The sequence below is a fragment of the Geodermatophilus amargosae genome, from assembly GCF_900116515.1.
Lineage (GTDB): Bacteria > Actinomycetota > Actinomycetes > Mycobacteriales > Geodermatophilaceae > Geodermatophilus > Geodermatophilus amargosae.
In genome coordinates this window covers 169,500-224,614 of record NZ_FPBA01000005.1, presented here as the reverse complement: position 1 = coordinate 224,614, position 55,115 = coordinate 169,500, and the positions used below count along the sequence as shown (strand labels likewise).

Genomic DNA, 55,115 nt, shown 5'->3' with positions numbered 1-55,115 from the left:
TACCGCGGCTCGACGAACAGCGAGGCGACCGAGCGGCCGATCCGGCCGGTGCCGTCGTAGAGGTCGGCGGCGCACTGCCCCACGCCGGTGGGCCCGAGCGTCGTCGTCGCGTCCATGCCCAGCCACTCGCCCGCCGGCTGCCGGAACAGCGCGACGACGAGGTCGACGTTGGCGAAGGTCGCCCGGTCCCACGCGAGCTCGGCGGAGATGCCGCTGGCCGCGTCGGTCATGACCAGCAGGTGCTGCAGCGGCGTCATCGGCTCGCCGTCGACCAGCGCGCACGACGGCCGGGTCCAGGCCGCGGCCGGCCCGAGGGCGGTGAGGGTGCCCGACGCCTCCCGCCAGTCCAGCGCCCGGTGGTAGGCGACCTCCTGGCTGAAGACGTCGAACACCGCGGGGCGGCCGTCGTCCGGGCCGACGGCGGCCGGCTGCGGCGGCGTCGCGGTGTCGGCGGCGTCCCGGGTGCGCATGCGCCAGGCGGTCACCCGCATCGCCGTGCGCCCGCCCGCGGTGAGGACGGCCTCGACGAGCTCGATCCGCCGGCCGGGTCGCAGCACCCGTGCCTCCACCGCCACCGGGCCGACCGGCACCGGCCCCAGGACGTCGTAGGCCAGCCGCACCGTCTGCCCGTCGGGGATCCCGCCGGCCCGCTCGACCTCGCGGGCCAGCAGCGCGGCCGGCGGCCCGGCGTGCTGGAGGGCCGGGTCCCACGGCCCGATGGTCAGCGCGGTCGCGACGTAGCCGTCGCCGTCCGGGAGGTAGCAGGCGGAGGGCAGGTCCACGCCCGGCAGTCTCGCCCGGCCCGGGTCGGGCTCCTCCCGCGGGTCAGCTGCGGCGGGCCAGCCACAGCGCCGAGCCGAGCCACACCGCGCCGACGGCCGCGGTCAGCCACCACAGCGGCTGGCCCTCCGCCGAGAGGGCGACAAGGACGCCGACGACGAGCACGGCGCCGCCCATCGGGGTGGAGCGCAGCAGCGTGCCGGCCGTGTCCGGTCCCGGGACGGCGAGGAAGACGACCGCCGCCGCGACAAGCAGGAACGCGCACAGCCCCCCGAGGTACGCGGCGGTGGCGCCGAACTCGGCGGGCAGCACCAGCGCCCCGGCCCCGCCGACGACGGCGCCCGCGGCCAGACCCAGGAGCAGTCGGCGGCGCCGGCGGGACCACGGCGGACGGGGTTCGGTCACGCCGTCGAGGGTGCCCGCCGTCCCTGGGAGCCACCCGTCCGCCGATGAGTTCTCGCGGGGTGGGCCGTCTCTCCCTGCGACGGGCCCGACGGAGGGCCCCCGACGACGGGAGCGCGACCGTGCGCATGCTGTTCCTCAACCTGCCGGTGACCGACGTGGCGGCCAGCCGTGCCTTCTACACCACCCTCGGGTTCTCGGTGAACGAGCAGTTCTCCGACGACACGACGGTCTCGGTGGCCGTCAGCGACGCCATCCACCTGCAGCTGGCCACCCGCGAGAAGCTGGCCGGGTTCCTCCCCGAGGGGACCCTCATCGGCGACCCGCGGCAGGCGACGGCGGCGCTGTACGCCCTGTCCTGCGAGAGCCGCGAGGAGGTCGACCAGCTGGTCGAGAAGGCGATGGGCGCCGGCGGCGGCACGTGGATGCCGTCCCAGGACCACGGCTTCATGTACGCCTCGAGCTTCACCGACCCCGACGGCCACGTCTGGGAGGTCATGTGGATGGACCCCGTGACCGTGCAGTGAGTCGTTCGTAGGTGGCGTAGGCCGCTACGCCCGCTACGCTGCATCGGTGCCGCACACCCGCCGCCCCGCCGTCGGCTACCTGACCACCATCGGGGCGGCGGGGCTGTTCGCCGTCAACGGCACCGTCTCCACGCTGGCGCTGCAGGCCGGCGTCCCGCCCACCTGGCTGACGGCGATGCGCTGCGGCGGGGCGGCGGTCGGCCTGCTGGCCGCGCTGGCCCTCGTCGCACCGCAACGGCTGCGGCTGACCTGGCGCGAGGTGCCCTTCCTCGCCGTCTTCGGGGTGGTCGGCGTCGCGATGACCCAGTTCCTCTACTACGTCGCCATCGGCCGGCTGCCCGTCGGGATCGCGCTGGTCTTCGAGATGACCGCACCGGTGGGCATCGCGCTGTGGGTCCGGCTGGTGCGCAAGGAGCCGGTCCGCCCGCGCATCTGGGCGGCGCTCGCGCTGTCGCTGTCGGGGCTGGTCCTCGTCGCCCAGGTGTGGCAGGGCGGTGGCTCGCTGGACCTGCTCGGCGTCGCGGCGGGCCTGGCGGCCGCGGTCTGCCTGGCCACGTACTACCTGATGGGCGAGCGCGGTACGGCCACCCGCGACCCGGTCGCGCTGACCACCTGGACCTTCGTCGCCGCGGCGCTGTTCTGGGCCGTCGTCGCCCCGTTCACGGCGCGGTTCGAGGCCGGCGTGCTGGGGGAGCGGGTGCCGGTCTCGCTCGGCTCGGCGCAGCTGCCGCTGTGGGCCCTCGTGCTGTGGATCGTGGTGCTCGGGGCGATCGTGCCGTTCTGGCTGTCGATCGCCGCCCTTCGCCACCTGCCGCCCACGACCGCCGGGCTGGTGGCCACCGTGGAGCCGGTGTTCGCCTCGATCGTCGCGTGGTTGTGGCTCGAGCAGGTGCTCAGCGGGTGGCAGGTGGCCGGGGGCCTGGTCGTGCTCGGGGGCATCGCGCTGGCCCAGACCGCCCGCACCGCCGCCGCCCGGCCGGCGCCGGCGCCGGCGCCGGTCCCCGAGACGCCGGCGCCCCTCTAGGTCAGCTCACCTGCTGCGCGTCGGCGAGCCGGCCGGCCAGGCGCTCCATGTAGCGGGCCTGGGCAGCGTGGTCCATGCCGACGTACTCCCACGGGTACACCTGCGCGGCCGGCAGCAGCCGGTACGTGGGCTGGCTGGACATCTCCTCGGGCGTCATCGCGCCGCGCAGCGAGTAGAGGATCACGTCGCTGGTGTACTGCGGGACCTGCTCCCAGCTCGCGGTCTGCCAGAAGTAGTCCTCGCCGCCCGGGTCCACGAACTGCACGCCGAGGTCGGCGTAGAGGCGCAGCGACGGGTCGTCGGGCGCCTTGGCCACGTAGAAGCCCTCGTCGGGGTAGGCGGCCACCGGCAGCACGGTCACGCCGGAGGAGGCGGCCTCGGTGAGCGCCGCGGAGGCCTCCTCGTAGTCCCGCCGCGCCGCGGTGACCTCCGCGCTCTCCAGGTCCGCGCCGAGCGACCCGGCGAGCTCGGCCGTGCGCTCGATGACGTCGGCCGCCGAGCCGCGCCAGGCGATCGCCACGACCGGTGCGATCTGCGCGACCTGCTCCTGCTGCTCGAGGGACTCGAAGCCGTAGAGCGGCTGGGTGTCGTCCAGCGTCCCCCCGGAGTCGACCGGGTAGACGGTGGTCACGATGAGGTCGGGGTCGGCGGCGGCCAGCGCCTCGAGGTCGATCTGCCCGTAGCTCTCGCCGACGATCTCGACGCCGGAGAGGTCGCGGCCCTCGAACTGGACGTCGTCGGCGGCCGAGGTCTGGCCGAAGGTGGCCACCGGCTCGATGCCGTGGTTCCAGAGCGACGACGCGACGTCGTTGAGGCCGGCGACCCGATCGGGCCGGCTGTCGAGCTCGACGGTGGTGCCGAGGTCGTCGGTGAACGACCAGCTCCCGGTCGCGGCCTCCGCCCGGTCGTCGGTGCCGGATCCGGCGCACGCGCCGGTGGCGAGCACGGCCGCCAGCGCGAGGGAGGCGCCGAGCGGGCGCGGGGGTCGGACACCAGGGATCTCCCCCGGGTCGGGCAGGGGTTCCCCCTGCGGGCGTACCGAGGTTAGCCTTGCCTTACCCGCGGTCCGCAAGGGCCGTCCCCGAGCCGAGCGGAGACCGGCAGTGACCACGACCGAGGCCCCGACAGCGGTGGTGGCCGAGCTGCCGCAGTGGCTGTTCTTCGAGACCGTCGTCGCCCGGGTGGTGCCGCTGGGCCCCTCCATGGTGCGGATCACGCTGACCGGACCGCGCCTGGGCGGGTTCGGCGTCGCCGGCGACGACCAGCGGGTCAAGCTCGTCCTCGCCCCCGACCCCACCGCGCTCGCCGAGCTCCGGGCCGCCGGCGCCGAGTGGTACCCGGCCTACTGCGCGCTGACCGGGGAGCGGCGCCCGGTCCTGCGCACCTACACCGTGCGCGCGGCCCGGCCCGAGCAGGCCGAGCTCGACCTCGACATCGTCCTGCACGAGGTCTCCGACGGCCACGACGGCCCCGCCGCCACCTGGGCCGCGCAGGCCCGCCCCGGCGACCCGATGGTCCTCATGGGCCCCGACCGGCCCGGCCGCGGCCGCGCCTGGGGCGTGGAGTGGGCGCCCCCCGCCTCGGCCACCTGCCTGCTGCTCGCCGGCGACGAGACCGCGGTGCCCGCCGTCGGCGCGATCCTCGAGTCGCTGCCGCCCGGGCAGCGCGCCGTCGCCGTCCTGGAGGTGCCGCAGGCCGCCGACCTGCAGGACCTGCGGCTGCCCGAGGGCGTGCAGGTGCGCTGGCTGGCCCGCGCCGACCGCCCACGCGGCGAGCTGCTGGTGCCCGCCGTGCACGCCGCGCTGGTCGACCTCGGCGTCTGCGCCGCGCCGGCACCCGCGCCCGAGGACGTCGACCTGGAGACCGAGCCGCTGTGGGAGGTCCCGGAGGACCCCGCCGCGGGGGCCGGCTGCTACGCCTGGCTGGCCGGTGAGGCCGGGGTGGTCAAGCGGCTGCGCCGACACCTGGTCGCCGACCTCGGCGTCGACCGGCGCTCGGTGGCGTTCATGGGCTACTGGCGCGAGGGCCGCGCGGAGAACTAGAGGCAGAGGAAGCTCTCCGCACGTCCTGCGCGCCAGGACGTGCGGAGAGCTTCCTCTGCCTGGTCCTAGCGCCGCAGTCGGCGGACGGGCACGACCATCGGCGACCCGGCCACCGGGTCGGGCACCACGCGCGCCTCGAGGTCGAAGACGTCGGCCAGCAGCTGCTCGGTGAGCACCTCGTGCGGTGTCCCGGAGGCGACCAGGACGCCGTCGCGCATGGCCACCAGCCGCTGCGCGTACCGGGCGGCGAGGTTGAGGTCGTGCAGCACGACGACGACGGTCCGCCCGCGCTCGGCGTGCAGCCGGGCCACGAGCTCCAGGACGTCGATCTGGTGCGACAGGTCCAGGTACGTCGTCGGCTCGTCGAGCAGGATCAGGTCGGTGCCCTGCGCGAGCGCCATGGAGATCCACGCCCGCTGCCGCTGACCGCCGGAGAGCTCGTCCACCGGCCGGTCGGCGAGGTCGCCCATGTCGGTCCAGCTCAGCGCCTCGGCCACGACGGCCTCGTCCTCGGCCGACCACTGCCGCAGCCAGCTCTGGTGCGGGTGCCGCCCGCGGGCCACGAGGTCGGCGACGGTGAGGCCCGCCGGGGCGACCGGCGTCTGCGGCAGCAGGCCGAGCGCGCGGGCGACGTCGCGGGTCGGCGTCCTCTGGATCGCGCGGCCGTCGAGCAGCACCCGGCCGGCCGCCGGGCGCAGCAGCCGGCCCAGCGCGCGCAGCAGGGTGGACTTGCCGCAGCCGTTCGGCCCGACGATCGCCGTGAACGAGCCGTCGGTGAGCGTGAGGTCCAGCCCCTCGACGACGACGCGGTCGTCGTAGGCCAGCCGCAGCCCCTCGGCCGCCAGGCGCACCCGCCCGTCGGAGGTCGGCGCGGACAGCGGGGGAGCGTCGGGGGTGGAGGTCGTCATGCGGGGGTCCGCCTCCCGCGGACGAGCAGCCAGAGCAGGTAGGGGGCGCCGACCGCGGCGGTGAGGATCCCCACCGGCAGCGCCTCGGGCAGGACGGTGCGGGTGAGCAGGTCGGCCCCGGTGACGAGGGCCGCGCCGCACAGCGCGGAGGCCAGCAGCGGTGGCCGCGAGCCCCCGGTCAGCCGGACGGCGACCTGCGGGACGATCAGCGCGACGAAGGCGATCGGCCCGGCCGCGGCCACGGCCGTCGCCACGAGCAGGACGGCCACCACGACGACGGCGCCCTGGGCCCGCGCCACCCGGACGCCGAGACCGCGCGCGGTGTCGTCGCCGAACTGCAGCACACCGAGCACGCGGCCGGCGGCCAGCGCCAGCGGGACGAGCACGGCCAGCGAGAGCAGCAGCGGCTCCGCCTGGTCCCAGGAGCGGGCGTTGAGCGAGCCGGTGATCCACACGTAGGCCGCCGAGGCGTCGTGGATCTGCGCGCCGGTGAGCAGCCAGTCGGTGAGCGCCTGGCCCGCGGACCACAGCGCGATGCCCACCAGCACCAGCCGGAAGCCGTCGAGGCCGGACCGCCAGGCGAGGGTGAACAGCAGCGCGCCGGCTCCCAGCGCGCCGGCCAGCGCCGCGAGCGGTACGCCGAGGCCGCCGAGCAGCTCCCCGGCCGAGGAACCGCCCGACAGCGTGATCGCCGCGACGGCCCCGACCGAGGCGCCCTGCGTGATGCCGAGGACGTCCGGGGAGGCCAGCGGGTTGCGGGCGAAGGTCTGGAACAGCGCCCCGGCCAGGCCGAGAGCCGCCCCCACGAGCACGCCGACGAGGATCCGCGGCGCCCGCAGGTCCAGCACGATGAAGCGCTGGCCCTGCTCCCCGGCGCCGGCCAGCGTGCGCAGCACGTCGCCGACGCCGATCGGGTAGTCGCCGCGGCCCAGGCTCAGCGCGCCGAGCACCACGACGACGGCGGAGGCGACCACCGGCACGACGACGGCGCGCCAGCGGAACCGCGCCGAAACCGGGCCCAGGCGCAGCGTGACCGCACGCCCCGCCGGGCGGCCGCCGGGCTCGGGCGGCGTCGTCTGCCGGACGGTGCTGACGGTGGCGGTCACAGGGTCGCCGTCCGCCGGCGGCGCACCAGCGCCACGAAGAAGGGGCAGCCGACGAGCGCGAGCACGATCCCGACCTGCAGCTCGCCGGGGCGGGCGACCACCCGGCCGAGGACGTCGGCGGTCAGCAGCAGGACCGCGCCGAGCAGGCCGGCGCAGGGCACCAGCCAGCGGTGCGCCGGGCCGGTGAACGCGCGGACGACGTGCGGGGCGACCAGGCCGACGAAGGCGATCGGCCCGCACGCGGCGGTGGCCGCGCCGGCGAGCAGCGTCGTGGCGCCGAGCCCGGTCAGGCGGGCCAGCCAGATCCGCTGGCCCAGGCCGCGGGCGACGTCCTCGCCGAGGCCGAGCAGGTCGAGCGCCGGCGCGTTGAGCAGGGCGAGCACCAGGCCCGCCGCGATGAACGGCGCGACCTGCCAGGCGACGTCGGCACCACGGCCGGCCAGCGCGCCGACCACCCAGAACCGGAAGGCATCGAGGGAGTCGGAGTCGCTGATGAGCATCGTGCGCACCAGCGCGAACAGCAGCGCGCTCAGCGCCGACCCGGCCAGCGCGAGGGTGACCGGCGTGGCCCCGCCCCGTCCGGCCGACCCGAGCACGTAGACGGCGACCGTGCCGGCCAGCGCCCCGGCGAAGGCGAACCAGACGTAGCCGGCCGGGGTGCCGACGCCGAGCAGCACGATGGCCAGGACGACGGCGAAGGAGGCGCCGGCGGTCACGCCGAGCAGGCCGGGGTCGCCGAGCGGGTTGCGGGTGTGCCCCTGGATGAGCGCGCCGGAGACGCCGAGCGCCGCCCCGACCATGAGCCCGAGCGCAGTGCGCGGGACCCGCAGGTCCCAGACGATGACCGCCTCCTCGGTCCGCAGGGAGCGGTCGGTGAGGGCGGTCCACGCGGTGCCCGGGCCCAGCGGGCGGGAGCCGATCGCGATGCTGGCCGCGCACGCGGCCACGACCAGGAGCAGCAGGACGAGCAGGCCGAGCACCCGGCGCCGGGTGCGGACGGTCCGCCCGGCGTGCGCGGCGGTCCCCGGGGTCGCCGCCGGAGCGCGGGTCACGCTGGGGACGGACACCGGGCAGCTCCGGACGGTCGAGGTCAGGCAAGGCTCACCTTATTACCCGGAGCGGGACCGGTCACCCGCCCCGGCTCACCGCTTCGTGCGGCGGCTCCCGCCGTGCCAGTCCTCCTGCACCCCGGCCTCCCCGGGAGCGACGCCCGCCGAGACCAGCTGCGGCCGCTCGCGCAGGCTCCGCTTCAGTTCGGCGAACCCGGGGAAGCGCGCCAGTCCCACCACGTGGTCCCACAGCTCGGCCGCGCGGTCCTCCGGCGGTACCCGGCTGATGACCGGGCCGAAGAAGGCCACGCCCTCCGGCGGCTCGAAGTGCAGGATCGGCGTCCCGACGTCCTTGCCGGTCAGCGCCAGCGCCTCGTCGGTCTCCGCCTGGACGACGGCGTCCCAGCGGTCGTCGTCGAGGGCGGCGGCGAGGTCGGCCGGCAGGCCGGCGCGCTCGAGCACCGGCTCCAGGTAGGCGCGGGTGCCGCGCTCGGCGGCCGTGCCCGGCCGGTCGGGCTCGGTGTCGTGGATCCGCTCGCCGAGACGCTCGTACAGCGTGCCGACCGCCGCGCGGCCGTGCTCCTCCCGCGTGCGGGCGGCGACCCGCAGCAGCCGGAGCCCGGCGGTGTGGCCGGCCTCGTACTCGGGCGGGAAGTGGCTGTCGTAGTCCACGTGCGCGTTGAGCAGCCGCAGCGAGATGAACCGCCAGTCGACGTCGTACTCGCGCTGGGCGGCCACGGTGCGGACCCACCGGCTGGTCAGCCACGCGAAGGGGCACACCGGGTCGAAGTAGAAGTGCAGGTCGGCCATGCAGGGAATGCTGCTCCGCTGCGCGGGCTCCGGCGCCCTGGATCGACGGCGTTCCCCGTGTGTCGCCGGTCCTGCAGCGCCGGCGGTCCGCGAGGATCCCCGGCAACGCCGGAGCGGGAGGTCAGCGGGGGAGCAGGGCCTCGATCGCCGTCCGGACCTCGGGCGCGCCAGGGTCGGTCATCGGGCGGAACCGCGCGACCACCGCGCCGTCGGCGTCGACCAGGAACTTCTCGAAGTTCCACTGCACCGGCCCGGACTCGCCGGCGGCGTCGGGGGCCTCGGTGAGCCGCTGGTAGACCGGGTGCGCGCCGTCCCCGTTCACCTCGACCTTGCCGGTCATCGGGAACGTGACGCCGTAGGTGGCCGAGCAGAACCCGGCGATCTCCTCGGCGGTGCCCGGCTCCTGTCCGGCGAACTGGTTGCACGGGACGCCGACGACGGTGAACCCGCGCGGACCGTACTCCCGCTGCAGCTCCTCGAGCTGGGTGTACTGCGGGGTCAGACCGCACCGGCTGGCCACGTTGACCACCAGGGCTGGACCGCCGCCGGTCAGCGCGCCGAGGGTGGTGTCCTCGCCCTGCAAGGTCGAGACGGGCAGGTCGAGCAGGTCGGTCACGGGGACTCCTCGCAGGCGTAGCCGGTCGACCGCAGCAGCGCGCGGGGTGCCCGGCTCATTCCAGGTCGCTGACGTCGTCGGGCACGTCGACGGCGTACTGGCGCAGCGCGGACAGCGGCACGATCTCCAGCGACCGCTCGTTCGTGGCCGCCAGGACCACCCCGGCGGCGGCACCCGCGCGGTAGGCCTGCAGCCACCGGGTGGCGACGACGCACCAGCGGTCCCCGGGCCGCAGACCCGGGAAGCCGTACTCCGGCCGCGGCGTCGTGAGGTCGTTGCCGAGCTCGCGCTGCAGGGCGAGGAACTCCCGGGAGACGACCGTGCAGACCGTGTGGCTGCCGAGGTCGTCCGGGCCGGTGCGGCAGGACCCGTCCCGGTAGAAGCCGGTCAGCGGCTCGGTGCCGCACGCCTCGAGCGTCCCGCCCAGCACGTTGCGTTCGGTCCTGGGCTCCGGCTCCGTCACGACGGTGATCGTCGCAGGGAGCGGGAGGGCGCGCCCGTCCGCGGACCCGGCCGGCGACGCTGCCGGCCGGGCCCGCGGTACGGGTCAGGCGGTGCCGATCAGGCAGTGCCGGTCAGACCGTGTCCACCCGGCGGCGCCGGCCGGTGAGGGTCAGGCCGCTCCCCAGCGCGAGGGCCAGCAGGGCCGCCCCGAGGGCGGTCGCCGTCTCCGTGCCGGTGTAGGCCAGCTGCCCGGTGTCCCCGGACCGGTCGGACGCCGCCCACGGGCCGCCCGACCAGGACCCCGCCGACATGGACCCCGCCGACATGGACCCCGCCGACATGGACCCCGCCGACATGGACCCGGTCGCGGACGCCGGCCGGACGATGCCGTGACCGAGGCCGTGACCGAGGCCGTGACCGAGGCCGTGACCGGTGCCGTTCCGCGGGCCGTGGCCCGGGGTGCCCGAGCCGTTCCCCGCGCCGTCCTCCGGCGTGCCCGGGTCCTGCGGGCCCTCGGGGTCCGTCGGTTCGGTCGGCTCCGTGGGGTCGGTCGGGTCGGTGGGGTCGGTCGCCGGGGCGCAGTCCCCGACGGCGTCACCGAGCAGGCCGAGGCCCACCCCGCACACCGTCACCGGCACGTCGACGTCGATGCCGCCGTCGGAGCCGTTCCCGGAGCCGGAGCCGCCGGAGCCGCTGCCGGAGGTGGCCGGGGTGCAGTCCCCGGCAGCGTCGCCGAGCAGGCCCAGGCCGTTGCCGCAGACGGTCACGGGGACGTCGACGTCGAGCAGGCCGCCGTCTCCGTCCGAGCCCGTACCGCCGCCGGAGGTCGCCGGGGTGCAGTCCCCGGCGGCGTCGCCGAGCAGGCCGGCGCCGTTCCCGCAGACGGTCACGGGGACGTCGACGTCGAGCACGCCGCCGAGCGGGCCCGCGTCGGTCGGGGCGGGCGCCGGAGCACCGGCCTGGGTGCAGTCCCCGGAGGCGTCGCCGAGCACGCCGGCGCCGTTGCCGCAGACCGTGACGGGCGCGGTCACCGCGCCGTCAGGGGTGGCGGGAGCGGTGCCGCCGGCCTCGGCGTCGCCGAGCACGCCGACCGCGTTGCCGACGACGGTCACCGGCACCACGACGTCGGCCGGCGCGGTGCTGCCGGGCGCGGGCGCGGCCGGCTCCTGGGTGGCGGTGCCGCCGGCGACGGAGGCGTCGTTGCCGCCGATCGTGACGGGCACGGAGACGGTGACCGGGCCCAGGTCGAGGGCGAGGTCCTGGGAGACAGCGGGCAGCTCCACCCCGCCGACCGGGGTGCCGGTGTCGAGGACACCGAGGGCGTTGTCGGCGACGGTGACCGGCACCGTCACGTCGAGGTCGTCGGAGGCGGCGGCGACACCGGTGCCGAGGGCCACGAGGCCGCCGGTCATCAGTGCCACGCGCAGGGCGCGGTTGGCCCAGGTGTGCATGGGAGTTCTCCTGACTGGGGTGAGGACCGCGGTCCCGGACGGGACGGCGGGGCGTGCGCTGCGACCGGCTCGGGGAGCCGGGAGCGCGTTCCTCAGTCGGGGGAGCTGGCGGGGTCGACCGGGTCGCCGGCGGCGGCGTCCCGGGCCTCGGCGGAGGCGGCCTGCGCCGCCGCCTGCGGCGCGACGGGAACGGTCGTGCCGAGGTCGTAGGGGAGCTGGTCGCGGTCGGAGCCGGCACCGCCGGCCGCGGTGCCCGCGGACGCCGGGACGGCCGGCACCACCGGGACGGCCGGCGCGAGCGGCGCGGCCGGGACCACGGGGGACGGGACGGCGACGGGCGAGCCGGCGTCGTCCCGGGCGGTGCCGGTGCCCTCGGTGGAGCGGACCGGCGCCTGGCCGTCCCGCAGGTCCGCGGGGTCGGCGGTGACCGCCACCGGGGCGTACGGCGCCGTGGCGTCGGGGGTGGCGACCGCGGCGACGTCGACGCCGTCGAGAGCAGGCGTCAGCACGCCGGCGACCGGCGGGAGGGCGTCGGTCACCGGGGGGAGCTCACCGGTGACCGGGTCCAGGACGTCGGTGACGGGGGTCAGCGTGTCCGTGACCGGGGTCAGGGCCTCGGTGACCGGCGTCAGGGCGTCCGTGACGGGGGACAGCACCTCCGTCACGGGGGTGACGACAGGAGCGACGGCGTCCGTCACCGGGGCGACGACGCGGCCGACGGGTGCGACGACGTCGCGCAGCGGTGCCGTCACCGGCGCGACCGCCTCGGCCACCGGCGTCACCAACGGCGCGACGGTCTGGGCCACGGGCGAGACGACGGGCTGGACGACGGGCTGGACGACGGGCGGGACGACCGCTTCCACGACCTGCCCCACCGGTGCGGTGACCGTCCCGAGCAGGCCGCCGGGCGGCGGCTCGTCGGCCGAGGCGGTGGACGCGCCGGCCAGCCAGACCCCGGCACCGATCCCGGCGAGGACGAGGGTCCGTCCCCTCCACCGGGCCAGGCGGGCGCGACGGCCAGGCGGCACAGGACGCTCGGTCATCGCACCTCCCCCTGGTGTCGTCCGACATGGTGCTCACTCATTGGAGCCGGTCGGTCACGGAGGGCGCCAGCTGGACCCGGTCGCCTGATGGGGTGGACCGGCATACCGAACGGTCACGTTCGGTGAGTGGCAGGACAGCCGTGCCGCCGCCACGGGGGCAGTGGCAGGGTGCTGCCGTGACCGCTGACACCTCTCCCGCGCCGGTGCTCTGGCAGCCCACCCAGGAGGGCCGGGAGGCGACCCGGCTCGCCGCCTTCGCCCGCGAGGTGGCCGCCCGACGCGGGCTCGACCTGGACCCGACCGACTACGACGCGATCTGGCGCTGGTCGGTCGACCACCTCGACCAGTTCTGGGCCGACGTCGCCGTGTGGTCGGGTGTCCTCCCCGAGCGCGTCCCCGACGACCGCGTCCTCACCCGGCGCGGGATGCCCGGCGCCGAGTGGTTCCCGGACGCGACGGTCAACTACGCCGAGCAGGCCCTGCGGCACGCCACGGACGAGCACCCGGCACTGATCGCCGTCGCCGAGGACGCCGAACCGGTCGAGGTCTCCTGGGCCGAGCTGCGCGCGCAGGTGGGCGCCTTCGCGGCGACCCTGCGCCGGCTTGGCGTGCAGCGCGGGGACCGCGTCGCCGCGTACCTCCCCAACGTCCCGGAGGCGGTGGTCGCCTTCCTCGGCGCCGCGTCGATCGGCGCGGTGTGGTCCTCCTGCGCGCCGGACTTCGGCACCCGCGCGGTGCTCGACCGCTTCGCCCAGATCGAGCCCACCGTGCTGGTCGCCGTCGACGGGTACCGGTTCAACGGGAAGGCCCACGACCGGCGGGAGGTCGTCGGCGAGCTGCGGGCCGCCCTGCCCACCGTGCGGACGACGATCTCCGTGCCCCGGCTGTTCCCCGACGAGGTGCCCCAGGGGGCACTGGGCTGGGCCGAGGCCGTCGCCGACCGGCAGGACCCGGTGTTCGAGGCGCTGCCGTTCGAGCACCCGCTGTGGATCGTCTACTCGTCGGGCACCACCGGGCTGCCCAAGGGGATCGTGCACGGCCATGGCGGCGTGGCCCTCGAGGAGCACAAGCAGCTGGGCCTGCACGGCGACGTCGGCCCCGGCGACCGCTTCTACTGGTACGCCTCCACCGCCTGGATCATGTGGAACATCGCCACCTCGGCGCTGCTGCGCGGCGCGACCGTGGTGGTCCACGACGGCGCACCGGCGTACCCCTCGGTGGACGCGCAGTTCGCCCTCGCCGCGCGCACGGGGATCACCTACCTGGGCACCAGCGCCGGGTACCTCATCGCCTGCGAGAAGGCGGGCATCCGGCCGGGGGAGACGCACGACCTGTCGGCGCTGCGGGTCATCGGGTCCACCGGCTCACCGCTGCCCGCGTCGGCGTTCCACTGGGTCTACGACGCCGTGGGCGGCGACGTCTTCCTCAGCTCGGCGTCCGGCGGCACCGACGTCGCCACCGGCTTCATCGGCAGCACGCTGCTGCTCCCGGTGACCGCCGGCGAGCTGCAGCGTCCGATGCTCGGCGTCGCGGCGGCGGCGTGGAACGAGGACGGCGAGCCGGTGGTGGGCGAGCTCGGCGAGCTGGTGATCACCGAGCCGATGCCGTCGATGCCGCTGTACTTCTGGAACGACCCCGACGGCACCCGCTACCGCGAGGCCTACTTCGAGCCCTGGCCGGGCGTTTGGCGGCACGGCGACTGGATGGAGGTCACCGAGCGCGGCACCTGCGTCATCACCGGCCGCTCGGACTCGACCCTCAACCGCGGCGGCGTGCGCATGGGCACCGCCGACATCTACGCCGCCGTCGAGTCCTTCCCGGAGATCGCCGACTGCGTCGTCCTCGGCGTCGAGCAGCGCGACGGCGGCTACTGGATGCCGCTGTTCGTGCAGATGGCGCCCGGCGCGGAGCTCACCGACGAGCTCACCGGCCGGATCCGCGCCGCCATCCGCAGCTCCGCCAGCCCGCGGCACGTCCCCGACGAGGTCCTCGTCGCGCCCGGCGTCCCGCACACCCGGACCGGCAAGCGGCTGGAGGTCCCGCTGAAGCGGCTGTTCCAGGGCGTTCCGCCGGAGAAGGCGGTCAACCCCGGGGCCGTCGACGACGCGTCGCTGGTCGAGCACTACGTCGCGCTGGCCCGGGAGCGCGGGGTCCGCTAGGTGGACTGAGCACGGACGTCGGTGACGTCCACCGCAGCGCGGTGCACCGGGCGCCGTCCGGAGTCCGGGTCGGTGCTCAACCTCGTCCCCGGACGTGCCGATCCCATTCGAGTCGCACAGCCGGCCGGGTCCGCAACCACGCGGTCGGCGGAGGAGCGCCACACCGAGTGGGGGACGAAGACGTGAGAACCGAGGTCGAGCGGTCACCCGCGGCCGTCGAGGAGGTCGCGCGGGTGCGCGCCGTCGAGGACCTGGGTCTGATCGGTGCCGGCCCCGAGGAGCGGTTCGACCGGATCACGCGGCTGGCGCAGCAGGTGTTCGGGGTCGGGGCGGCTGCCGTGACCCTGATCGACGGGAGGACGCAGCACCACAAGTCCCAGTACGGCCGGGCGCTGGAGGACGGCCCGCGCGCGACCGGTTTCTGCGACCACACCATCCGGAACGAGGGGATCCTCGTCGTCGAGGACGCGACCGCCGACGAGCGGTTCAGCGACTTCCCCTCGGTCACCAGCGGCCAGATCCGCTTCTATGCCGGGTACCCGCTCGAGGCACCGGGCGGCCACCGGGTGGGCGCGCTCTGCGTGGTGCACGACCGGCCCCGCGACTTCACCGACGCCGACCGCCGGATGCTCGCCGAGCTCGCCTCCTGGGCGCAGCGCGAGATCGACCGGGCCGAGGAGCTGGACCGGGCGGGGGACGTGCAACGCGCTCTCCTGCCGCGGGAGACCCTGCGCCTGCCCGGGTACGACATCGCCGGCCTGTGCCTGCAGTCCGGTGCCGTGGGCGGCGACTTCTTCGACTGGTACACGGCATCGGACGGCGAGGTGGGTCTCACCGTCGGTGACGTCATGGGCAAGGGTCTGCAGGCAGCGATCCTGATGGCCACGGTCCGTGCCGTGATGCGGGCCGGTAGCCGGGTCGCACGGCCCGCGGAGGCGATCGCCGCGGCCGCCGCGGCCCTGCACGACGACCTGTGGCGCACCGACACCCTGGTCACCCTCTGCCACGCCCGGCTGCGCCCGGCCGACGGGCTCCTGCGCCTGGCCGACGCCGGGCACGGCCTGACGCTGATGGTGCGGGCGGACGGCTCCGTCGAGCGGACGGGGCGGGGCGGGGTGCCGCTGGGCTGGCCGTACGACGCGGAGTGGCCCGAGCACACCCTGCGTCTGGAGCCGGGCGACGGCGTCGTGATCTTCAGCGACGGGGTCCTCGAGCTCTACGGCGGCGCGCAGGCCGCCTTCCGGGAGGTCGCCGCCGTGGCCCGCACCGCCGGGACCGCCGACGAGCTCGTCGCCCACCTCGGCGCCCTCGCCGGCGCCCTCGCCGTGCTGCCTGACGACGTCACCGTGGTCGCGGTCCGGCGGACGGCGTGAGCACGGCGGCGGCCGCGGCCGCCGTCCAGGTCTCGGCGGCCCGCGCGCGGTGGATCCGCGTCCTGGTCGTCCTCACCCTGGTCAGCGGCACCAACTACGTGGTGTGGCGCTGGCTCGACTCGATCAACTGGGCGGCCTGGTGGCTGGCTGTGCCGCTCGTGCTCGCCGAGACCTACAGCCTCGTCGACGCCTATCTCTTCGGCGCCACCGTGTGGCGGCTGCGCCGCCGGGGCGAGCCGCCGCGGGCGCCGGCCGGGGCGACGGTCGACGTCCTGATCACCACCTACGACGAACCGGTCGACCTGGTGATGCGGACCGCGCGAGCGGCCCAGGCCATCCGCGGTCGCCACCGCACCTGGGTGCTCGACGACGGCGACCGCGCGGGCATGCGCTCGGCCGCCGAGGCGGCGGGCCTCGGGTACCTGACCCGCAGCGCCGACTGGTCCGGTCGGCCCCGGCACGCGAAGGCGGGCAACCTCAACAACGCCCTCCTCGCGACGGACGGTGAGTTCCTGCTGGTCCTCGATGCCGACCAGGTGCCCGACCCCGCCATCCTGGAGCGCACGCTGGGCTACTTCGACGACCCGCGCGTCGCGTTCGTCCAGACCCCGCAGTGGTTCTCCAACGTCGGCGCGGCCGATCCGCTCGGCAGCCAGGCGTCGCTGTTCTACGGCCCCATCCAGATGGGCAAGGACGGCTGGGACGCCGCGTACTTCTGCGGGTCCAACGCCGTGCTGCGCCGCGACGCCCTCATGCAGCTGGGCGTCGTCGGCTACGTGCGGGACGTCGAGCAGGCGATCCGGGTGGCCCTGCGGCGCGCCGGCGCGATCCTCGCCGTCGCCCGCAGGGAGGCGCGATCCAGCGCGCCGGCGCTGGCCGCCCTCGACCGGGTCTCCGCCGCGGTCGGTACGGCTCGGGCCGCACTGGCCGGCGGGCAGCCGGTCTCGGAGGTCACCTACCGCTTCCAGCGGGAGGTCGACGAGGCCGGCCGGGAGGTCGTCGCCGCCGACACCGCGGGCCTGCAGGCGGACCTGGCGGTCATCGCGTCGCTCGAGCCCCGGCCGGAGTGCCCGTCGCCCGGCGTCACCCTCGTCGAGCCCACGGCGCAATGGGACCTGCAGCAGCTGGATTGCCGGGAGTGGTCGCCGCTGACCGCGCTCGAGTCGGTCAGGGCCCTGGTCGCCGCCGTCGACGTCGACCTCGCCGACGAGGCGCAGCCGCTGATGCCGATGGCGACCATCTCCGTCACCGAGGACATGGCGACGGCGATGCGGCTGCACCGGCTGGGCTGGCGGTCGGTCTATCACCACCAGGTCCTCGCCCGGGGACTGGCGCCCGAGGACCTGCGGTCGATGCTGCACCAACGGCTGCGCTGGTCGCAGGGCACGCTGCAGGTGATGCTGCGGGAGAACCCGCTGGTCCAGCGCGGCCTCCACTGGGGTCAGCGGCTCATGTACCTCGCGACCATGTGGAGCTATCTCTCCGGCTTCGCGACCCTGGTCTACCTCGCCGCGCCCGTCGCCTACCTGGTCCTCGGGGTCCGGCCGGTGGACACCTTCGGGGAGGACTTCCTCGTCCGGCTGCTGCCGTTCCTGGTGGTCAACCAGGTCCTGGGGCTGGTCGTGGGCTGGAGGCTGGGCACCTGGCGCGGCCAGCAGTACAACCTGGCCCTCTTCCCGCTGTGGATCCGGGCGTGCGCCACCGCCGCGGGCAACGTCTGGTTCGGCCGCAGCCTGGGGTTCGTGGTCACGCCCAAGACGGCTCAAGGGGACGGCCGTCCGCCGTGGTCGCTCATCCGACCGCAGCTCATGGCGATGGGAGTGCTCGTCGTCGCTGCCATCATCGGCGTGACGCGGGAGGTCCTGGGGGTGGCGCCCACGCCGGAGGGGACCTGGGTCAACCTGGCCTGGGTCGGATACGACCTGCTGATGCTGAGCATCGTCCTGCGGGCGGTGCACTACCGCGGCCCGCGGGCCGAGAGGGAGACGACGTGACCGAGGTGCAGGCCGGGGAGCGCCCGGACGTGGCGGTGCTGCGCATCGAGGGCCGGCTGACCATGGTCAACGCGCCGGCCCTGCGCGCATCGGTCGGCGAGGCCGTCGAGGCGGGGCGGACGACGGTGGTCATCGACCTCGCGGCGTGCACGTTCATGGACTCGTCGGGCCTCGGCGCCATCGTCGGTGGCCTCAAGGCGGCCCGCCAGGCCGGTGGCGACCTGCGGATCGCCCGACTGACGCCACAGGTCCGCACCGTCCTGGAGCTCACCAACCTCGACCGGGTGCTGCGTCCCCACGACACCGTGGAGGCGGCCCTCGATGGCGGCTGACCTGGGCTACCGGCTGACGACTCCGGCGGTGCCCCAGAGCCTCGACCTGGTGCACGAGTTGCTGGAGAGCGCCTGGGCGGGTCATCCCGACGTCGCGGTGGAGGACCGGATGCGGTTCGAGATCGCGCTGACCGAGGTCGCCGGGAACATCATGGAGCACGCCGCCGGAGGGGAGGTGCTGGACCTGACCCTCCTGGTCCGGGTCCTCGAACCGCGACTGGAGGCCAGGTTCGAGGACTCCGGTCCGCAGGCCGGCGTCGACCTGGAGTCGGCCACCCTGCCGGACGACCTGGCCGAGTCCGGTCGCGGCCTGGCACTGGCCCGCCGGGCGGTCGAGGAGGTCGCCTACTGGCGGGAGGGCGCGACCAACCACTGGCGGATCGTCCGGGTCCGCTCGCCGCGCTAGGCGCGCAACGGCCCGCGCAGCACCGCCCACTGCAGCAGGATGATCGTCTTGGCGTCGGCGATCCGTCCGTCGTCGACCATGACCAGTGCCTCGTCGACGTCGAGCTCGAGCACCTCGATGTCCTCGCCCTCCTCGGCGAGCCCGCCACCCGCCGACACCCGGTCGGCCGGCGTGTAGGGGGCGGCGAAGCAGACGACCCGCTCGGTCACAGACCCCGGGCTGGTGAAGACGTCGAACACACGGGTCACCTCGCCGACGACGACGCCGAGCTCCTCCTCGGCCTCCCGCCGGACCGCCGTCTCGGCGTCCTGCTCGTCGAGCAGCCCGGCGGCGGTCTCGACGAGCATCCCGTCGGGGGAGCCGTTGACGTAGGCGGGGAACCGGAACTGGCGGGTGAGTAGCACCGTGCGGCGGGCGACGTCGTAGGGCAGCAGCGTGGCGCCGTTGCCGCGGTCGTAGGTCTCGCGCTGCTCGGTGGTCCAGGAGCCGTCGCGGCGACGCTGGTCGAACGTCGTCCGGCGCAGCACGTGCCAGCCGGCGGCCAGCAGCTCCACGTCGCGGACGACGATGCCCGGGTTGCCGGTGAGGTCCCGACCCGCCCGGTCCAGGCGGGTCCGGCCCCGGTGGTCGGGGACGTCGACGCCCGGGATGCCCACGGCGGTCACCGGGTCACCGCCGGCACCTGGTCGACGGCGGTGTAGACCGTAGCGCCGCGGGCCCGTGCCAGCTCGACCATCTCGTCGGACCCGGCCGAGGCGCCGGGCAGCCGCAGCACGGCGTCGACCCGGGCGACCAGCCGGCGGCCCATCGGGTGGAACACCTCGTCGAAGGCGGCGTCGCCCACCCGGGTCGACCCGGCGAGCTCGGCCAGCGGCAGGGCCAGGTCCTCCCCGTTGACGGCGAGGTGCCCGGCGCGGAACAGCTCCAGGCAGGCGAGCTGGATCGCCCGGTGGTTGGCCGCGATCTTCTCCGGGTCGTCGCCGGTGCCGCCCCGGTAGGGGCCGGCGACCAGGATCATCAGGGGTTCGTTCACGAGAGCACGACCTCCACGCCGGCGTCGTCGAGTGCGGCGAGGGTCTCCTGCGCCGCGGGGGTGAGCTGGGGGTCGCGGGCGCTGGCGTCCGTGACCAGGCGGCCGACCGCGTCCAGCGGGGCGACCGAGGCGAAGGCCCGCACGCCGAGCTTCGAGGCGTCGGCCACGACGAGGGTGCTGCGGGCCTGCTGCAGCCCGACCTGCTTGACCGCGGCGTCCTCGAGCGTGAACTCCGACCAGCCGGCCGCGGCGTTGACCGCCCCGATCGACATGACGAAGACGTCGAAGGTGAGCTGGCGCAGCACCGCGGCGGTCAGGGGCCCGGCCAGGCTGCGCTCGCCCGGGCGGGACTCCCCGCCGACGACGAGCAGCCGGATCCCGGGCCGGTCGGCCAGCACGTCGGCCACCGGCAGGCTCACGACGGCGGCGGTGAACGGACCGTCCCCGGCGGCGGCGCGGTCGGCCAGGGCGCGCGCGACGTGCACCGTCGTCGTCCCGGCGTCGACAAGCACGGTCGCGCCGTGCTCGACGAGGGCGGCGGTCGCCCGGCCGATCCGCTCCTTGAGGCCGGCCTGCCAGTCGGCGCGGGCGGCGAAGCCCGCGGAGCTCTCGGGACCGGCGACGGCGACGGCGCCGCCGCGCACCCGCTCGACCAGCCCGCGGGCCTGCAGGGCGTCGAGGTCGCGGCGGACGGTCATCTCGGACACGCCGAGGCGGGCGGCGAGGTCGGGGAGCGAGGCCCGGCCGGCGTTGCGCACCAGCCGCAGCGTCACGTCGAGTCGGTCGGGGACGGCCATGGCGGCAGTTCTACCAGCAACGTGTGAGATATGTGAAGTACGTGTGCGCTCGACGGGGCCGACCGTGCGCTCGGTCACGGTCGGCGCCCGCGCCGTGCGGAGCCCCGGAGGGGGTAGCAAGGTGGACCGGGGCCGCCCACCGACCCCGGAGAGAGGCCCCGCGACGATGACGTCGAGCCAGGAGCGCCCCACCGAGCTGCTCGAGCCCCAGCCGCCGGCGGTGCTGCCGCCGTGGCACACGTCCGAGCGCGAGGCGCTGCAGCAGCAGGCCCGCCGGTTCGCCACTGACGAGGTGCTGCCGGTCGCGAACGAGCTCGATCCGCAGAAGGGGCTGCTTCCGGAGTCGCTGCTGGCCCGCATGGCCGAGCTCGGCTACTTCGGGATCACCGTGCCGGCCGAGCACGGCGGGATGGGTCTGGGCGTCTTCGAGTACTGCATGGTCTCCGAGGAGCTGGCCCGCGCCTGGATGAGCAGCGCCAGCATCCTGGCCCGCTCGCAGGGCCTCGGGACGGCGGTGGCCGACGCCACCCGGCGCGAGGAGCTGCTGCGCCGCAGCGCGAAGGGCGAGTGGATCGGCGCCATCGCGCTGTCCGAGCCCGACGCCGGCTCCGACCTCGCCGGCGTCTCCACCAGGGCCGTGCTCGACGGCGACGAGTGGGTGGTCACCGGGCACAAGCGCTGGTGCGGCAACGCCGAGGCCGCGGACTTCATCCAGGTGCTGGTCCGCGAGCGCGACCCCGAGCCGGGGGAGTCCCGGTCGAAGGGGCTGGTCAACCTGCTGCTGGAGAAGGAGCGCGGCTCCTTCCCGTCCGGGCTCACCGGCACGCCGATCGACAAGATCGGTTACCACGGCTTCCTCACCTGGGACCTCGTCTTCGACGACGTCCGGATCCCCCGGGCCAACGTGGTCGACGAGGCGGCGGCCAGCGACGAGCAGGGCGAGGCCGCCAAGCGCGCGGGGTTCGCGGCAGCGCAGGAGTTCCTGAACACCGCGCGGGTGCACACCGCCGCCCGCGCCGTCGGCCTGGCCCGGGCCGCGCTCGAGGACTCGGTGGTCTACCTGCAGGAGCGCGAGCAGTTCGGCCACCCGATCGGCGACTTCCAGGCGCTGCGCTTCGCCGTCGCCGAGATGGCCTCGCAGATCGAGCAGTCGCGCGCCTTCTACCGGCAGGTGGCCCACCTGATCGACCTGGGCGTGCGCTGCGAGCGCGAGGCCTCGATGGTCAAGCTCGAGGCCACCGAGATGGCGGTGCGGGTGACCAACCAGGCCATGCAGCTGCACGGCGGCAACGGCTACACCACCGAGCGGCAGGTGGAGCGGCACTGGCGCGACGCCCGGCTGACCACGATCCTCGAGGGCACCAGCGAGATCCAGAAGCGGATCATCAGCGACCGCATGCTGCCCCGCTCGCCCCTGACGTAGCACTCCCGTGGCGGGTCGTGCTCTGCCCACACCCGTGGGCAGAGCACGACCGAGCTCGGGACCGTTCAGGCTGTGGCGACGACGGCCTCGTCGGCGTGCCCGACGTGCCCGAGCTCCCGCCAGACCAGCACGAGCAGCACCGCCGAGCCGACGAAGGCGAACCAGAACGGGCCGCTGACGCCCCAGACCCGGGCCACGACGCCGCCGACGGCCTGGCCGGCCAGGATGCCGCCGAAGACGCCCATCGCGTAGAGGCTCCCGACCCGGCCCTGCAGGGCGGCCGGCACCGCACGCATCCGCACCGTGCGCGACGTCGTCCCCCAGACGAAGGCGTGCGCGCCGAAGGCGAACAGCACCGCCGCGGCCACCCAGGGCGTGGTGGTCAGCGCCAGGGCGGCGTGCACCAGCGTCTCGATGGTCAGGCCCACCCGCATGAGCGTCGCCATGCCGACGTGCCGCTCGAGCCAGTCGTAGGACGCCGTCCCGACGATGCCGCCCAGGGCCCCGACCGTGGTGAGCAGGCCGAAGCCCGCCGCGCCGAGGCCCAGCCGCTGGTCGGCGTACAGCACGAGCACCGACCAGGCCGCGCCGTAGGTGACGTTGAACAGCACGATCGTGAGCGTCAGCGTCCGTACCGCCGCGTTGCCCCAGGTCCAGCGCAGCCCCTCGGCGATGTCCCGGCCGACGCGGGCCCGCTGCGCCGGGCGCTCCGGCCGGGGGACCCGCATGCGCCCGACGAGCACCGCGCCCAGCGCCACGAGCACCGCCTGCGCCAGGAACGGCCAGGCGGCGCCGGCCAGGAACAGCACGCCGCCGACGGCGGGACCGGCGAGCTGGTTCATCGTCAGCGTGCCCGCGGTCAGGCGGGCGTTGCCGATGCCCAGGTCGGCGCGGTCGACGACCATCGGCAGCAGGGTGCCGGCCGCGGTGTCGGCGAAGACCTCCGCGGTGCCGAGGACGAACAGTGCGGCCAGCACCGGCACCAGCCCGACGTCGGTGGTGAACAGCGCGGTGGCCAGGACGGCGAGCACCCCGGCCCGGGCCAGGTCCACGGCCACGACGAGCGCGCGGCGGTCCACCCGGTCGGCCAGGACGCCGGCGTGCAGGCCGAACAGCAGCCACGGCAGCTGCTGCAGCAGGGCGCCGAGGGCGACCAGCAGCGGGTCCTGCGTGCGCGCGGCCACCAGCAGCGGCCCGGCCGCCAGCGCCACGCCGTCGCCGAGGTTGCTCACCCAGGACGACGCCATCAGCCAGCGGAACGCCGTCCCCATCCGGGCGGGGAGCACCGCCTCGACCACCCGGCCCACGAGGAGGGGACCCTAGGCGGCCGCCCCGCCGGGAGCCACCGGGATCCGACCGTTCCTGCGGTGTCCGCGTAAACCGGCTGCTCCTGTCGCCCCCGTCGGCGAGCATGGGCCCGACGGCGCAGACGGTGCGCCGCCGCCCCCGAGGAGGAACCCCATGGCCGGCCTGCCGCGCGCGCTCGCGCCCCTGCGGCACCGCTCCTACCGCGTGCTGGCCACCTCGATGGGGCTCTCGCTGCTGGCCCAGGGGCTGTGGACGGTCGCGCTGGTCTGGCAGGTGGTCGACCTCGGCGGCGGGCCGGGTGCCCTGTCGCTGGCCACCGCACTGTCGGCCGGCGGCATGCTGGCCAGCACCCTGCTCGGCGGCGCCCTGGCCGACCGCGTCCCGCAGCGCCGGATCCTGCTCGGCGTCGCGCTGCTGCAGACGGCGGCGGTCGGGCTGGTCGCCGTCCTCTCGCTGGCCGGCGCGCTCGCCCTCGGGCCGCTGGCCGCCGCCGGGCTGGCCCAGGGGATCGCGATGGGGCTGTACTACCCGGCCTACTCCGCGCTGGTCCCGGGCCTGCTGCCGGCCGGGGACCTGCTGGCGGCCAACGGCCTCGAGGGCGTCGTCCGCCCGGGGCTGGCGATGGCGGCCGGTCCCGCGGCCGGCGGCCTGCTGGTCGCCGCGTTCTCCCCGGGCGCCGCGCTGCTGGCCACGGCGCTGACCTCCGCCGCCGCGGCGGCCTGCGTCGCCGCGCTGCCCAGCACCCCGGTGCGCCGCGACGACGTCGGGGCCGGCCTGTTCGCCGACGTCCGCGAGGGCGTCGCCTACATGGTCCGGACGCCGTGGCTGCTGGCCACGCTGCTGTTCGCCTCGCTCATGGTGCTGGTGCTCATGGGCCCCTTCGAGGTGCTGGTGCCCTTCGCCGTGCGCGACCGGGCCGGCGGCGGGCCGTCGGAGCACGCGCTGGTGCTGGCCGCGTTCGGCATCGGCGGCGCCGTCGGGTCGGCCGTCGTCGCCTCGTACCGGCTGCCGCGGCGCTACCTCACGGTGATGAACCTGATGTGGGGGCTGGGCTGCGTGCCGATGGTCGTCTTCGGCTGGACCTCGCAGCTGTGGGTCATGATCGCCGCGGCCGGGGTGCTCGGTGCGGCGTTCGAGGCCGGCACCGTCATCTGGGGCACGCTGCTGCAGCGGCGGGTGCCCCCGGCGCTGCTCGGCCGCGTCTCCAGCCTCGACTTCTTCGTGTCGCTGGCGTTCATGCCGCTGTCCATGGCGCTGGCCGGCCCGGTCAGCGGGGTGGTCGGGCTGACCGGCACCTTCCTGCTGGCCGGCCTCGTGCCGCCGGTGCTCGCGCTGGTCGCCGTCGTGGCCTGGCGGCTGCCCGCCGACGAGATCGCCCACCCCCTCGACGTCCCCGCCGAGGAGGCGTCCGCTCCCGAGGTGGTCAGCGCGCGGATCTGACGAAGGACCCCGTCCTCCCACCCCTCGCAGGCTCGGCGCGGGACCCGGGACGGGGCCGGACGGCATCACGACGGGCGCAGGACTCTGGCCTCCCAGGGGCGGAGGACCGTGGGGTCGTCCTCGGGCAGGTTGCCGAGGACGACCCCGGCGCCGACCGCCTCGGGCAGCAGCTCGGCCAGCGGCTGCGGCGTCGGGCCGAGGTTGCAGACGACGAGCAGCGTGTCGCCGTCGAGGCTGCGGGTGAACGCGTACACGTCCTCGTGCTCGGGCAGCAGCATCGAGAAGTCGCCCGTCGCCACCACGGGGTCCTCGTGCCGCAGCGCGATCAGCCGCCGGTGGTGGGTGAACACCGAGGTGGGGTCCGCGCGCTGGGCGGCGGCGTTCCACTCGGCGGCGTCGGGGTTGACCGCGATCCACGGCGTCCCGGTGGTGAAGCCGGCGTGCGGGGAGCCGTCCCACTGCACCGGCGTGCGCGCGTTGTCCCGGCTCATCCGGCGCATCGCGGCGAGCACCTCGGCCGGGTCGGCGCCGTGCGCGACCGCCTGCACGTGGTGGTTGAGCGACTCGACGTCGCGGAACTCCTCGAGCGCACGGAACGGGAAGTTGGCCATCCCGATCTCCTCGCCCTGGTAGACGTACGGCGTCCCCCGGTGCAGGTGCAGCAGCGTCGCCAGGCAGGTCGCCGAGTCGCGACGGAACCGCGGCGAGTCGTCGCCGAACCGGGACACCGCGCGCGGCTGGTCGTGGTTGTCCCAGTAGAGGGAGTTCCACCCGACGTCGGCCAGGCCCGCCTGCCAGCGCCCGAAGGACGACTTGAGGTCGCGCATCCGCAGCGGCCGCGGGTGCCACTTGTCGCCGTCGAAGTCCAGGCCGACGTGCTCGAACTGGAACACCATGTCCACCTCGGCCCGCGCCGGGTCGGTGTAGAGGCGGGCCTGCTCGGGGGTGACGCCGGGCATCTCGCCCACCAGCAGCAGCTGGTCGGGGTGGCCGGCGAAGACCTCGCGGTGCATCTCCTGCAGGTACTCGTGGATGCGCGGGCCGTTGTAGAAGTACGGCGTCCCGTCGCCGTAGGGGAGGCCGGGCAGCTGGGGCCCGTCGTGCAGGCGGCCGTCCGGGCCGACGTCCTTGCTGATCATGTTGATGACGTCCATGCGGAAGCCGTCGACCCCGCGGTCGAGCCACCACCGCATCATCGCGTACACCGCCCGGCGGACCTCCGGGTTCTCCCAGTTCAGGTCCGGCTGCTTCCACGCGAACAGGTGCAGGTAGTACTCGCCGCTGGCCTCGTCGTACTGCCACGTCGAGCCGGAGAAGTGCGAGTGCCAGTTGGTCGGCTCGGCCCCGGGCTGCCCTGCCGCCATGCCCTCCCGCGGCGGCCGCCACCAGTACCAGTCGCGCTTGGGGGAGTCCTTCGACGAGCGGGACTCGACGAACCAGGGGTGCTCGTCGCTGGTGTGGTTGACCACCAGGTCCATGAGCAGCCTGATCCCGCGCGCGTGCAGCGCGGCGACCAGCTCGTCGAACTGCTCCAGGGTGCCGAACAACGGGTCGATGCCCTGGTAGTCGCTGATGTCGTAGCCGTTGTCGGCCTGCGGCGAGGGGTACACCGGCGAGAGCCAGACGACGTCGACGCCGAGGTCGGCGAGGTGGTCGATGCGCTGCAGGATCCCGCCGAGGTCGCCGACCCCGTCGCCGTCGGAGTCCTGGAACGAGCGCGGATAGACCTGGTAGACGACGGCGCGGGTCCACCACGGGGGCTGCTCGACGGTCACCGGGCCAGCCCAGCACGACCGCTGCCGCCGCGCACCCGTTCAGCCCGGGGTCGTGTGGTGCACCGCCTCGACGTTGTTGCCGTCGGGGTCGCGGAAGAAGGCGCCGTAGTAGCCGGGGTGGTACTCCGGCCACACCCGTGGCTCGTGCAGCACCGGGGCGCCGAGCTCCCTGACCAGTGCGAAGACCTCGTCGACGGCGGAGCGCGAGGGGACCCTCAGCGCCAGGTGGACGGGCCGCTCGGTGCCCTCGGTGAGCGGGCCCAGCCAGAGCTCGGGATGGCCGTCGGGCCCGCCCATCCCCACGACCGGGCCTCCCGGGGTCCCGAACCGCATGATCTCGTGCAGGCCGGCAGGGGCGAAGGCGGTCGTGTAGAACGCCGCGGCCGCCGGGACGTCGGCGACCTGCAGCGCCAGGTGGTCGATCACGCCGCGGGACCGTAGCCCGATCGGCGACCCCGTGGAACCGCTGTTTGGATGGAGCGGACGAGCCGGGACCCGGCCCGGCACCCGATCCGAGGAGAACCGATGGCCGAGCTGAGCCGCCCCGACGTCGAGCCCCCCACCGGGCCGGCACCCGCCGACCTGGTGATCGAGGACCTCGTGGTGGGCGAGGGCCAGGAGGCCAAGGCCGGCGACCTGGTCAGCGCCCACTACGTCGGCGTCACCCACGACGGCGGCGAGCAGTTCGACGCCTCCTGGGACCGCGGCGACCCGCTGGAGTTCCGCCTGGGCGTCGGCATGGTCATCCAGGGCTGGGACGAGGGCATCCAGGGCATGCGCGTGGGCGGCCGCCGCCGGCTGACCATCCCGGCGCACAAGGCCTACGGCGACCGCGGCGCCGGTGGCGTCATCCAGCCGGGCGCGACGCTCGTCTTCGTGGTGGACCTCGTCGGCATCCGGTGATCCCGCGCGCGGTCGTGCTCTGGGTCCGCTCCGGACCCAGAGCACGACTACGCGCGGAGCACCTCCCCGGCGTCCTCCACCACGGTGACCGTGCCGAGGTAGCGCCGGACGGCGTCGCGGCTGCCTCGCCGGGCTGCTGCTGCTCGGTGTGCACCCCGCCGTCACGGTGGCGGTCATCGCTGTCTGGGGTGCTCATCGGGCTGCTGCCGCCGGTGTTCTAGACCCGCGTCACGCGGCTGGCCGCGCCCGCGATCCGCGACGTCGCCGGCGCGGTCGCGATCACCGCGCTGAACGTGGGCATCGCGGCGGGGGCCGCGCTGGGCGGGCTGGTGCTCGGCCGCTCCGGCCCGACCGGGCTCGTGGTGGCCGCCGCCGGGCTGGCCGCCGTCGGCGCGCTCGTGCTGACGGTCGGCCGCATCACCGTCCGCCGGACGGTTGTGTCGGACAACCACGGGGCACCGGAGGCGCCATGAGCGAGCCGGTGCCCACCCGTGACCACGCCCTCGTGACGGAGGGCTCCGGCGGGGAGTCCGGCGGCGGCGAGTCCACCGGAACCGTCGTCGTCGCCGGACTGGCCAACCTCGGCATCGCGATCGCCAAACTGGTCGGCGGCCTGATCAGCCACTCCTCGGCGATGCTGTCCGAGGCGGCGCACTCGGTGGCCGACACCATCACCGAGGTCCTGCTCTTCATCGCGCTCAAGCGCGGCGACAGGGCCCCCGACGCCCGGCACCCGGTCGGCTACGGCCGGGAGACCTACTTCTGGGCGCTGCTCGCCTGCCTGGCCACCTTCACCCTCGGCGCCGGCTTCTCCTTCTACCAGGGCGTCGAGACGATCCTCGAGGGCGAGGAGCAGGGCTCCCCGATGATCGCCTACGTCGTGCTGGCGGTCTCCTTCGTCCTCGAGGGCGCGTCCTGGCTCAAGGCCGTGCGCCAGGTGCGCAGCTCGGCGGAGAAGTGGGGGACGACGCCGCGGCGCTACCTCGCCGAGACGACCGACACCACGGTCAAGGCCGTCACCTTCGAGGACAGCGCCGCGTTGATCGGCCTCGTCCTCGCCGCGCTGGGGCTCTTCCTCGAGCAGGTGACCGGCGACCCGGTGTGGGACGGCATCGCCGCCATCCTCATCGGCGTCCTGCTGCTCGTGGTCGCCGGGTCGCTGGCCCGCACGAACGTCTCGCTGCTCATCGGCCAGTCGGTCGCCCCGCGGCTGCAGGACGAGCTCCGCGCGGAGATCGCCGGGCTCGACCAGGTCGACGACGTCCCGGTCCTGCTCACCACGGTCATCGGCCCCGGGCAGCTGGCCGTCATGGCCAAGGTCGACTTCGCCGACACCGCGACCGTCGCCGACATCGAGCGCGCCTCCGACGAGGCCGAGCGCCGGCTGGTCGCCCGCCACGAGGGCGTCCGCTACGTGTTCCTCGACCCCACCCCCGGCGACGGGCGGGCCAGGGCGGAGGTGCACCGGCCGGAATGAGCACGCGCCCCCGGCGGTTGAGCGGGCCGTGCGCATCGAGGTCTGGTCCGACGTCGTCTGTCCGTGGTGCTACATCGGCAAGCGCCGGCTGGAGACCGCGCTGGAGCGGTTCCCGCACCGCGACCAGGTCGAGGTCGTGTGGCGGTCCTTCCAGCTCGACCCGTCGGTCCCCGAGGGCGAGACGCACGCGACCCTGCCGGCGCTGGCCGCCAAGTACGGCCGCCCGGTCGAGGACATGCGCGCGATGATGCGGCACGTCGAGGAGACCGCCGCCGGTGAGGGCCTGTCCTACGACCTCGCGAACGGCGTCAGCGGCAACACGCTGCTGGCCCACGAGCTGACCCACCTGGCCGCCGAGCACCGGCTGCAGGGCGCCATGGAGGAGCGGCTGTTCTCCGCGTACTTCGAGGAGGGCCGCCCGGTCTTCGACGTCGACTCGCTGGCCCCGCTCGCCGTCGAGGTGGGCCTGGAGGAGGCGGAGGTGCGCGCGGCGCTGGCCGACTCCCGCTTCCGCCCGGCCGTCCTCTCCGACGTCGCCACCGCGCAGGCGCTCGGTGCCACCGGGGTGCCGTTCTTCGTCGTCGACCGGAAGTACGGCGCCTCGGGCGCCCAGCCGGCCGAGCTGCTGCTGCAGGTGCTCGAGCGCGCCTGGGCCGACGCCCACCCGCTGCTCACCGTCCCCGCCGCCGAGGGCTGCGACGGCGACACCTGCGCGGTCTGACGAAGGACCCCCTCTTCCCCACCCCTCGCACGCTCGGGGCGGTGCCCCGGAGGGGGCCGCACGGCAGAGGGCCCCGCTCCCGTCGGAGCGGGGCCCTCTGTCGTCCTGCTACTGGGTGGCCGGGCCGCCCTGCTCGGTGCCCGAGATGTTCTTCAGCAGCTCGTGGCAGCGCTTCGCGCGCGCCGAGTCCTGCTCCATGACCTCGCGGAAGAAGGCGGCGATGTCGTCCAGGCCGGCGTTCTCGGCGTCCCGGACGTACTGGCCGTAGTCGTGCCCGGCCTTCAGCGAGTGGTACTGCACGGAGATCAGGTCGAACGTGACGTCCTCGAAGCCGGTCTCACCGGTGGCCATGGCGACCTCCTCGTCGTGGTGGGTGGGACGCCGGTCCAGGTGCCCCGCGGGCGCGGAGCGAAACAGGCACTCAGGCGGGGTTGCGCGGCGCCTCGGAGAACGCGCCGCCGGTGACGTCCCCGCCGCCGGCGTCGTCGGTCGGCGTCTGCCCGGCCGTGGTCTCCGCGTCGTCGGCGGTGAGCTCGTCCTCGCCGGTGGACGCCGGGTCGTCGTCGGTCGAGGCCAGGTCCGCGCCCTGGGCGTAGGCGCCGGGGTCGGCCTGCGTCGTCCGGGGGTCGTTCAGCGGGTCCGGGACGTCGGGGTCGGTGACGGTCATGCGTCCTCCCTGCCCCTGGCGCCTCGGCGGCAACCCCTCGCCCGACGCGTAACCCGTGTGTTACACATCCGGTGTGGAGGCGCTCGCAGCACTCGCGGACCCGACCCGGCGGCAGCTCCTGGCGCTGCTCCGGGACGGCGAGCTGCCCGCGGGGGAGCTGGCCGGCCGGTTCGCGGTGAGCCGCCCGGCGATCAGCCGGCACCTGCGCGTGCTGCGCGAGGCCGGGCTGGTCTCCAGCCGGGTCGAGGGCCGCCGGCGGCTCTACGCGCTCGACCCGCGCCCGCTGCGGGAGGTCGACGACTGGCTGGAGTCCTACCGCGACCTGTGGGCGCAGCGGTTCGACGCCCTCGACACCGAGATCGCCCGCGGCCGCCGGGCCCGGGTCCACACCCCGACGGACGGAGACCCCTCGTGACCGACCTGCAGCGCCCTGCCGACCCGCCCACCAGCCGCCGGGGTGTGGTCACCGAACTGCCCGACGGCCGTCTCCGGCTGGAGTTCCGCCGCTCGTGGTCCGAGGGGCCCGACGACGTCTGGGCCGCCCTCACCGAGCCCGACCGGCTGGCCCGCTGGTTCGGCACCTACGAGGGGGAGCGGGCTCCGGGGGCCCAGGGGACCCTGACGATGACGCACGAGGACCAGCCGGTCGGGGAGGCCGTGCGCATCGCCGAGTGCGACCCGCCGCGCACGCTCGTCGTCGAGTGGGCCGAGCAGCAGGACTGGCGGGTCGAGCTCGCCCTCGCCGTGGAGAGCGGCCGGACGACGCTGCACTTCGTCCAGGTCTTCGCCGCCGGCACCGACGTCACCGACTTCGCCCTCGGCTGGCACTGGTACCTCGACAAGCTCGACGCCGCGGTCGGTGGGCGCAGCGGACCCGGCGACTGGGACACCTTCCTCGCCGAGACCGGCCCCGACTACGGCCGGGCGCCGCAGGCCTGAGCCTCAGGAGGCTGCGCCCGGCCGGCCCAGCACCGCCATCGCCGCCGCCGGGCCCGGTCCGGTGACGACGACCGCCGTCTTCAGCGGGTCGGCGGCCGGCGCGGCCAGCCGCTCGCGGCCCCGGTCAGGCCCGCGGCGAGCTGGGCGGTGGAGACGGCGACGCGTGCGGACCGGGTCGGCATGGGCCGGGGACCGTACCGGCGGGCGGCGTCCCGTGGCGGCGGTCCGGACGCCGCCGCCGGCTACGGCCGGGCGCCGGAGGCCCGGGCGCCGAGCGCGGCCATCGCCGCGGCGGCGGCCAGGCCGACGACGACCACCGCCGTCTCCGACCGCTGCACCCCCGCGGGAGTGAGCCGCTGCCGGACGAGCCGCTCCTGCAGATAGCCCGGCACCAGGGCGGCGCCGACCCACGCCAGGACGGTTGCCGCCCGGGGGTCGGGCCGGACCGCCAGCCGCGCCAGCGCCCCGGCGTGCACCGCCACCGTCCACGCCGGCGGGCTCAGCGCCGTCCCCGCCCACCACGAGTCGCGGCCGACCGTGTCCGGGGAGCCGGCGAGCACGGGCGTGTCGAAGGCGTGCCGGCGGCGCAGCGCGAGGACCTGGCCGGCGACGTCCGCGCCCAGCTGGACGGCCGACACCGCCAGCAGCGCCCGGCGCGACCCCACCTCAGGACCGCCCCGCCACCTGGACCGGCTCCGGGCCGGTCCACGGGTCCAGCCTCCCGAGGAACTCCCGTCGGCCCAGCCGCGGGCCGGCCTGCACCGGGTAGGTGTCGTGGGAGCCGGTGAGGTCGCGGGCGGAGTGGTCGGGGAGGGTGACCCCGCGCAGCCGCAGGGGTGTGAGTAGGGCGGGAAGGGCTCCGGATCCGGGCGTGAGGCTTGTCACGTGGACCCCTCAACACGGCTCCCACCTGCAGTGTTCCCGGTCACCGCCCCGAGCGGACATAGACGTCCTAGACGTAACATCTCTCACCGTTACAGGCGGGTGTCCCCGCTTGTACGCTGACCCGACCCGGACGGCCGGACGCGTTCCGCCGGACCCGGGTCACAGCACGCACCGGCGCCGGTGTCCGTCGACACCCGGCGTGCCCAGAGGATGGAGACGCCGTGACTTCCGTGGCCACCCCCGGTCTCGAGAACGCCCCCACGACGCACGCCCGGCTGCTCGCCTGGGTGCGCGAGATGGCGGAGCTGACCACCCCGGACCAGGTGGTGTGGGTGGACGGCACCGACGAGGAGTGGGAGCGGCTGACCCAGAAGCTGGTCGACGCCGGCACCTTCACCCGCCTGGAGAAGAAGCCCAACTCGTTCTGGTGCGCCTCCGACCCCAGTGACGTCGCGCGCGTCGAGGACCGCACCTTCATCTGCTCGGTCGACGAGGCCGACGCGGGGCCGACCAACAACTGGATGGCCCCCGACGAGATGAAGTCGATCATGACCGAGCTCTACCGGGGCTCGATGCGTGGCCGGACGATGTACGTCATCCCGTTCTGCATGGGCCCGGTCGAGGCCGAGAACCCGATGTTCGGCGTGGAGCTCACCGACTCCGAGTACGTCGTCGTCTCCATGCGGGTCATGGCCCGCATCGGCGGCCGGATCCTCGAGGCGATGGGCACCGACCGGCCGTTCGTCCCGGCCATGCACTCCCTCGGCGCCCCGCTGGAGCAGGGCCAGCAGGACGTGCCCTGGCCGTGCAGCCAGACCAAGTACATCGTGCACTTCCCCGAGGAGCGGGCCATCTGGTCCTACGGCTCGGGCTACGGCGGCAACGCCCTGCTCGGCAAGAAGTGCTACTCGCTGCGGATCGCCTCGGCGATGGCCCGCGACGAGGGCTGGCTGGCCGAGCACATGCTGATCCTCAAGCTGACCAGCCCGCAGCAGAAGACGTACTACGTGGCCGGGGCCTTCCCGTCGGCCTGCGGCAAGACGAACCTGGCCATGCTCGAGCCGACCATCCCCGGGTGGAAGGTCGAGACGATCGGCGACGACATCGCCTGGATGCGGTTCGGCGAGGACGGCCGGCTGTACGCCGTCAACCCCGAGTACGGGCTGTTCGGCGTCGCCCCGGGGACCGGCTGGGACACCAACCCGAACGCGATGCGCACCATCGACAACGGCAACTCGGTCTTCACCAACGTCGCGCTCACCGACGACGGCGACGTCTGGTGGGAGGGCATGACCGAGGAGCCGCCGGCGCACCTCACCAGCTGGAAGAAGCAGGACTGGACGCCGGACTCCGACGAGCCGTCGTCGCACCCGAACTCGCGGTTCTGCACCCCGATCACCCAGTGCCCGATCCTGGCGCCGGAGTACACCGACCCGAAGGGCGTGCCGATCTCGGCGATCCTCTTCGGCGGCCGCCGCAAGACCACGATCCCGCTGGTCACGGAGGCGCGGGACTGGAACCACGGCGTGTTCATGGGCGCCACGCTCTCCTCGGAGACGACGGCCGCGGCCACCGGCGCCGTCGGCGTCGTCCGCCGCGACCCCTTCGCCATGCTGCCGTTCATCGGCTACAACGCCGGGGACTACTTCCGGCACTGGGTCGAGACCGGCAAGGCGCACGACGCCACCAAGCTGCCGCGGATCTTCTACGTGAACTGGTTCCGGCGGGACGAGGACGGCGGCTTCCTGTGGCCGGGCTTCGGCGAGAACAGCCGGGTCCTCAAGTGGGTCGTCGAGCGCCTGGAGGGCACCGCGGCCGCTGAGGAGACCCCGGTCGGCCACGTCCCGGCGCCGGGCTCGCTCGACGTCTCGGGCCTGGGCATGACCGAGGACCAGGTGCGCCAGGCGCTCACCGTCGACAAGGACGAGTGGCGGCAGGAGGTCCCCCAGATCACCGAGTGGTTCGAGAAGTTCGGGGACAAGCTGCCCAGCACCATGTGGGACGAGCTGGAGATCCTCAAGAGCCGCCTCGCCTGACGAGTCTCCGCCGCCGGTCCCTCACGGACCGGGGGCGGTGCCCCGAGAGGGGCCACGCGGGCCCCGCACCGGACAGCGTCGTCCGGCGCGGGGCCCGTGCTCGTGTCGGCACGCAACGGAGCCGTCTGCCAGCCGAGCGTGCGGCCGTCGGTTAGCGTGACGGGCGAACCAGCGTCCCCCTGACGACAGGTCCCGCCCCGGTGCTCAGTCCCTACCTGCACGTGCTGCGCACGCCGCACGCGCTCCCCATGGTGCTCGCTGCCTTCATCGGCCGGCTGCCGCTGTCGATGGTCGGGCTCGGCTGCGTCCTGCTGATCGCCGACGAGACCGGCTCCTACGGCCTCGGCGGCACCGTCGCCGCCGCCGGCGCGGTCACCACCGCCCTGGCCGGCCCGGTCCTCGGCCGGCTCGCCGACACCTTCGGCCAGCGCCGCACGCTGCTCCCCGTCATCGCGCTCTTCGCCGCGGCCGGCGCGCTCTTCCTCACCGCGGTGAAGGACGACTGGCCGCGCTGGACCTTCTTCGTCACCGCCGGCGTCGCGGGCGCGTGCATCCCGCCGGTCGCCTCGATGATCCGCGTGCGGTGGACCCACCTGCTCCGGGGCACCTCGCGGCTGCCCGCGGCGCTGGCCATGGAGTCCGTCGTCGACGAGATGGTCTTCATCGTCGGGCCGGTGCTGGTCACGTTCCTCTCGACCACGGGGCACGCGACCTCGGGCGTGGTCACCGCCTTCACCCTCGCCGTCGTCGGCGCACTGCTGTTCGCGGCCCAGGGCCGCACCGAGCCCCCACCGCACGGCCACGAGGCGCGCAGGGGGCCCTCGGCCATCCGCACGCCGGGCCTGCGCGTGCTGTTCGTCGTCGGCGCCGCCGTCGGGTCGATCCTCGGCACGCTGGAGATCGCGCTGGTCGCCTTCGCCGACGAGGCCGGCGTGATGGGGCTCTCGGGTGTGCTCATCGCGGGGCTCGCGGTCGGGTCGATGGTCAGCGGCATCGGCTGGGGCGCGGTGCACTGGCGCCACCCGCTGCGCCACCGGCTGCTCGTCGTCCTGGTGGTGCTCACCGTGCTGTCCGTGCCGCTGACGCTCATCAGCAACGTCTGGCTGATGATCCCGTTCGTCGTGCTGGCCGGCGTGGCCGTCTCGCCGTCGCTGATCAGCTCGTTCACCCTCGCCGAGCTGATCGTGCCGAAGTCCGCCGTCACCGAGGCGTTCACGTGGATCGGCACCGCGCTCGGCCTCGGGGTCGCCGTCGGCACCTCGATCGCCGGGAAGATCGTCGACACCGTGAGTGCCAATGCCGCCTTCCTCGTCGCGACGGCCTCGGCCGGGATCGCCGCGGTGGTCGTGGTCGCCGCGCAGCGGCTGCTGCACGTGCCGGCCGAGAACCTCGCCGAGCCGGCGCTCGCCGGTGAGGTCACCGGCTGAGCCGGTGACCCGCCCCCGGCCGGCGGCCGGCGGCGGCCGCGTCCTCGGCGTCGCACCGGAGCGGCTGGGCCGCTGGCTGGACGGCGTCGTCACGCGGCACGGGGCGATCGAGGCGAGGGCCGGCGACGACGGCGCTCTCGACGTGTCGTGCGCCGACGGCACCACGCTGACCCTGCGCGCTCCCTTCGGCTGGACGCCGTCGGCACCGCTGCTGACCGGCTTCACCGCCGCGGCACGGCAGCCCCGGCGCGCGGCGGTCCTGCTGGTGCGCCGTGGCCGCTGGGCCACCGGCGTCTTCGACGGCGCGGACCTCGTCGTCTCCAAGGTCGACAGCCGCCTCGTCCAGGGCCGCAGCGCCGCCGGCGGCTGGAGCCAGCAGCGCTTCGCCCGCCGCCGCGGAAACCAGGCCGACGCCGTCGTCACCTCGGCCGCCGACACCGCCGCGCGCGTCCTGATCCCGCACGCCGGCGAGGTGGCTGCGCTGTTCACCGGCGGCGACCGGGGGATGGTCGACGCCGTGCTCGCCGACCCCCGCCTGGCGTCCCTGGCGGCGTTGCGCCGGGAGCCCGCGCTGGAGGTCGGCGAGCCGACGAAGGAGGTCCTGCTGGGGACGCCGGGGCAGTTCCGGGCGGTGCAGGTCCACATCGTGGAGCCCGGCGACCGCCCGGCCTGACGCGGCTCAGCCGTTGGGCTGCAGCACCAGCCGGATCGGGTTGCCCTCCTTGCGCTCGAGCATCTCCACGCCGCGCGCGGCCTCCTCCAGCGGGAGCGTGCCGGAGACCGAGCGGGACAGGTCGAGGCGGCCGTGCCGGATCAGGCCGATGAGCTGCTCCACGTGCTGGGGCTCGGAGCCGTAGTGGCCGAGGACCTGCTGGGAGAAGTAGCTGAACTGGGTGCCGTTGCGGATGGTCAGCGGCTGGTCGGTGAGGCCGACGAGCACCAGCCGGCCCCCGCGCTCCAGGCAGCGGACGGCCTGCTCGCGCACCGGGGCGACGCCGGCGAAGTCGAACGCGTGGGCCAGGCCGGCCCCGCCGGTCAGCTCCCGCACGCGGGTGGCGATGTCCTCGGAGGGGTCCAGCGCGCGGTCGGCGCCGAAGGCCAGCGCCCGCTCCCGGGCGGACTCCACCGGGTCGACGGCGACGATCGGCGCCGCGCCGGCCAGCCGCAGCAGCTGCACCGCGTGCGCGCCCAGGCCGCCGATGCCCCACACGCCCACCGGCTCGCCGGCGCGCACGCCGGCGGTCTTCACGATCGAGGCCCACGGCGTGGAGACCGCGTCGGGGACGATGCAGGCCTGCTCGAAGGGCAGGTCGTCGGGGATGGGCACCAGCGTCTCCACGGTGGACAGCGCGTACTGCGCCCAGCCGCCGTCGTAGTCGACGCCGCGGGTGTGGATCTACCCGTCGACCTCCTCGCCGGCCTGCAGCGTGACCCGCGCCCCGGCCTGCGCGCCGGTCACGCCCTCCCCGAGCTCGGCGACGACGCCGGCGACCTCGTGGCCGAGGGTGACCTCGTCCCCCTGCAGGAACAGCGGGTTGAGCTGGCCGTCGATCAGGTGGACGTCGGACAGGCAGATGCCCGCGGCGCGCACCTCGACGAGGACCTGGCCGGGGCCGGGCGTCGGGCGCGGCACCTCCTTCACCTCGAACTGCTTGGTGCGCACGTTGAGCCGGCCGGCGAGCATCGAGTCGGGCATGGCCCGATCCTCCCCACCGGCCCCCGGCGTCACACCGGCGCCCCGGGGAACGGGGGTGACGCACGGCACGGTCCGGCGTAACGTCCACCGACCGTGTCAGCGACACCGACCGACACGACCGGGACCGCCACCGCGACCGACCCCGTCCTCGCCTCCGAGCGCGCCCACCTGGCCCTCGCCGACGACTGCCTCACCGAGATGCGCACCGCCGCCACCGCCGTCGTCGACGCCGGTGTCGACGCCTGGGCCTCCGAGCGCCTCGGTGCCGCCCGCGCCGAGCGGCTGCGCTCCCTGGCCGCCGACCCCGGCGTCCCGGCCTTCTTCGGCCGCACCGATGCCGGCACCGACGCCGGCGCACCCGACGGCACGGCCGAGACCTTCCACATCGGCCGCCGGCACGTCCGGGACAGCACCGGCTCCCCCGTGGTCATCGACTGGCGGGCGCCCATGAGCCGGCCGTTCTACCGGGCCAGCACCGCCGATCCGCAGGGCCTGGTCCGTCGCCGCCGGTTCGGCTTCTCCGGCGGCGAGCTCACCAGCTACGAGGACGAGCTCCTCGGCGCGGGGGGAGAGGGCGACGGCACGCTGCTCCGGGCCGACACATCGAGCCGGGTCCTGCTCCAGGAGATCGAACGCCCGCGCAGCGGCCCCATGCGCGACATCGTCGCCACGATCCAGCCCGAGCAGGACGAGATCGTCCGCGCCCCGCTGGCCGAGTCGGTCTGCGTGCAGGGCGCCCCGGGCACCGGCAAGACCGCCGTCGGCCTGCACCGCGCCGCCTACCTGCTCTACACGCACGGCGGGCAGCTGGCGCGCACCGGCGTCCTCGTCGTCGGCCCCAACCGGGCGTTCCTGCGCTACATCGAGCAGGTGCTGCCCACCCTCGGCGAGGTCGACGTCGACCAGACGACGGTCGCCGAGCTCACCGGCCGGGTGCCGGTGCGGGCGCAGGACGCCCCGGAGGTCGCCGTCCTCAAGGGCGACGCCCGCATGGCGCAGGTGCTCGAGCGGGCGCTGTGGGGCGCGATCGCCAAGCCCGCCGACGACGTCATGGTGCCGCTGGCCGGCCGCCGGTACCGGGTGCCGGTGGAGCGGCTCAAGCGGTACGTCGACGACCTGCGCCGCCGCGGCCGGGTCGCCGACGACCAGCAGCGCCTGCACTACGCCGCCGGCCGCGAGCGGCTGGCGATGCTGCTGGCCGGGGACGCGCGGCGGCAGAAGGAGGAGGCCGGCGGCAGCCCTCCCGACGGGGAGGTCCGGCGGGCCGCGCGCAGCCCCGAGGTCCGGGCGTTCTGCGACGCCGTCTGGCCCGCCCGCGACCCCGCCGGCCTGGTCGCGGAGCTGCTCGGCGACCCCGCCGTCCTCGCCCGCGCCGCGCGGGGCGTGCTCACCGAGGAGGAGCAGGCGCTGCTGCACCGGCCGGCGCCGCGCTCGGTCCGCACCGCGCCCTGGACCGCGGCCGACGCCGTCCTGGTCGACGAGGTGACCGGGCTGCTCGAGCGGACCGCGGGCTACGGGCACGTCGTCGTCGACGAGGCGCAGGACCTCTCGCCGCTGCAGTGCCGCGCGGTGGCCCGCCGGCTGGCCGCCGGGTCGCTCACCGTGCTCGGGGACCTGGCCCAGGCCACCAGCCCCTGGTCGCCGGCGGACTGGGCGCCCACGCTCGCGGGCCTGGGCCGGCCGGGGACCGCCGTCCGCCCGCTGACCCGCGGCTACCGGGTGCCGGGGGAGGTCCTCGACTACGCCAACCGGCTGCTGCCGGCGATCGCCCCCGGCCTGACGGCGGCCACCGCCGTGCGGCGGGACCCGGGCGCGCTCACCGTCCGGCCGGTGACCGACCTCGCCGGGCCGCTGGCCGGGGTGGTGGCCGACCTCGCGGCCGGTCCAGGGTCGATCGGGGTGGTCTGCACCGACGCCGCCGTGCCCGACGTCGAGCGGATGCTGGGCGACGCGGGGCTGCCGGCAGCGGTGCTGACCGACGACGGGGCGCCCGCCGCGCGGATCGCCGTCGTCCCCGCGACCCTGGCCAAGGGCCTGGAGTTCGACGCCGTCGTCGTCGCCGACCCGGCGGCGATCGTGGCCGCCGAGCCGCGCGGGCTGTCCCGCCTGTACGTGGTGCTCACCCGCGCGGTGAGCACCCTCGTCGTCCTGCACCGCGGCGACCTGCCCGCCCTGCTGGCCGGCTGAGGTGGTCTCCCGACCGCAGGACGGTACGGCGCGGGTGGTTGTGGCCGACGGTGATCTCCGTTTCCATGGGCCCGGCCGAGGAGGGGAGCCCATGGACCGGCAGGACAGCCGGGCCGGCACGCTGCTGCGGCTGGCCGCGACCATCGTGGTCGCCGGGGCTCTGGTGGCAGGGCTGCTCCTCCCCTGGATCGGGGGCCCGGCGGTCGCCGCCCAGCAGTCCACCGGCCTGCTCGGCGACCTGCCGACCGAGTTCACCGACGACCCGCCGGCCGGGAACACCGTCCTGCTGGCCGCGAACGGCGAGCCGATCACGTACTTCTACGACGAGAACCGCGACCCGGTGGCGCCGGAGGAGATCGCGGGCGTCATGAAGGACGCGCTCGTGGCCATCGAGGACTCCCGGTTCTACGGCCACCGGGGCCTCGACGTGCAGGGGACCCTGCGCGCGCTGGCCACCAACATCGCCGCGGGGGAGGTGGCCGAGGGCGGCTCGACGCTCACCCAGCAGCTGGTCAAGCAGACGCTGCTGCAGACCGCCGACACCCCCGAGGAGCGCACCGCCGCCACCGAGCAGACGCTGGGCCGCAAGCTGCGGGAGGCCCGTCTCGCCCTGGCGGTGGAGGACCTCTACAGCAAGGACGAGATCCTCACCCGCTACCTCAACATCGTGTACTTCGGGCAGAACGCCTACGGCGTCCAGCCGGCCGCCCGGGCGTTCTTCGGGGTCGACGCCGCCGCGCTCACCCTCCCGCAGGCCGCGCTGCTGGCCGGCCTGGTGCAGAGCCCGGTCAACGACGACCCGTTCACCAACCCGGAGGCGGCCACCGCGCGGCGCGACGAGGTGCTGTCGCGGATGGCCGAGCAGGACCTCGTGACCGCCGACGAGGCGGCCGCGGCCGCGGCCGAGCCGCTCGGGCTGGCACCCGGGCCCGCGCCGCCGCGCGGGTGCGTCGAGGCCACCGTCGGCCCGTTCGTCTGCGACTTCGTGCAGCGCCACGTCGTCCAGGAGCTCGGGCTCGGCCAGGAGGAGCTGGACAACGGCGGCTACACGATCCACACCACCCTGGACGTCGAGCTGCAGCGCTCCGGCGACGCCGCGGTGCTCGCGACCCTGCCGCGGGAGGACTCGCTGGCCGCGATGTTCAGTGCCGTGGAGCCCGGCACCGGGCACCTGCTGGCGCTGAGCGTCAACCGCACGTTCGGCTACGACCTCGGCGACCGCACGCAGGAGTCGTTCAACCTCAACACCTGGCCCAGCCAGGGCTCGGGCTCGACGTACAAGGTGTTCACCGCCGCCGCGGCGCTGGCCCGCGGCTACTCGTCGTACTACTCGCTCACCGCTCCGGACCCCTACGTCTCCCGGGTCTACTCCGGCCCGTGCCAGGGCCGCGACACCGACGGCCGCTACTGCGTGCGCAACGCCGGGTCGGGCTACCGCTCCACGCTGGACATGACGACGGCGCTCTACCAGTCGTCCAACACCTACTTCCTCGCGCTGGAGGACGCCCTCGGCAGCGTGGAGGAGCCGGTGCGGATGGCCGAGGCGATGGGCCTGTTCCAGTTCAGCCCGCCGGAGCTGCCGCAGCAGATCATCGACGAGAACCGGGGGTCGTTCACCTTCGGCTCCGAGGCCACCAGCCCGCTGGCGCTGGCCAGCGCCTACTCGACGCTGGCGGCCAGCGGCACCCAGTGCGACGTCGTCCCGGTGACCGCCGTCCTCGACCAGAAGGGGGAGCCGGCGGTCGGGGCCGACGGCGAGCCGCTCGCGGTCGGCGACCGGTGCACGGCGGAGGCCGTCCCGCCCGGGGTGGCCAACACGCTCAACCAGATGCTCCGCCGGGACGTCGAGCCCGGGAACCCGGGGCAGACCGGCTCGCGCGCCTACGTCCGCGGGCACCAGATCGCCGGCAAGACCGGCACCTCACAGGAGAACTACTCGATCGCCTTCGTCGGCTACACGCCGGAGATCAGCGCCAGCGTCATGGTCCTCAACCCCAAGCAGAACGAGGACGTCGGCGGCTTCGGCGGCGGCAAGGGCGCCACCATCTGGCGCGACGCGATGGCGCCGGTCCTCGACGCCCGCGGCAGCGGCGAGTTCCCCCCGGCCGACGAGACCGTGCAGAACGGCAACACCCGCCCGGTGCCCGGCTGCTCCGGGATCCGGTCCTGCGAGCGGGCGCTGACCGACGCCGGCTTCTCCCCGCGGACCGTGCGCGTGGACAGCGACGAGGCGTCCGGCACCGTGCTGGGCACCAGCCCGCCGCGCGGCGGCCGAGCGGTGCCCGGCCAGGTGGTGTCGATCCTCGTCAGCAACGGCAGCGACTACGCCGAGCCGGCGCCGGAGCCCCCGGCCGCTCCCGCGCCGGACCCGGCTCCCGCGCCGGAGCCGCCTCCGGCGCCCGAGCCCCCCGCCCCCGAGCCCCCCGCCCCCGAGCCCCCCGCCCCCGAGCCCCCCGCTCCCGAGCCGCCTGCGCCGCCGGCCGAGGAGCCCGTCCCCGAGCCGGGCACCCCGGCCCCGGACGTGCCCGCCCCGGGTGCCCCGGCTCCGGAGCCGCCCGCTCCGGACGCCCCGGCCCCGGGTGCCCCCGCGCCCGGGTTCCCGGCTCCCGGGTTCCCGGCTCCCGGGTTCCCGGCTCCCGGCTGGCCGCCCACCGCCTGACGCAGGCCGAGCCGCTCGTCGAGGGACTGCGTGAGCAGCCACCCCGAGAGCAGCACGAGGTGCAGCAGGAACAGCCAGAACCCGATGGCGACCATCGCGCCGACGACCACCAGGCCACCGAACGGCGCGCCGAGGTCCAGTGGCAGGGACAGGAACACCACGAACCCCTGCAGGAACCCCGACAGGCACGCCGCGGTGAACAGCGCACCGCTGACCAGCGCGCCCCAGCGGTGCCGCCCGCCGGCCACCACGCCGAAGCCCCAGAGGATCGGCACGGTCAGCACGAACAGCACGGTGTAGTAGCCGACGGCGAAACCGCCGAGCGCGGGTCCGAACCCGCCCTCCCGGGCCAGGTCGGCCATGAGCCCGGCGGCCAGCAGCAGTGGGTACAGCAGCAGCGGCGTCACCACGACCAGCGGCAGGGTGGCCAGCCGGCCCCGCCAGGCGGTGAGGCTCTCCCGCCGCTGGCTGAACCGCAGCAGCGCCCGCCGCAGGCCCTCGCCGTAGAGCGACAGGGGCAGCAGGGCCAGCACGAAGCCCAGCAGGTCGAGCCGCACGCCGGCGTCGACCAGCCGGGCCACCGCGTCGGGAGCGCCCAGGGTGGGCGGCAGGAGCTCGGCCAGCCGCCCGCTGAGCGTGCGCACCTCCTCGGAGGAGGTGACCAGCGCGGTCAGCCGCACGGCGACCAGGATCAGCGGCACCACCGCGATGCCCGCGTAGAAGGTCAGCCCCGCGCCGATGAGGGCGAGGTCGCGGCCGCGCAGCAGCCGGCGGGTGCCGGCGAGCAGCGCCCGGGACTCGATCCGCAGCCGGCCCGCCGTCCGTCTCCGCACCGGGTCCACCCCCTCAGCCCACCAGCCCGGGCGGCGGCGCGCCCGTCGGGAGGGCTCGGACGACGTCAGTCGTCGGTGCTGGCGTCGTCGGTCGTCGGTGCGTCGTTGCCGGGGTTGGGGCCGGTTTCCTCGCAGCTGGCGTCAGCGTCGTTGTTCGCGTTCTGGCCGCTGGAGTCGCAGTTGGTCGGGCCGCGCGAGAAGTCGGTGTTGTCGCCGCAGGCGACCAGCGAGCCGAACATCGCGAGCACGACCAGCGGGCGGGCCAGGCGCATCCGGGTGGAGGAGGACATGCCGTCATCGGTACACGTCCCCGGGGCCTGCCAAACCGGCGGGGGGCGGCCGGACCCTCCCGGGTCACCGGTAGTGACCGACGAAATCACGACGAGGTGATTGTCACGCACGGGTCACGCCCCTTACGCTGTGTGTGTCCAACGGGGCGCTCCGTCACCAGCCTGGGTGACACCCCGTGGACGCCGTCGAGCCGGTCCTCCCCCGTGGAGGCCGGGCCGGGGACCCACCTGAGCACTGGGGTGTAGCGCGTTCGTGCGCGCCGGGCGACTCCACGCCCGAACCCGTCAGCTAACCCGGTAGGCGGCATGGGAGAAGGAGAGACAGCCGCGTGGCGTCCCTGCGCACGTCCGTCCCCGGCATGCCCGCGACCAGCCGGTCGCGCGGCCGCCGCGCCGCCCTCGTCCTCGTCGGCGCCCTCGGCGTCGGGCTCGCCGCCGCTCCGGCGCCCGCGCTGGCGGAGGACCCGGCGACGTCCGCGCAGGCTGCGGAGCTCGTCGCGGCCCGGGGACACGAGCTCGAGGTCGTCACCGAGCAGTTCAACGAGGCGCGCGAGGGCCTGCGCGCGCAGCAGGCGGCCGCCGACGCCGCCGCCGCGCAGCTGGCCGCCGCCCAGGTCGCCGTGGACACCGCGCGCAGCCAGGTCGTCGGCATCGCCCGCTCCGCCTACACCGGCGAGAGCACGGGCTCGCTGCAGGCGCTGATGACCAGCGGGACCGCCGAGGAGTTCGTCAACCGCGTGACGCTGCTGCAGACCGTCGCCGGCTACCAGGGCGAGCTGCTCGGCCAGGCCGTCACCGCCACCGAGGCGGCCACCACGGCCCAGGCCACCGCCACCGAGGCTGCCGCCGAGGCGCAGCGCCAGTACGACGCCGTCGCCGCCCAGCAGGCCCAGCTCGAGTCGCAGATCGCCGACTACCAGGGCGACTTCGCCCGGCTGAGGTCCGAGGAGCGCCGCGCCGCCCTCGAGGCCGCGGCTGCCGCGCACGCCGCCGAGGAGACCCGCGCCAGCCGCGACGAGGAGCGCGAGGACACCGCGTCGGCGGGGTCGACGTCCGGGTCGCCGTCGGCAGGGTCGACGTCCGGGTCGTCGTCGGCCGCCGAGGCGCCCGCCGCCGCGGCCGCGCCGGCCAGCGGGGTCGCCGGGACCGTCGTCGCCACCGCCATGGCCCAGCGCGGCAAGCCCTACGTGTGGGCGGCCGGCGGCCCCGGCTCCTTCGACTGCTCGGGCCTGACCCAGTACGCCTTCCGCGCCGCCGGGATCAGCCTCCCGCACTCCAGCAGGATGCAGTCCCAGATGGGCACCGCGGTCTCCCGCGCCAACCTGCAGCCCGGTGACCTGGTGTTCTTCTACAGCCCGGTCAGCCACGTGGGCATCTACATCGGCAACGGCCAGATGGTGCACGCGCCGACCTCGGGCGACGTCGTCAAGGTCGGGACCATCGACTCGATGGGCGGCTACGCCGGCGCCCGCCGCATCGGCTGAAGGACCCCGTCCCCCTCGTCCCTCGCAGGCTCGGGATGAGCCTCCGGACGGGGCCGGGCGGAGCCCCGGCACCCACTCGGGTGCCGGGGCTCCGTCACGTCCGGACGCTCTGCAGCAGGCCCCAGACGAAGGCCGCGGTCGCGCCCGAGGGCAGCCGCACCTCCCAGCGGGTGATCACCTGGGGGTCGACCTCCACCGCACCGGGGAGGCCGCTGACGTCGGCCACCACGTGCTCCCACACCCGCAGCCGCCCGTCGGCCGCCGGCGGGACCGGGGAGCCGGCGGCCCGCACCAGGTGCTCGTGCAGCACGCTGCCGCCGGGGCCGGACAGCACCTCCCAGCGCAGGTGCGGCCACAGCGGCAGCGGCCAGCGGCGGACCTCGAGGTCGAGGTCACCGAACCGGCGGTCCTCGGTCTCCGGGGCCGGCCCCAGGACGGCGGTGCGCAGCGCCAGGCCGCGTGGCGCCCGTGGCGCGTGGTGCAGCGCCTGCCAGCGGGTGTGCGCCGCGTGCGCCTCCGCGCGGGTGGCCCCGAGTCGCGGCAGGGCGGCGGCGACGAGGTCGGGCCGCAGGTCGGCCATCCGGCGCAGCAGGACCAGGCAGAACTCCCGCCGCGCCAGACCCCGCACCCGCCCGACCCTGCCACCCAGGTCACACCGGCAGGCGGGACACCCGGACCCGCCGCCGCGTTGAGACGACGAGACCCGCCCCGACGCAGGAGACCCCGCACCGATGAACCCCCGCACCGTCGCCCTGGCCTTCCGCACCGTCGCCGTCGCCGAGGCCCTGTCCTGGGTCGGCCTCCTGGCCGGGATGTACGTCAAGTACGTGCCGGAGACCTCCGAGCTGGGCGTGCAGGTGTTCGGGCCGATCCACGGCGCGGTGTTCGTCGCCTACGTGGCGGTGTCGCTCGTGACCGCCCGGGTGCTCGGCTGGTCGCGGGGGACGACGCTGCTCGCGCTGGCGGCCTCGATCCCGCCGCTGGCCACCGTGGTGTTCGAGCGCTGGGCCGGGCGCACCGGGCGGCTGGGGGTCCCCGCCCGGACCTGACCTACCGTTCCGGGCATGCCCGAGCCCGTGCTGCCCTCGACCGCCCGCACCCTGCTGGCCCGCACGGCGCGGGTGCAGCGCGACGGCCGGGCGCCGAGCCTGGTCGCCGGCGTGGTCCGGGACGGCGGGCTGGCCTGGTCGGCCGGGCGGGGCGACGTCGCCGAGCCGCACACCGACGTCCAGTACCGGCTGGGGTCGATCAGCAAGACCGTCACCGCCGTCGCGGTCATGCGGCTGCGCGACGAGGGCCGGCTCGCCCTGGACGACCCGCTGGACCGCCACGTGCCCGGGACGCCGTTCGGGGACCGCTCGGTCGGGCAGCTGCTCTCGCACCTGGCCGGCGCGGCCGCGGAGAGTCCGGGCGGCTGGTGGGAGCGGGTGCCCGGCGGGTCGCTCGCCGACCTGGGGCTGACCGGCGAGCACGCCGTGCTGGGGGAGGCCCGGCGCTTCCACTACTCGAACCTCGGCTTCGGCCTGCTCGGCGAGCTCGTGGCGCGGCTGTGCGGGCGGGCGTGGGACGACGTCGTCGCCGACGAGGTGCTCGCGCCGCTCGGCATGACCCGGACGACGCCGCGCCCGTCCGGCCGGGCCGCGCAGGGGTACGCCGTCCACCCGTGGGCCGACGTCGTCCTGGCCGAGCCCGAGCACCACGCCGGCGTGATGGCCGCGGCCGGGCAGCTGTGGGCGACGCTCACCGACCTCGCCCGCTTCGCCGCCTTCCTGCTCGGCGACACCGGCGACGTGCTGTCCCCGGCGACGCTGGAGGAGATGGCCGTGCCGGCCGGCGTCGACCCCTCCTCACCGGCCTGGGCGGCGTACGGGCTGGGCCTGCAGGTGCTGCGGGTCGACGGCCGCACGCTCACCGGCCACGGCGGCTCGATGCCCGGCTTCCTCGCCGGGGTGTTCGTCGACCGCGAGGAGGGCACCGGCGGTGTCTCCCTGGCCAACACCACCAGCGGCCTCGACGCCCTGGTCCCCGGACTGCTCGCCGACCTGCGCGCCGCCGAGCCGCGGGTGGTCGAGCCGTGGCGGCCGGCGGAGCCGTCGGTGCCGCTGGACCAGCTCGGTACCTGGTACTGGGGCCCGGCGCCGTACGTGCTGCGCGCGGTGGCCGGCGGTCTGCTGCAGCTCGGGCCGCTGCCCGGCCGGTCGGGGCGGGCCAGCCGCTTCCGCCCGCTCGCGGACGGCACGTGGGTGGGCCTGGACGGCTACCACGCCGGGGAGCCGCTGCGGATCGCCCCGGACCACCTGGACCTGGGCACGTTCGTCTTCACCCGCGAGCCCTACGACCCCGCGGCCCCCGTGCCCGGCGACGTCGACCCCCGCGGCTGGACCCTCCCGATCGACGAGGCATAGGAAGCTCTCCGCACGTCTCGGCCGCCGAGACGTGCGGAGAGCTTCCTATGCCTCAGGGCCTGTCGAAGGCGTCCATCGTGGTCTTGAGGACGGCGCCGTAGGCCAGGTGCGGCACGACGTCGCTGATCCAGTCGGTGGCCGACCACGTCCGCGGATCGGTGATCCCGAGCGCCGTCATCGGGCCGTTGGAGGCCACCAGGACACCGAGCGTGGTGAGCAGCGTCCCCACCAGCGGCTGCGACCTGAACCCCGACGCCCGCGCCAGCCCGGTGAGCACGCCGACGCCGATGCCCGCGACCAGGCCGGTCATCGGCCCGAGCCCCTCGATCCGGTTCTGCCGCTTCTCCTCGTCGCCGGGGATGGGCAGGTGCGCCTTCTGCGCGAGGGCCTCCACCGTCTGCTCCGGCGTCGAGCTGGAGCCGCGCCCGCGGACGGTCATGTCGAGGTAGGTGACGGCGTTGAGGGCCGTCGTCCCGGCTGCCCCCGCCGCGGCGCCCCGCACCGCCCAGCCCAGCGTGCTGATGCCCCGCTTGCCCTTGCCGATCGTCCCGACCGGGGTGCGCTTCGCCATGCCTCCGGCGGTACCCGTCGCGCTCACCAGGACAAACGGGCGCACCCTGAGGTCGGTGCATCCTGGGGGCGTGGACGACGCCGGCCCCGCCCTCGAGCGCGCGATCGACGCGCTGCTCGACGCCCGCGCCCCCGGCGCCACCATCTGCCCGTCCGAGGCGGCCCGCGCCGTCGACCCGGAGGGCTGGCGCGACCTCATGCCGCAGGCCCGCGCGGCGGCCGGGCGGCTGGCGCAGCGGGGCGAGGTCGAGGTGACCCAGCGCGGCGCGGTGGTCGACGTCGCCACCGCCCGCGGCCCCGTGCGGGTCCGGCGCGCCGGGCGCTGACCGGCCGGGGACACGGCGGGCAGCCGGGTCGCGGGCGTCGCTACCCCGTGGCGGGCGTGTCCGCTCCCGCGGCGCGCTCCAGCAGCGGCGCGACCCGGTGGTCGACGTAGCGGCGCAGCGCCAGCGCGGTGTCGGTGCGCTCCACGCCGCGGACGGCGAGCACCTGCTCGGTGAGCCGCCACAGGTCGTCGGCATCGACGGCGACCACCCGCACGAGCAGGTCGGCTGCGCCGGACAGCGCGGTCACCTCGAGCACCTCGGGCAGCGCGGCCAGGGCGGACGCGACCTCCTCGAGGCTGCGCTGCACGACCTGCACGGTCATGTAGGCGCCGAGCCGGTAGCCGAGGGCCTCCGGTCTCACCCGCGCCTCGAAGGGGGCGAGCAGCCCGCCGGACTCCAGCCGGGCCAGCCGCGACTGCACGGTGTTGCGGGCCAGCCCGAGCCGCTGGGACAGGGCCATCACCGTGGCGCGGGGGTCCTCGGTGAGGGCCTGGACCAGGCGCGCGTCGGTGGCGTCCAGACGGTCCGGACCGGGCGGCATGTGCTCAGTCTGGCACGTTCGGACGTCCTACCAGTTGTCATCCTGCGCAGTCCGTCGTGGCGACCTTGCGCAATCCGTCCGGGGGGTGATGTGCTCCGGAACGAGCCGGCCGTGCCACGATGTGTGAGTGGCGCCACACCCCGGCGCCCACAGACGTCCAGCACCGCAGCCGGCCGGCGACCCCGGCAGCCGCGGCCGACGGCGAGGAGAGAGCGCAGTGCGCGAGCTCGTGAGCGAACCGGACAGCCCGGCCCTGCCGAGCGTCACGACGGAGGCGGTGGACCCCGTACCGGGAGCGGGTGCGCCGCACCTGCCGCAGCAACCGGACCTGGTGCAGCTGCTCAGCCCCGAGGGCGAGCGGCTCGAGCACCCCGACTACTCCATCGACGTCTCCGCCGAGGAGCTGCGCGGCCTCTACCGCGACCTCGTGCTGGTCCGCCGCTGGGACGTCGAGGCCACCGCCCTGCAGCGCCAGGGCGAGCTCGGCATCTGGGCCTCCCTGCTGGGCCAGGAGGCCGCCCAGATCGGCGCCGGCCGGGCGATGGCCGACGGCGACACCGCCTTCCCCACCTACCGCGAGCACGGCGTGGCCTGGACCCGCGGCGTCGACCCGCTGCACGTCATCAGCCTGTTCCGCGGCGTGGACAACGGCGGCTGGGACCCGGTGGCCACCGGCTTCAACCTCTACACCGTCGTGATCGGCGCGCAGACGCTGCACGCCACCGGCTACGCCATGGGCCTGCAGCGCGACGGCGCCGAGAGCGCGGCGCTGGCCTTCCTCGGCGACGGCGCGACCAGCCAGGGCGAGGTCAACGAGGCGATGATCTGGGCGGCCAGTTTCTCCGCCCCGGTCGTGTTCTTCTGCCAGAACAACCAGTACGCGATCAGCGTGCCGTTGGAGCGGCAGTCCCGGGTGCCGCTGTACCAGCGCGCGGCCGGGTTCGGCTTCCCCGGTGTGCGGGTCGACGGCAACGACGTCCTGGCCGTCCTCGCCGTGACGCGCGCGGCACTGGCCGCCGCCCGCGAGGGCCAGGGGCCGACGTTCATCGAGGCCTTCACCTACCGGATGGGCGCGCACACCACCTCCGACGACCCCACCCGCTACCGCCTGGCCAGCGAGCTCGAGGAGTGGAAGCTGCGCGACCCCATCGCCCGGGTCAAGGCGTACCTGTCGCGGACCGGTGTGGCCGACGCCGCCTTCTTCGACGCCGTCGAGGCCGAGGGTGACGAGCTGGCCAAGCGGATCCGGTCCGGCACGGTCGACATGGCCGATCCACCGGGCACGGCGATGTTCGACCGGGTGTACGCGGAGCAGACGCCGCACCTGGCCGCGCAGCAGGCGGAGTTCGAGGCGTACCAGGCGTCGTTCGAGGGGGCCGGGCACTGATGGACGCGAGGACGACGCCCGAGCGGGCATCGCAGGGAGCGCCGGCGACCGAGGAGCGGAACGAGGGCGGGGTCGAGTCATGAGCACCGAGACGCTCACCATCGGCAAGGCCCTCAACCTGGGCCTGCGCCGGGCCATGGAGGACGACGCCAAGGTCGTGCTCATGGGCGAGGACATCGGCCGTCTCGGCGGGGTCTTCCGGATCACCGACGGCCTGCAGAAGGACTTCGGCGAGGACCGCGTCGTCGACACCCCGCTGGCCGAGGCCGGCATCCTCGGCACCGCCGTCGGTCTGGCCATGCGCGGCTACCGGCCGGTCTGTGAGATCCAGTTCGACGGCTTCGTCTTCCCGGCCTACAACCAGATCGTCACGCAGGTCGCCAAGATCCACGCCCGCTCCCGCGGCCGCCTGCCGATGCCGATCGTCATCCGGATCCCCTTCGGCGGCGGCATCGGCGCCGTCGAGCACCACAGCGAGAGCCCCGAGGCGTACTTCGCGCACACCCCGGGCCTGAAGGTGGTCGCCGTCAGCAACCCGGTCGACGCCTACTGGGGCATCCAGCAGGCCATCGCCCACCCCGACCCGATCGTCTTCCTCGAGCCCAAGCGGCGGTACTGGGAGAAGGCCGAGGTCGACACCGACGCGACGCCCGGCCCGCTGTTCGCCTCGCGGGTGCTGCGCGGCGGCGACGACGTCACGCTGCTCGCCTACGGCCCGATGGTGAAGACGGCGCTGCAGGCCGCCGAGGCCGCGGCCGAGGAGGGCCGCTCGATCGAGGTCGTCGACCTGCGGACGCTCTCGCCGCTGGACCTCGACCCGGTGTTCGACTCCGTCCGCCGAACGGGGCGGTGCGTCGTCGTCCACGAGGCGGCGGTGACCCTCGGCCTCGGCGCGGAGATCGCCGCCCGGGTCACCGAGACCTGCTTCCACTCGCTGGAGGCGCCGGTGCTGCGCGTGGGCGGCTACGACACCCCGTACCCGCCGTCGAAGCTCGAGGAGGAGTACCTCCCCGACCTCGACCGCGTGCTCGACGCCGTCGACCGCTCGATGGGCTTCTGAGATGGGGGAGCTGCGCCAGTTCAAGCTCCCCGACGTCGGGGAGGGCCTGACCGACGGCGAGATCCTGCAGTGGCTCGTGGCCGTCGGCGACACCGTCACGGTCAACCAGCCGCTGTGCGAGGTGGAGACCGCCAAAGCCGCGGTCGAGCTGCCCTCGCCCTACGCCGGCACGGTCACCGAGCTGCTGCACGAGGCGGGCACGACCGTCGACGTCGGCACGCCGATCATCACCATCGACGTGGGCGGCGACGCGCCCGCGCCGGCGTCGTCCGGGGACGGTGCCGAGCCGGCCGCCGGGCTGATCGGCGGTGCGGCGCCCGGCGGGCGGACGGCGGTGCTGGTGGGCTACGGGCCGCGTACCACCGAGGCCCGCCGGCGCCCGCGCCGGACGGCGTCCGAGGCGGCCCCGAGTGCCCCGGCGGCCGCGGCGGTCCCGGGGGCGGACTACGGGTCGGGGGGTGCCGAGCGGCCGCCGCTGCTGGCCACCGCCCCCGACGCCACGGTCAAGCCGATGCGCCACGGTGGACTCGAGGTCGGCCGGCAGGCCGAGGCGCACGCCCGCACCGAGGCGGCCGCCCCGTCCCGGCCGGTCTCGCCGGGCCGCGGCTCGGCGCGCCCGCTGGCCAAGCCGCCGGTGCGCAAGCTCGCCCGCGACCTGGGCGTGGACCTCACCGCGCTCACCGGCAGCGGCGCCGGCGGGGTCATCACCCGCGAGGACGTGACCGCCGCGGCGTCGGCACCGGCCGTCGCCCCGGCGGCTCCCGCTCCCGCCGCGGTCGCCGCCACCGGCGGTGAGCAGCGGATCCCGGTCAAGGGCGTCCGCAAGGCGACGGCGGCGGCGATGGTGGCCAGCGCGTTCACGGCGCCGCACGTCACGGAGTTCCTGACCGTCGACGTCACGCGGATGATGAAGCTGCGGTCGCGGGTCGCCGCCCGGCCCGAGTTCGCCGGGGTGAAGGTCAGCCCGCTGCTGTTCGTGGCGCGGGCGCTGCTGCTGGCCGCCCGCCGGCACCCGATGGTCAACAGCTCCTGGGACGAGGCGGCCCAGGAGATCGTCGTCCACGGGCAGGTCAACCTCGGGATCGCCGCGGCCACGCCGCGCGGGCTGGTCGTGCCCAACGTCAAGGACGCCGGCCGGCTCTCGCTGGCCGAGCTGGCCGGCGCGCTCACCGAGCTCACCGAGACGGCGCGGGCGGGACGGACGGCGCCGGCGGACATGGCCGGCGGCACGATCACGATCACCAACGTCGGCGTGTTCGGCGTCGACACCGGGACGCCGATCCTCAACCCCGGCGAGTCGGCGATCCTGGCCTTCGGCGCCGTCCGCGAGATGCCGTGGGTGCACAAGGGGCGGATCGCCGTCCGGCAGGTGACGCAGCTGGCGCTGTCGTTCGACCACCGGATCATCGACGGCGAGCTGGGCAGCAGGTTCCTCGCCGACGTCGGCGCGCTGCTGTCCGACCCCGGGCTCGCCCTCACGTTCTGAGTCCCGCGCACGGGTGGAGGGCCTGCCGACCGACGTCGGCAGGCCCTCCGTCCGGGGGCTCAGGCCCGCCGGTCGAGCTGCCCGCGCAGCAGCAGCCAGCCGAGGACGGCCAGGTACGCCCCCACCGGCACGCCGCCGCCCGACTGGGACAGGAACAGGAAGACCGGCGTCACCAGGGGCAGCAGCGCGACCAGCGGCCGGGACACCCGCCGCGAGCGCCACAGCGCGACCGCCAGGGCGAGCGAGCCGAGGAACCACAGCGCGTTGGCCACCAGCGCCACGGCGGGGAAGAAGGACAGGTCCTCGCCGTTGATCGCGCTGGACAGCATGCCGCCGCTGAGCAGCACGGTCCCGGCCGTGGCGACGCCCGCCGTCCACCGCGCGCCGGCCAGCGCGGCGAGCCGCAGGTAGAGCACCGGCAGCGCCCACAGCATCACGCTGGTGCCGACCAGGAGAGCCGCCGTCCGCGGCTCGATCGCCGGGTCGGTGTCCTGGGGGTGCAGGACCTGGGTGACGCCGACGGCGATCGAGATGCCCGCGGCGACGAGCGCGGCGGCGCCGGCCCGGGAATCGGACCGCTGTCGGGTCGGGGCAGTGGCAGGGGTGGGAAGCGTGGTCGTCACGAGAGCTCCTCGGGTCGGTGGGAGCGCCTGGTCAGGCGGTCGCCGAGAAAGCTAGGAACGGCCGGGGGCGGCCGGCATCGGTCTGCGGTCCACAGTCCGCGGCGGCGGGTCGCGACCGCGGTGTCGACCATGGTCGAACCCCGTGTCGCCCTCAGGTGGACGCGCTGCCGGGCCGGTGCCCCTTAGGTTCACCTCCGTGACGACGACCGCGGAGGCCGCCCGGCACCCCGCCGTCGCGGCCGCGTCGGTGCCCCGCTGGACCAGCGGGCTGGACCTCGCGGTCGCCGTCGGGCTCGCGGTGTGGGGGCTGGTCGAGGTCGTCCTCTCACCCGACCTGGCCCCGGTCCCGGGCACGCTGTTCGTGCTGGTCGCGACCCTCCCGCTGGCGCTGCGCCGCCGGTTCCCCGGATGGGTCACCGCCGTGGTCGCGGCCGCCCTCGTCGTGCACGCGGCGACCGCGGAGGCGGCGGCGACCTTCACGCCCTTCCCGAGCCTGCTGCTGGCCGCCTTCACCGTCGCGGTGCACGTGCGCTCCCTGCCGGCGGCCCTGGGCCTGGGCGCGCTGCCCGTGGCCGCCATGGGGGTGGCCGGGCAGCTGGGCTACTTCGGCGTCGAGGCCGCCCGGCCGCGTGCCCTCGTCCTCCTGTTCTTCTTCGTCGCCGGCGCCTGGACCGGCGGTCGCGTCGTCCACCACCGGGCGCTGGCGGCCCTGCGGGCCGAGGAGGGGTCGGCCGCCGCGGCGGACCGGGCCGTGGCCCAGGAGCGGGCCCGCATCGCCCGGGAGCTGCACGACGTCGTCGCGCACGCGGTGTCGGTGGTCGTGCTGCAGACCGGCGCGGCGGAGCAGTTCGTCGGCCGCGACCCCGACCGCGCGCGCGGCCACATCGGCATGGCGCGCCGCACTGCGACGGAGGCCATGGCGGAGATGCGCCACCTGCTCGACGTGCTGCGGGAGGGGGAGGCCGTCTACCTGCCGCAGCCGGGCATCGAGCGCCTGCCGGACCTGGTCGACGAGGCGCGGGGGGCCGGTCTGGACGTGACGCTCGCCGTGGACGTCGCCGAGTCCGTGCCGGACGGACCCTCCCTGGCGGTGTACCGGATCGTGCAGGAGTCCCTCACCAACGTCCTGCGGCACGCGCCGGGCGCCCGGACCACCGTGGCCGTCGGCCGCGCCGGAGGCGAGCTCACCGTGGAGGTCCGCGACCACGGCCGCCGCACCCATCCGGGGGGCACGCACCCGGCGCCGTCCGGCCTGAGCTCGGGGGGCTACGGCATCCCGGGGATGCGCGAGCGTGTCCGCGTGTACGGCGGGTCGCTGGCCGTGGGCCCGGAGCCCGACGGCGGCTGGCTGGTCCGAGCGGTCCTCCCGGTCGGGTCGTCGTGACGGCGGCGCGGCGCTTGCGGGTCGTCGTGGCCGACGACCACGCGCTGGTCCGCTCGGGCATCACCGGCCTGCTCGAGGCCGGCGACGTCGAGGTGGTCGGGGAGGCCGCCGACGGCGTGGAGGCGGTCGAGGTGGCACTGCGGCTGCGGCCCGACGTGGTGGTGATGGACGTCCGCATGCCGCGCCTGGACGGCATCGAGGCGACCCGCCGGCTGCGCCGGGAGCCGGGTGGCCCCCAGGTGCTGGTGCTCACCACCTTCGACCTCGACGAGTACGTGTTCCGGGCGCTGGAGGCGGGGGCCGCCGGGTTCCTGCTCAAGGACGCGCCGCCGGGCCGGCTGGTCGACGCGGTGCGCACCGTCGCCGACGGCGACGCGCTGCTCGCACCCGCGGTCACCCGGCGGCTCGTGGAGCGCCACCTCCGCGCGCCGGCGCCCGCCACCGGGCCGGATCCCGCCGCCGACCTCAGCCCGCGGGAGCGCGAGGTGTGGCTGCTCGTCGCGCAGGGGCTGTCCAACGCCGAGATCGCCGGCACGCTCGTGGTCACCGAGGCCACGGTCAAGGCGCACGTCACCCGCCTGCTGGCCAAGCTCGGCGTGCGGGACCGGGTGCAGGCGGTCGTGCGCGCCTACGAGACCGGCCTGGTGCGTCCCGGGCGAGCAGGATGACCGCATGACCGACCTCGACCGGCTGCTCACGTTCGCCGAGCGCTCCTGGGTACCCGGCGGCGGCTTCGGCTACCTCGGCGCCGACGGCGCGGTGCTGCCGGACCGGCCGCAGGAGACCTGGATCGTCGCCCGGATGACGCACGTCTTCGCGCTGGCGCAGCTGGTGGGCCGGCCGGGGGCGGACGAGCTGGCCCGTTCCGGCGTCGCCGCCCTGCGGGA

59 protein-coding genes, 1 pseudogene and 1 riboswitch (2 of these 61 cut by a window edge) are annotated in these 55,115 nt (G+C 75.4%); of the genes and pseudogenes, 31 read left to right on the top strand and 29 right to left on the bottom strand.

The genetic code is table 11. From position 1 onward, the window contains the following. Together BM414_RS09870 and BM414_RS09865 are read right to left on the bottom strand one after the other, a co-directional pair. Positions 1-782: the 5' portion of a thioesterase family protein gene (locus BM414_RS09870; RefSeq protein ID WP_093579252.1), read on the bottom strand. It extends 1 nt beyond the left edge of the window; the window shows 782 of its 783 coding nt (coding positions 1-782); the start codon lies at positions 780-782; only part of the stop codon is in view: it crosses the left edge, with 2 bases visible at positions 1-2. A 43-nt stretch (positions 783-825) separates the two neighbouring features. Further along, a complete protein-coding gene (locus BM414_RS09865; RefSeq protein ID WP_093579251.1) occupies positions 826-1,185 on the bottom strand; it encodes a hypothetical protein in 360 nt (119 codons plus the stop codon). Positions 1,186-1,310: 125 nt separating this feature from the next. Between BM414_RS09865 and BM414_RS09860 the strand changes: the two genes are divergently transcribed. Together BM414_RS09860 and BM414_RS09855 are read left to right on the top strand one after the other, a co-directional pair. Continuing rightward, positions 1,311-1,709 (top strand): VOC family protein, encoded by a 399-nt coding sequence (locus BM414_RS09860; protein ID WP_245784626.1) that lies wholly within the window; start codon positions 1,311-1,313, stop codon positions 1,707-1,709. 46 nt (positions 1,710-1,755) lie between these two features. Beyond that, the gene (locus tag BM414_RS09855; RefSeq protein ID WP_093579249.1) at positions 1,756-2,733 is read left to right on the top strand and encodes an EamA family transporter; all 978 of its coding nucleotides are present in this window, start codon (positions 1,756-1,758) and stop codon (positions 2,731-2,733) included. 1 nt (position 2,734) lies between these two features. Here BM414_RS09855 and BM414_RS30175 read toward each other — a convergent pair whose 3' ends face one another. Then, positions 2,735-3,679, bottom strand: a complete 945-nt coding sequence (locus BM414_RS30175) for an ABC transporter substrate-binding protein (protein WP_245784611.1) — start codon at positions 3,677-3,679, stop codon at positions 2,735-2,737. Positions 3,680-3,836: 157 nt separating this feature from the next. Between BM414_RS30175 and BM414_RS09845 the strand changes: the two genes are divergently transcribed. Further along, complete coding sequence (locus BM414_RS09845) at positions 3,837-4,775, top strand: siderophore-interacting protein (RefSeq protein ID WP_245784610.1); 939 nt, start codon at positions 3,837-3,839, stop codon at positions 4,773-4,775. Between the two features lie 65 nt (positions 4,776-4,840). Here the strand turns inward: BM414_RS09845 and BM414_RS09840 are convergent, their stop codons facing one another. The 8 genes from BM414_RS09840 to BM414_RS29285 form a co-directional block, all read right to left on the bottom strand. After that, positions 4,841-5,683 carry an ABC transporter ATP-binding protein gene (locus BM414_RS09840; protein ID WP_093579246.1) on the bottom strand — a complete coding sequence of 281 codons (843 nt, stop codon included), beginning with the start codon at positions 5,681-5,683 and terminating at the stop codon, positions 4,841-4,843. Further along, entirely contained in the window at positions 5,680-6,789 is a 1,110-nt protein-coding gene (locus BM414_RS09835) for a FecCD family ABC transporter permease (protein WP_093579245.1), read from the bottom strand. The genes BM414_RS09840 and BM414_RS09835 overlap by 4 nt, the downstream gene beginning before the upstream one ends. Then, entirely contained in the window at positions 6,786-7,856 is a 1,071-nt protein-coding gene (locus BM414_RS09830; RefSeq protein WP_245784609.1) for a FecCD family ABC transporter permease, read from the bottom strand. The genes BM414_RS09835 and BM414_RS09830 overlap by 4 nt, the downstream gene beginning before the upstream one ends. 75 nt (positions 7,857-7,931) lie before the next feature. Then, on the bottom strand, positions 7,932-8,648 hold the full coding sequence (locus BM414_RS09825) for a mycothiol-dependent nitroreductase Rv2466c family protein (RefSeq protein ID WP_093579244.1): 717 nt from the start codon (positions 8,646-8,648) through the stop codon (positions 7,932-7,934). Between the two features lie 121 nt (positions 8,649-8,769). After that, complete coding sequence (locus BM414_RS09820) at positions 8,770-9,264, bottom strand: glutathione peroxidase (protein ID WP_093579243.1); 495 nt, start codon at positions 9,262-9,264, stop codon at positions 8,770-8,772. Between the two features lie 55 nt (positions 9,265-9,319). Next, positions 9,320-9,727 carry a DUF2237 family protein gene (locus BM414_RS09815; RefSeq protein ID WP_093579242.1) on the bottom strand — a complete coding sequence of 136 codons (408 nt, stop codon included), beginning with the start codon at positions 9,725-9,727 and terminating at the stop codon, positions 9,320-9,322. 112 nt (positions 9,728-9,839) lie between these two features. Further along, positions 9,840-11,159: a hypothetical protein gene (locus BM414_RS29290; RefSeq protein WP_093579241.1), complete on the bottom strand. Its 1,320-nt coding sequence runs from the start codon at positions 11,157-11,159 to the stop codon at positions 9,840-9,842. Between the two features lie 92 nt (positions 11,160-11,251). After that, positions 11,252-12,202, bottom strand: coding sequence for a hypothetical protein (locus BM414_RS29285; RefSeq protein WP_175551509.1), 951 nt, complete (start codon positions 12,200-12,202; stop codon positions 11,252-11,254). Between the two features lie 176 nt (positions 12,203-12,378). Here BM414_RS29285 and BM414_RS09800 point away from each other — a divergent pair, with 176 nt between their 5' ends. The 5 genes from BM414_RS09800 (at position 12,379) to BM414_RS09780 (ending at position 18,466) form a co-directional block, all read left to right on the top strand. Beyond that, positions 12,379-14,361 carry an acetoacetate--CoA ligase gene (locus BM414_RS09800; protein ID WP_093579366.1) on the top strand — a complete coding sequence of 661 codons (1,983 nt, stop codon included), beginning with the start codon at positions 12,379-12,381 and terminating at the stop codon, positions 14,359-14,361. Positions 14,362-14,543: 182 nt separating this feature from the next. Next, the gene (locus tag BM414_RS29280; RefSeq protein ID WP_175551524.1) at positions 14,544-15,734 is read left to right on the top strand and encodes a PP2C family protein-serine/threonine phosphatase; all 1,191 of its coding nucleotides are present in this window, start codon (positions 14,544-14,546) and stop codon (positions 15,732-15,734) included. Further along, positions 15,731-17,728: a glycosyltransferase family 2 protein gene (locus tag BM414_RS30170; protein ID WP_093579238.1), complete on the top strand. Its 1,998-nt coding sequence runs from the start codon at positions 15,731-15,733 to the stop codon at positions 17,726-17,728. Before BM414_RS29280 ends, BM414_RS30170 begins: the two co-directional genes overlap by 4 nt. Continuing rightward, positions 17,725-18,060 (top strand): STAS domain-containing protein, encoded by a 336-nt coding sequence (locus BM414_RS30165; protein WP_217644640.1) that lies wholly within the window; start codon positions 17,725-17,727, stop codon positions 18,058-18,060. The genes BM414_RS30170 and BM414_RS30165 overlap by 4 nt, the downstream gene beginning before the upstream one ends. Then, positions 18,050-18,466, top strand: coding sequence for an ATP-binding protein (locus BM414_RS09780; protein WP_093579237.1), 417 nt, complete (start codon positions 18,050-18,052; stop codon positions 18,464-18,466). The genes BM414_RS30165 and BM414_RS09780 overlap by 11 nt, the downstream gene beginning before the upstream one ends. Here the strand turns inward: BM414_RS09780 and BM414_RS09775 are convergent. Genes BM414_RS09775 through BM414_RS09765 form a run of 3 tightly spaced genes read right to left on the bottom strand, consistent with a single transcriptional unit; the run spans position 18,463 to position 20,296 of the window. Continuing rightward, positions 18,463-19,131: an NUDIX domain-containing protein gene (locus BM414_RS09775; protein WP_093579236.1), complete on the bottom strand. Its 669-nt coding sequence runs from the start codon at positions 19,129-19,131 to the stop codon at positions 18,463-18,465. The two genes, BM414_RS09780 and BM414_RS09775, sit on opposite strands and share 4 nt — an antisense overlap. Next, complete coding sequence (locus BM414_RS09770; RefSeq protein WP_245784608.1) at positions 19,128-19,499, bottom strand: DUF4406 domain-containing protein; 372 nt, start codon at positions 19,497-19,499, stop codon at positions 19,128-19,130. The genes BM414_RS09775 and BM414_RS09770 overlap by 4 nt, the downstream gene beginning before the upstream one ends. Beyond that, complete coding sequence (locus BM414_RS09765) at positions 19,496-20,296, bottom strand: DeoR/GlpR family DNA-binding transcription regulator (protein ID WP_093579235.1); 801 nt, start codon at positions 20,294-20,296, stop codon at positions 19,496-19,498. Before BM414_RS09765 ends, BM414_RS09770 begins: the two co-directional genes overlap by 4 nt. A gap of 166 nt (positions 20,297-20,462) precedes the next feature. Here BM414_RS09765 and BM414_RS09760 point away from each other — a divergent pair, with 166 nt between their 5' ends. Further along, entirely contained in the window at positions 20,463-21,719 is a 1,257-nt protein-coding gene (locus BM414_RS09760; RefSeq protein WP_093579234.1) for an acyl-CoA dehydrogenase family protein, read from the top strand. A gap of 65 nt (positions 21,720-21,784) precedes the next feature. Here the strand turns inward: BM414_RS09760 and BM414_RS09755 are convergent, their stop codons facing one another. Next, complete coding sequence (locus tag BM414_RS09755; RefSeq protein WP_217644639.1) at positions 21,785-23,026, bottom strand: MFS transporter; 1,242 nt, start codon at positions 23,024-23,026, stop codon at positions 21,785-21,787. Between the two features lie 154 nt (positions 23,027-23,180). Between BM414_RS09755 and BM414_RS09750 the strand changes: the two genes are divergently transcribed. After that, the gene (locus BM414_RS09750; protein WP_093579233.1) at positions 23,181-24,467 is read left to right on the top strand and encodes an MFS transporter; all 1,287 of its coding nucleotides are present in this window, start codon (positions 23,181-23,183) and stop codon (positions 24,465-24,467) included. A gap of 65 nt (positions 24,468-24,532) precedes the next feature. Here BM414_RS09750 and BM414_RS09745 read toward each other — a convergent pair whose 3' ends face one another. Continuing rightward, positions 24,533-26,242, bottom strand: coding sequence for a glycoside hydrolase family 13 protein (locus tag BM414_RS09745; protein WP_093579232.1), 1,710 nt, complete (start codon positions 26,240-26,242; stop codon positions 24,533-24,535). A 39-nt stretch (positions 26,243-26,281) separates the two neighbouring features. Then, entirely contained in the window at positions 26,282-26,668 is a 387-nt protein-coding gene (locus BM414_RS09740) for a VOC family protein (protein WP_093579231.1), read from the bottom strand. 99 nt (positions 26,669-26,767) lie between these two features. Between BM414_RS09740 and BM414_RS09735 the strand changes: the two genes are divergently transcribed. The 4 genes from BM414_RS09735 to BM414_RS09720 all read left to right on the top strand — a co-directional run bounded on the left by BM414_RS09735 (position 26,768) and on the right by BM414_RS09720 (position 29,343). Next, positions 26,768-27,145: an FKBP-type peptidyl-prolyl cis-trans isomerase gene (locus BM414_RS09735; RefSeq protein ID WP_093579230.1), complete on the top strand. Its 378-nt coding sequence runs from the start codon at positions 26,768-26,770 to the stop codon at positions 27,143-27,145. Positions 27,146-27,438: 293 nt separating this feature from the next. Continuing rightward, positions 27,439-27,618 carry a hypothetical protein gene (locus BM414_RS29275; RefSeq protein WP_093579229.1) on the top strand — a complete coding sequence of 60 codons (180 nt, stop codon included), beginning with the start codon at positions 27,439-27,441 and terminating at the stop codon, positions 27,616-27,618. Next, positions 27,615-28,622 carry a cation diffusion facilitator family transporter gene (locus BM414_RS09725; RefSeq protein ID WP_093579228.1) on the top strand — a complete coding sequence of 336 codons (1,008 nt, stop codon included), beginning with the start codon at positions 27,615-27,617 and terminating at the stop codon, positions 28,620-28,622. The genes BM414_RS29275 and BM414_RS09725 overlap by 4 nt, the downstream gene beginning before the upstream one ends. 28 nt (positions 28,623-28,650) lie before the next feature. Continuing rightward, complete coding sequence (locus tag BM414_RS09720) at positions 28,651-29,343, top strand: DsbA family oxidoreductase (protein ID WP_093579227.1); 693 nt, start codon at positions 28,651-28,653, stop codon at positions 29,341-29,343. A 108-nt stretch (positions 29,344-29,451) separates the two neighbouring features. On the opposite strand, the gene BM414_RS09715 is transcribed toward BM414_RS09720, so the two are convergent. Next, complete coding sequence (locus BM414_RS09715; RefSeq protein ID WP_093579226.1) at positions 29,452-29,694, bottom strand: acyl carrier protein; 243 nt, start codon at positions 29,692-29,694, stop codon at positions 29,452-29,454. A gap of 70 nt (positions 29,695-29,764) precedes the next feature. Continuing rightward, positions 29,765-30,010: a hypothetical protein gene (locus tag BM414_RS09710; RefSeq protein ID WP_093579225.1), complete on the bottom strand. Its 246-nt coding sequence runs from the start codon at positions 30,008-30,010 to the stop codon at positions 29,765-29,767. Positions 30,011-30,083: 73 nt separating this feature from the next. Here BM414_RS09710 and BM414_RS09705 point away from each other — a divergent pair, with 73 nt between their 5' ends. Both BM414_RS09705 and BM414_RS09700 read left to right on the top strand, forming a co-directional pair. After that, positions 30,084-30,425, top strand: a complete 342-nt coding sequence (locus tag BM414_RS09705; protein WP_093579224.1) for an ArsR/SmtB family transcription factor — start codon at positions 30,084-30,086, stop codon at positions 30,423-30,425. After that, entirely contained in the window at positions 30,422-30,949 is a 528-nt protein-coding gene (locus tag BM414_RS09700) for an SRPBCC domain-containing protein (RefSeq protein ID WP_245784607.1), read from the top strand. The genes BM414_RS09705 and BM414_RS09700 overlap by 4 nt, the downstream gene beginning before the upstream one ends. A gap of 242 nt (positions 30,950-31,191) precedes the next feature. Here the strand turns inward: BM414_RS09700 and BM414_RS09695 are convergent, their stop codons facing one another. Continuing rightward, the gene (locus tag BM414_RS09695) at positions 31,192-31,614 is read right to left on the bottom strand and encodes a hypothetical protein (protein WP_093579223.1); all 423 of its coding nucleotides are present in this window, start codon (positions 31,612-31,614) and stop codon (positions 31,192-31,194) included. A 1-nt stretch (position 31,615) separates the two neighbouring features. Continuing rightward, on the bottom strand, positions 31,616-31,834 hold the full coding sequence (locus tag BM414_RS29270) for a hypothetical protein (protein WP_093579222.1): 219 nt from the start codon (positions 31,832-31,834) through the stop codon (positions 31,616-31,618). Positions 31,835-32,055: 221 nt separating this feature from the next. On the opposite strand from BM414_RS29270, the gene BM414_RS09685 reads away from it, so the two are divergent. The 3 genes from BM414_RS09685 (at position 32,056) to BM414_RS09675 (ending at position 35,970) form a co-directional block, all read left to right on the top strand. Beyond that, entirely contained in the window at positions 32,056-33,870 is a 1,815-nt protein-coding gene (locus BM414_RS09685) for a phosphoenolpyruvate carboxykinase (GTP) (RefSeq protein WP_093579221.1), read from the top strand. A gap of 200 nt (positions 33,871-34,070) precedes the next feature. Next, positions 34,071-35,297: an MFS transporter gene (locus tag BM414_RS09680; protein WP_093579220.1), complete on the top strand. Its 1,227-nt coding sequence runs from the start codon at positions 34,071-34,073 to the stop codon at positions 35,295-35,297. Between the two features lie 4 nt (positions 35,298-35,301). Next, positions 35,302-35,970 carry an acVLRF1 family peptidyl-tRNA hydrolase gene (locus tag BM414_RS09675; protein ID WP_093579219.1) on the top strand — a complete coding sequence of 223 codons (669 nt, stop codon included), beginning with the start codon at positions 35,302-35,304 and terminating at the stop codon, positions 35,968-35,970. 6 nt (positions 35,971-35,976) lie between these two features. Here BM414_RS09675 and BM414_RS30160 read toward each other — a convergent pair whose 3' ends face one another. Both BM414_RS30160 and BM414_RS30155 read right to left on the bottom strand, forming a co-directional pair. Then, a complete protein-coding gene (locus tag BM414_RS30160) occupies positions 35,977-36,624 on the bottom strand; it encodes a zinc-binding dehydrogenase (protein WP_217644638.1) in 648 nt (215 codons plus the stop codon). A gap of 69 nt (positions 36,625-36,693) precedes the next feature. Next, complete coding sequence (locus BM414_RS30155; RefSeq protein ID WP_217644637.1) at positions 36,694-36,993, bottom strand: alcohol dehydrogenase catalytic domain-containing protein; 300 nt, start codon at positions 36,991-36,993, stop codon at positions 36,694-36,696. 93 nt (positions 36,994-37,086) lie between these two features. On the opposite strand from BM414_RS30155, the gene BM414_RS09665 reads away from it, so the two are divergent. Together BM414_RS09665 and BM414_RS09660 are read left to right on the top strand one after the other, a co-directional pair. Next, positions 37,087-39,180, top strand: a complete 2,094-nt coding sequence (locus tag BM414_RS09665; RefSeq protein WP_175551522.1) for a HelD family protein — start codon at positions 37,087-37,089, stop codon at positions 39,178-39,180. 91 nt (positions 39,181-39,271) lie between these two features. After that, a complete protein-coding gene (locus BM414_RS09660; protein ID WP_093579218.1) occupies positions 39,272-41,839 on the top strand; it encodes a transglycosylase domain-containing protein in 2,568 nt (855 codons plus the stop codon). Positions 41,840-41,862: 23 nt separating this feature from the next. Here the strand turns inward: BM414_RS09660 and BM414_RS09655 are convergent. After that, positions 41,863-42,672 (bottom strand): annotated as a pseudogene (locus BM414_RS09655) (YhjD/YihY/BrkB family envelope integrity protein); the annotation flags it as partial. 65 nt (positions 42,673-42,737) lie between these two features. Next, complete coding sequence (locus BM414_RS09650) at positions 42,738-42,962, bottom strand: hypothetical protein (protein WP_093579217.1); 225 nt, start codon at positions 42,960-42,962, stop codon at positions 42,738-42,740. A gap of 174 nt (positions 42,963-43,136) precedes the next feature. Beyond that, a riboswitch (cyclic di-AMP (ydaO/yuaA leader) is annotated at positions 43,137-43,280 on the top strand. 11 nt (positions 43,281-43,291) lie between these two features. On the opposite strand from BM414_RS09650, the gene BM414_RS09645 reads away from it, so the two are divergent. Next, positions 43,292-44,446 carry a C40 family peptidase gene (locus tag BM414_RS09645; protein WP_245784606.1) on the top strand — a complete coding sequence of 385 codons (1,155 nt, stop codon included), beginning with the start codon at positions 43,292-43,294 and terminating at the stop codon, positions 44,444-44,446. 94 nt (positions 44,447-44,540) lie between these two features. On the opposite strand, the gene BM414_RS09640 is transcribed toward BM414_RS09645, so the two are convergent. Then, entirely contained in the window at positions 44,541-45,074 is a 534-nt protein-coding gene (locus BM414_RS09640; RefSeq protein WP_093579216.1) for a hypothetical protein, read from the bottom strand. Between the two features lie 103 nt (positions 45,075-45,177). Between BM414_RS09640 and BM414_RS09635 the strand changes: the two genes are divergently transcribed. Beyond that, positions 45,178-45,495 carry a DUF3817 domain-containing protein gene (locus BM414_RS09635; RefSeq protein WP_093579215.1) on the top strand — a complete coding sequence of 106 codons (318 nt, stop codon included), beginning with the start codon at positions 45,178-45,180 and terminating at the stop codon, positions 45,493-45,495. A gap of 15 nt (positions 45,496-45,510) precedes the next feature. Further along, positions 45,511-46,851 carry a serine hydrolase domain-containing protein gene (locus BM414_RS09630; RefSeq protein WP_093579214.1) on the top strand — a complete coding sequence of 447 codons (1,341 nt, stop codon included), beginning with the start codon at positions 45,511-45,513 and terminating at the stop codon, positions 46,849-46,851. A 52-nt stretch (positions 46,852-46,903) separates the two neighbouring features. On the opposite strand, the gene BM414_RS09625 is transcribed toward BM414_RS09630, so the two are convergent. Further along, positions 46,904-47,422: a hypothetical protein gene (locus tag BM414_RS09625; protein WP_093579213.1), complete on the bottom strand. Its 519-nt coding sequence runs from the start codon at positions 47,420-47,422 to the stop codon at positions 46,904-46,906. Positions 47,423-47,492: 70 nt separating this feature from the next. Here BM414_RS09625 and BM414_RS09620 point away from each other — a divergent pair, with 70 nt between their 5' ends. Continuing rightward, on the top strand, positions 47,493-47,747 hold the full coding sequence (locus tag BM414_RS09620; RefSeq protein ID WP_217644636.1) for a DUF3253 domain-containing protein: 255 nt from the start codon (positions 47,493-47,495) through the stop codon (positions 47,745-47,747). A gap of 40 nt (positions 47,748-47,787) precedes the next feature. On the opposite strand, the gene BM414_RS09615 is transcribed toward BM414_RS09620, so the two are convergent. Beyond that, positions 47,788-48,288, bottom strand: coding sequence for an Lrp/AsnC family transcriptional regulator (locus BM414_RS09615; protein ID WP_093579211.1), 501 nt, complete (start codon positions 48,286-48,288; stop codon positions 47,788-47,790). 217 nt (positions 48,289-48,505) lie between these two features. Here BM414_RS09615 and pdhA point away from each other — a divergent pair, with 217 nt between their 5' ends. The 3 genes from pdhA to BM414_RS31335 all read left to right on the top strand — a co-directional run bounded on the left by pdhA (position 48,506) and on the right by BM414_RS31335 (position 52,221). Next, positions 48,506-49,675, top strand: coding sequence for a pyruvate dehydrogenase (acetyl-transferring) E1 component subunit alpha (pdhA, locus tag BM414_RS09610; RefSeq protein WP_245784605.1), 1,170 nt, complete (start codon positions 48,506-48,508; stop codon positions 49,673-49,675). Positions 49,676-49,754: 79 nt separating this feature from the next. After that, positions 49,755-50,735 (top strand): alpha-ketoacid dehydrogenase subunit beta, encoded by a 981-nt coding sequence (locus BM414_RS09605; RefSeq protein WP_093579210.1) that lies wholly within the window; start codon positions 49,755-49,757, stop codon positions 50,733-50,735. Between the two features lies 1 nt (position 50,736). Continuing rightward, the gene (locus tag BM414_RS31335) at positions 50,737-52,221 is read left to right on the top strand and encodes a dihydrolipoamide acetyltransferase family protein (protein WP_093579209.1); all 1,485 of its coding nucleotides are present in this window, start codon (positions 50,737-50,739) and stop codon (positions 52,219-52,221) included. 59 nt (positions 52,222-52,280) lie between these two features. Here BM414_RS31335 and BM414_RS09595 read toward each other — a convergent pair whose 3' ends face one another. Further along, the gene (locus BM414_RS09595) at positions 52,281-52,844 is read right to left on the bottom strand and encodes a hypothetical protein (RefSeq protein ID WP_093579208.1); all 564 of its coding nucleotides are present in this window, start codon (positions 52,842-52,844) and stop codon (positions 52,281-52,283) included. Between the two features lie 196 nt (positions 52,845-53,040). Here BM414_RS09595 and BM414_RS09590 point away from each other — a divergent pair, with 196 nt between their 5' ends. The 3 genes in view from BM414_RS09590 to BM414_RS09580 are tightly spaced (at most 14 nt apart) and all read left to right on the top strand, a layout consistent with a single transcriptional unit that may run on beyond the window. Next, complete coding sequence (locus BM414_RS09590) at positions 53,041-54,228, top strand: sensor histidine kinase (protein ID WP_093579207.1); 1,188 nt, start codon at positions 53,041-53,043, stop codon at positions 54,226-54,228. A gap of 14 nt (positions 54,229-54,242) precedes the next feature. After that, entirely contained in the window at positions 54,243-54,896 is a 654-nt protein-coding gene (locus BM414_RS09585; RefSeq protein ID WP_245784604.1) for a response regulator, read from the top strand. Positions 54,897-54,900: 4 nt separating this feature from the next. Beyond that, positions 54,901-55,115, top strand: partial view of an AGE family epimerase/isomerase gene (locus BM414_RS09580; protein ID WP_093579205.1) — the start only. It continues 967 nt past the right edge of the window; the window shows 215 of its 1,182 coding nt (coding positions 1-215); it begins with the start codon at positions 54,901-54,903; its stop codon lies beyond the right edge, outside the window.

Excerpts from the sequence above, each read along its gene's own strand:
- BM414_RS09735 (WP_093579230.1), top strand. The coding sequence starts at position 26,768 with ATGGCCGAGCTGAGCCGCCCCGACGTCGAGCCCCCCACCGGGCCGGCA.
- BM414_RS30155 (WP_217644637.1), bottom strand. The coding sequence starts at position 36,993 with ATGCCCGACTCGATGCTCGCCGGCCGGCTCAACGTGCGCACCAAGCAG.
- BM414_RS09725 (WP_093579228.1), top strand. The coding sequence starts at position 27,615 with ATGAGCGAGCCGGTGCCCACCCGTGACCACGCCCTCGTGACGGAGGGC.
- BM414_RS09650 (WP_093579217.1), bottom strand. The coding sequence starts at position 42,962 with ATGTCCTCCTCCACCCGGATGCGCCTGGCCCGCCCGCTGGTCGTGCTC.
- BM414_RS09615 (WP_093579211.1), bottom strand. The coding sequence starts at position 48,288 with ATGCCGCCCGGTCCGGACCGTCTGGACGCCACCGACGCGCGCCTGGTC.
- BM414_RS09635 (WP_093579215.1), top strand. The coding sequence starts at position 45,178 with ATGAACCCCCGCACCGTCGCCCTGGCCTTCCGCACCGTCGCCGTCGCC.
- BM414_RS09760 (WP_093579234.1), top strand. The coding sequence starts at position 20,463 with ATGACGTCGAGCCAGGAGCGCCCCACCGAGCTGCTCGAGCCCCAGCCG.
- BM414_RS09715 (WP_093579226.1), bottom strand. The coding sequence starts at position 29,694 with ATGGCCACCGGTGAGACCGGCTTCGAGGACGTCACGTTCGACCTGATC.
- BM414_RS09860 (WP_245784626.1), top strand. The coding sequence starts at position 1,311 with ATGCTGTTCCTCAACCTGCCGGTGACCGACGTGGCGGCCAGCCGTGCC.
- BM414_RS09780 (WP_093579237.1), top strand. The coding sequence starts at position 18,050 with ATGGCGGCTGACCTGGGCTACCGGCTGACGACTCCGGCGGTGCCCCAG.
- BM414_RS09765 (WP_093579235.1), bottom strand. The coding sequence starts at position 20,296 with ATGGCCGTCCCCGACCGACTCGACGTGACGCTGCGGCTGGTGCGCAAC.
- BM414_RS09710 (WP_093579225.1), bottom strand. The coding sequence starts at position 30,010 with ATGACCGTCACCGACCCCGACGTCCCGGACCCGCTGAACGACCCCCGG.
- BM414_RS29290 (WP_093579241.1), bottom strand. The coding sequence starts at position 11,159 with ATGCACACCTGGGCCAACCGCGCCCTGCGCGTGGCACTGATGACCGGC.
- BM414_RS29285 (WP_175551509.1), bottom strand. The coding sequence starts at position 12,202 with ATGACCGAGCGTCCTGTGCCGCCTGGCCGTCGCGCCCGCCTGGCCCGG.
- BM414_RS09750 (WP_093579233.1), top strand. The coding sequence starts at position 23,181 with ATGGCCGGCCTGCCGCGCGCGCTCGCGCCCCTGCGGCACCGCTCCTAC.
- BM414_RS31335 (WP_093579209.1), top strand. The coding sequence starts at position 50,737 with ATGGGGGAGCTGCGCCAGTTCAAGCTCCCCGACGTCGGGGAGGGCCTG.
- BM414_RS09605 (WP_093579210.1), top strand. The coding sequence starts at position 49,755 with ATGAGCACCGAGACGCTCACCATCGGCAAGGCCCTCAACCTGGGCCTG.
- BM414_RS09630 (WP_093579214.1), top strand. The coding sequence starts at position 45,511 with ATGCCCGAGCCCGTGCTGCCCTCGACCGCCCGCACCCTGCTGGCCCGC.
- BM414_RS09625 (WP_093579213.1), bottom strand. The coding sequence starts at position 47,422 with ATGGCGAAGCGCACCCCGGTCGGGACGATCGGCAAGGGCAAGCGGGGC.
- BM414_RS09825 (WP_093579244.1), bottom strand. The coding sequence starts at position 8,648 with ATGGCCGACCTGCACTTCTACTTCGACCCGGTGTGCCCCTTCGCGTGG.
- BM414_RS09660 (WP_093579218.1), top strand. The coding sequence starts at position 39,272 with ATGGACCGGCAGGACAGCCGGGCCGGCACGCTGCTGCGGCTGGCCGCG.
- BM414_RS09840 (WP_093579246.1), bottom strand. The coding sequence starts at position 5,683 with ATGACGACCTCCACCCCCGACGCTCCCCCGCTGTCCGCGCCGACCTCC.